Source organism: Nocardioides imazamoxiresistens (assembly GCF_032378595.1).
Lineage (GTDB): Bacteria > Actinomycetota > Actinomycetes > Propionibacteriales > Nocardioidaceae > Nocardioides > Nocardioides imazamoxiresistens.
This window is the reverse complement of the sequence record NZ_JAVYII010000001.1, coordinates 1-54,602: the sequence shown is the minus strand read 5'-3', so window position 1 is coordinate 54,602 and position 54,602 is coordinate 1. Positions and strand designations below refer to the sequence as shown.

Annotated in this window: 61 protein-coding genes (1 of these 61 running past the window's edge); 38 read left to right on the top strand and 23 right to left on the bottom strand. The window is 74.8% G+C overall.

Annotated elements, in window-relative coordinates:
• From RDV89_RS00305 to RDV89_RS00290, 4 genes are all read right to left on the bottom strand, one after another.
• Positions 1-37, bottom strand: partial view of a hypothetical protein gene (locus tag RDV89_RS00305; protein ID WP_315730450.1) — the 5' end (the start) only. The gene continues 404 nt to the left of window position 1, outside the view; 37 of the gene's 441 nt are visible here — the first part of the coding sequence; it begins with the start codon at positions 35-37; its stop codon lies beyond the left edge, outside the window.
• Positions 38-131: 94 nt separating this feature from the next.
• Positions 132-923: an exodeoxyribonuclease III gene (locus RDV89_RS00300; protein WP_315730449.1), complete on the bottom strand. Its 792-nt coding sequence runs from the start codon at positions 921-923 to the stop codon at positions 132-134.
• 10 nt (positions 924-933) lie between these two features.
• A complete protein-coding gene (locus tag RDV89_RS00295; RefSeq protein ID WP_315730448.1) occupies positions 934-2,688 on the bottom strand; it encodes a PH domain-containing protein in 1,755 nt (584 codons plus the stop codon).
• Positions 2,685-3,236 (bottom strand): PH domain-containing protein, encoded by a 552-nt coding sequence (locus RDV89_RS00290; RefSeq protein ID WP_315730447.1) that lies wholly within the window; start codon positions 3,234-3,236, stop codon positions 2,685-2,687. Before RDV89_RS00290 ends, RDV89_RS00295 begins: the two co-directional genes overlap by 4 nt.
• Before the next feature lie 136 nt (positions 3,237-3,372).
• On the opposite strand from RDV89_RS00290, the gene ychF reads away from it, so the two are divergent.
• Positions 3,373-4,446, top strand: a complete 1,074-nt coding sequence (gene ychF, locus RDV89_RS00285; RefSeq protein ID WP_315730446.1) for a redox-regulated ATPase YchF — start codon at positions 3,373-3,375, stop codon at positions 4,444-4,446.
• Here ychF and RDV89_RS00280 read toward each other — a convergent pair.
• The gene (locus RDV89_RS00280) at positions 4,436-5,044 is read right to left on the bottom strand and encodes a VanZ family protein (RefSeq protein WP_315730445.1); all 609 of its coding nucleotides are present in this window, start codon (positions 5,042-5,044) and stop codon (positions 4,436-4,438) included. The two genes, ychF and RDV89_RS00280, sit on opposite strands and share 11 nt — an antisense overlap.
• Positions 5,045-5,421: 377 nt before the next feature.
• Between RDV89_RS00280 and RDV89_RS00275 the strand changes: the two genes are divergently transcribed.
• From RDV89_RS00275 to RDV89_RS00230, 10 genes are all read left to right on the top strand, one after another.
• Complete coding sequence (locus tag RDV89_RS00275; protein WP_315730444.1) at positions 5,422-6,765, top strand: MFS transporter; 1,344 nt, start codon at positions 5,422-5,424, stop codon at positions 6,763-6,765.
• Positions 6,765-7,658 carry an isocitrate lyase/PEP mutase family protein gene (locus tag RDV89_RS00270; protein ID WP_315730443.1) on the top strand — a complete coding sequence of 298 codons (894 nt, stop codon included), beginning with the start codon at positions 6,765-6,767 and terminating at the stop codon, positions 7,656-7,658. Before RDV89_RS00275 ends, RDV89_RS00270 begins: the two co-directional genes overlap by 1 nt.
• Positions 7,655-9,124 carry a dihydroorotase gene (locus RDV89_RS00265; RefSeq protein WP_315730442.1) on the top strand — a complete coding sequence of 490 codons (1,470 nt, stop codon included), beginning with the start codon at positions 7,655-7,657 and terminating at the stop codon, positions 9,122-9,124. The genes RDV89_RS00270 and RDV89_RS00265 overlap by 4 nt, the downstream gene beginning before the upstream one ends.
• Positions 9,121-9,843, top strand: coding sequence for an isochorismatase family protein (locus RDV89_RS00260; RefSeq protein ID WP_315730441.1), 723 nt, complete (start codon positions 9,121-9,123; stop codon positions 9,841-9,843). Before RDV89_RS00265 ends, RDV89_RS00260 begins: the two co-directional genes overlap by 4 nt.
• Positions 9,840-11,228: an FAD-dependent oxidoreductase gene (locus RDV89_RS00255; RefSeq protein WP_315730440.1), complete on the top strand. Its 1,389-nt coding sequence runs from the start codon at positions 9,840-9,842 to the stop codon at positions 11,226-11,228. The genes RDV89_RS00260 and RDV89_RS00255 overlap by 4 nt, the downstream gene beginning before the upstream one ends.
• 46 nt (positions 11,229-11,274) lie before the next feature.
• The gene (locus tag RDV89_RS00250; RefSeq protein ID WP_315730439.1) at positions 11,275-11,949 is read left to right on the top strand and encodes a GntR family transcriptional regulator; all 675 of its coding nucleotides are present in this window, start codon (positions 11,275-11,277) and stop codon (positions 11,947-11,949) included.
• A gap of 61 nt (positions 11,950-12,010) precedes the next feature.
• Positions 12,011-13,000: a GNAT family N-acetyltransferase gene (locus RDV89_RS00245; RefSeq protein ID WP_315730438.1), complete on the top strand. Its 990-nt coding sequence runs from the start codon at positions 12,011-12,013 to the stop codon at positions 12,998-13,000.
• A 1-nt stretch (position 13,001) separates the two neighbouring features.
• Positions 13,002-13,460, top strand: a complete 459-nt coding sequence (locus RDV89_RS00240) for a DUF3592 domain-containing protein (RefSeq protein ID WP_315730437.1) — start codon at positions 13,002-13,004, stop codon at positions 13,458-13,460.
• Between the two features lie 73 nt (positions 13,461-13,533).
• A complete protein-coding gene (locus tag RDV89_RS00235; RefSeq protein WP_315730436.1) occupies positions 13,534-14,229 on the top strand; it encodes a ZIP family metal transporter in 696 nt (231 codons plus the stop codon).
• A 265-nt stretch (positions 14,230-14,494) separates the two neighbouring features.
• Positions 14,495-15,580 (top strand): polyprenyl synthetase family protein, encoded by a 1,086-nt coding sequence (locus RDV89_RS00230; protein ID WP_315730435.1) that lies wholly within the window; start codon positions 14,495-14,497, stop codon positions 15,578-15,580.
• Positions 15,581-15,591: 11 nt separating this feature from the next.
• On the opposite strand, the gene RDV89_RS00225 is transcribed toward RDV89_RS00230, so the two are convergent.
• Both RDV89_RS00225 and RDV89_RS00220 read right to left on the bottom strand, forming a co-directional pair.
• Positions 15,592-15,951 (bottom strand): lycopene cyclase domain-containing protein, encoded by a 360-nt coding sequence (locus RDV89_RS00225; protein WP_315730434.1) that lies wholly within the window; start codon positions 15,949-15,951, stop codon positions 15,592-15,594.
• Positions 15,948-16,289, bottom strand: a complete 342-nt coding sequence (locus tag RDV89_RS00220; protein WP_315730433.1) for a lycopene cyclase domain-containing protein — start codon at positions 16,287-16,289, stop codon at positions 15,948-15,950. Before RDV89_RS00220 ends, RDV89_RS00225 begins: the two co-directional genes overlap by 4 nt.
• Before the next feature lie 24 nt (positions 16,290-16,313).
• On the opposite strand from RDV89_RS00220, the gene RDV89_RS00215 reads away from it, so the two are divergent.
• From RDV89_RS00215 to RDV89_RS00195, 5 genes are read left to right on the top strand one after another with little or no spacing between them, the layout of a single operon-like run.
• Positions 16,314-17,165: a YhjD/YihY/BrkB family envelope integrity protein gene (locus RDV89_RS00215; protein WP_315730432.1), complete on the top strand. Its 852-nt coding sequence runs from the start codon at positions 16,314-16,316 to the stop codon at positions 17,163-17,165.
• Positions 17,162-17,869 (top strand): hypothetical protein, encoded by a 708-nt coding sequence (locus RDV89_RS00210; protein WP_315730431.1) that lies wholly within the window; start codon positions 17,162-17,164, stop codon positions 17,867-17,869. Before RDV89_RS00215 ends, RDV89_RS00210 begins: the two co-directional genes overlap by 4 nt.
• Positions 17,866-18,729 carry a carotenoid biosynthesis protein gene (locus RDV89_RS00205; RefSeq protein WP_315730430.1) on the top strand — a complete coding sequence of 288 codons (864 nt, stop codon included), beginning with the start codon at positions 17,866-17,868 and terminating at the stop codon, positions 18,727-18,729. The genes RDV89_RS00210 and RDV89_RS00205 overlap by 4 nt, the downstream gene beginning before the upstream one ends.
• Complete coding sequence (locus RDV89_RS00200) at positions 18,726-19,871, top strand: glycosyltransferase family 2 protein (protein ID WP_315730429.1); 1,146 nt, start codon at positions 18,726-18,728, stop codon at positions 19,869-19,871. Before RDV89_RS00205 ends, RDV89_RS00200 begins: the two co-directional genes overlap by 4 nt.
• Positions 19,868-21,382, top strand: coding sequence for a phytoene desaturase family protein (locus tag RDV89_RS00195; RefSeq protein WP_315730428.1), 1,515 nt, complete (start codon positions 19,868-19,870; stop codon positions 21,380-21,382). The genes RDV89_RS00200 and RDV89_RS00195 overlap by 4 nt, the downstream gene beginning before the upstream one ends.
• Here the strand turns inward: RDV89_RS00195 and RDV89_RS00190 are convergent.
• From RDV89_RS00190 to RDV89_RS00180, 3 genes are read right to left on the bottom strand one after another with little or no spacing between them, the layout of a single operon-like run.
• A complete protein-coding gene (locus RDV89_RS00190) occupies positions 21,286-22,101 on the bottom strand; it encodes a CDP-alcohol phosphatidyltransferase family protein (RefSeq protein ID WP_315730427.1) in 816 nt (271 codons plus the stop codon). The two genes, RDV89_RS00195 and RDV89_RS00190, sit on opposite strands and share 97 nt — an antisense overlap.
• A complete protein-coding gene (gene crtI, locus RDV89_RS00185) occupies positions 22,098-23,759 on the bottom strand; it encodes a phytoene desaturase family protein (RefSeq protein ID WP_315730426.1) in 1,662 nt (553 codons plus the stop codon). Before crtI ends, RDV89_RS00190 begins: the two co-directional genes overlap by 4 nt.
• Complete coding sequence (locus RDV89_RS00180) at positions 23,756-24,694, bottom strand: phytoene/squalene synthase family protein (protein ID WP_315730425.1); 939 nt, start codon at positions 24,692-24,694, stop codon at positions 23,756-23,758. Before RDV89_RS00180 ends, crtI begins: the two co-directional genes overlap by 4 nt.
• Before the next feature lie 413 nt (positions 24,695-25,107).
• Between RDV89_RS00180 and idi the strand changes: the two genes are divergently transcribed.
• The 5 genes from idi (at position 25,108) to RDV89_RS00155 (ending at position 28,895) form a co-directional block, all read left to right on the top strand.
• Complete coding sequence (gene idi / locus RDV89_RS00175; protein ID WP_315730424.1) at positions 25,108-25,713, top strand: isopentenyl-diphosphate Delta-isomerase; 606 nt, start codon at positions 25,108-25,110, stop codon at positions 25,711-25,713.
• A gap of 74 nt (positions 25,714-25,787) precedes the next feature.
• A complete protein-coding gene (locus RDV89_RS00170; RefSeq protein ID WP_315730423.1) occupies positions 25,788-26,018 on the top strand; it encodes a cold-shock protein in 231 nt (76 codons plus the stop codon).
• Positions 26,015-27,073 carry a glycosyltransferase gene (locus tag RDV89_RS00165; RefSeq protein WP_315730422.1) on the top strand — a complete coding sequence of 353 codons (1,059 nt, stop codon included), beginning with the start codon at positions 26,015-26,017 and terminating at the stop codon, positions 27,071-27,073. The genes RDV89_RS00170 and RDV89_RS00165 overlap by 4 nt, the downstream gene beginning before the upstream one ends.
• The gene (locus RDV89_RS00160; RefSeq protein ID WP_315730421.1) at positions 27,070-28,095 is read left to right on the top strand and encodes a hypothetical protein; all 1,026 of its coding nucleotides are present in this window, start codon (positions 27,070-27,072) and stop codon (positions 28,093-28,095) included. The genes RDV89_RS00165 and RDV89_RS00160 overlap by 4 nt, the downstream gene beginning before the upstream one ends.
• A complete protein-coding gene (locus RDV89_RS00155) occupies positions 28,095-28,895 on the top strand; it encodes a glycosyltransferase family 2 protein (RefSeq protein WP_315730420.1) in 801 nt (266 codons plus the stop codon). The genes RDV89_RS00160 and RDV89_RS00155 overlap by 1 nt, the downstream gene beginning before the upstream one ends.
• Here the strand turns inward: RDV89_RS00155 and RDV89_RS00150 are convergent.
• The gene (locus RDV89_RS00150; protein ID WP_315730419.1) at positions 28,892-29,932 is read right to left on the bottom strand and encodes an FUSC family protein; all 1,041 of its coding nucleotides are present in this window, start codon (positions 29,930-29,932) and stop codon (positions 28,892-28,894) included. The genes RDV89_RS00155 and RDV89_RS00150 overlap by 4 nt on opposite strands.
• Positions 29,933-29,953: 21 nt before the next feature.
• Complete coding sequence (locus RDV89_RS00145; RefSeq protein ID WP_315730418.1) at positions 29,954-30,721, bottom strand: MBL fold metallo-hydrolase; 768 nt, start codon at positions 30,719-30,721, stop codon at positions 29,954-29,956.
• Between the two features lie 257 nt (positions 30,722-30,978).
• Between RDV89_RS00145 and RDV89_RS00140 the strand changes: the two genes are divergently transcribed.
• Positions 30,979-31,425, top strand: a complete 447-nt coding sequence (locus RDV89_RS00140; RefSeq protein ID WP_315730417.1) for a hypothetical protein — start codon at positions 30,979-30,981, stop codon at positions 31,423-31,425.
• 31 nt (positions 31,426-31,456) lie between these two features.
• Positions 31,457-31,726, top strand: coding sequence for a DUF3072 domain-containing protein (locus RDV89_RS00135; RefSeq protein ID WP_315730416.1), 270 nt, complete (start codon positions 31,457-31,459; stop codon positions 31,724-31,726).
• 25 nt (positions 31,727-31,751) lie between these two features.
• Here RDV89_RS00135 and RDV89_RS00130 read toward each other — a convergent pair whose 3' ends face one another.
• On the bottom strand, positions 31,752-32,438 hold the full coding sequence (locus RDV89_RS00130; protein WP_315730415.1) for a GAF and ANTAR domain-containing protein: 687 nt from the start codon (positions 32,436-32,438) through the stop codon (positions 31,752-31,754).
• 224 nt (positions 32,439-32,662) lie between these two features.
• Here RDV89_RS00130 and RDV89_RS00125 point away from each other — a divergent pair, with 224 nt between their 5' ends.
• A complete protein-coding gene (locus tag RDV89_RS00125; protein WP_315730414.1) occupies positions 32,663-33,799 on the top strand; it encodes a DUF222 domain-containing protein in 1,137 nt (378 codons plus the stop codon).
• Positions 33,800-33,939: 140 nt separating this feature from the next.
• Here RDV89_RS00125 and RDV89_RS00120 read toward each other — a convergent pair whose 3' ends face one another.
• Both RDV89_RS00120 and RDV89_RS00115 read right to left on the bottom strand, forming a co-directional pair.
• Positions 33,940-34,428, bottom strand: coding sequence for a DUF4383 domain-containing protein (locus RDV89_RS00120; protein WP_315730413.1), 489 nt, complete (start codon positions 34,426-34,428; stop codon positions 33,940-33,942).
• 45 nt (positions 34,429-34,473) lie between these two features.
• Positions 34,474-36,018 carry an FAD-dependent oxidoreductase gene (locus tag RDV89_RS00115; protein WP_315730412.1) on the bottom strand — a complete coding sequence of 515 codons (1,545 nt, stop codon included), beginning with the start codon at positions 36,016-36,018 and terminating at the stop codon, positions 34,474-34,476.
• Between the two features lie 98 nt (positions 36,019-36,116).
• Between RDV89_RS00115 and RDV89_RS00110 the strand changes: the two genes are divergently transcribed.
• Complete coding sequence (locus RDV89_RS00110; RefSeq protein ID WP_315730411.1) at positions 36,117-36,449, top strand: DUF3140 domain-containing protein; 333 nt, start codon at positions 36,117-36,119, stop codon at positions 36,447-36,449.
• A gap of 31 nt (positions 36,450-36,480) precedes the next feature.
• On the opposite strand, the gene RDV89_RS00105 is transcribed toward RDV89_RS00110, so the two are convergent.
• Positions 36,481-36,708 (bottom strand): hypothetical protein, encoded by a 228-nt coding sequence (locus RDV89_RS00105; RefSeq protein ID WP_315730410.1) that lies wholly within the window; start codon positions 36,706-36,708, stop codon positions 36,481-36,483.
• Positions 36,709-36,831: 123 nt separating this feature from the next.
• On the opposite strand from RDV89_RS00105, the gene RDV89_RS00100 reads away from it, so the two are divergent.
• The 6 genes from RDV89_RS00100 to RDV89_RS00075 all read left to right on the top strand — a co-directional run bounded on the left by RDV89_RS00100 (position 36,832) and on the right by RDV89_RS00075 (position 42,130).
• The gene (locus tag RDV89_RS00100) at positions 36,832-39,084 is read left to right on the top strand and encodes a catalase (protein WP_315730409.1); all 2,253 of its coding nucleotides are present in this window, start codon (positions 36,832-36,834) and stop codon (positions 39,082-39,084) included.
• 180 nt (positions 39,085-39,264) lie between these two features.
• The gene (locus RDV89_RS00095) at positions 39,265-40,032 is read left to right on the top strand and encodes a GAF and ANTAR domain-containing protein (protein WP_315730408.1); all 768 of its coding nucleotides are present in this window, start codon (positions 39,265-39,267) and stop codon (positions 40,030-40,032) included.
• Positions 40,033-40,073: 41 nt separating this feature from the next.
• A complete protein-coding gene (locus RDV89_RS00090) occupies positions 40,074-40,586 on the top strand; it encodes a 2'-5' RNA ligase family protein (protein WP_315730407.1) in 513 nt (170 codons plus the stop codon).
• Between the two features lie 81 nt (positions 40,587-40,667).
• Positions 40,668-41,018, top strand: coding sequence for an STAS domain-containing protein (locus RDV89_RS00085; protein ID WP_315730406.1), 351 nt, complete (start codon positions 40,668-40,670; stop codon positions 41,016-41,018).
• Positions 41,015-41,449, top strand: a complete 435-nt coding sequence (locus tag RDV89_RS00080) for a CBS domain-containing protein (protein ID WP_315730405.1) — start codon at positions 41,015-41,017, stop codon at positions 41,447-41,449. The genes RDV89_RS00085 and RDV89_RS00080 overlap by 4 nt, the downstream gene beginning before the upstream one ends.
• A 54-nt stretch (positions 41,450-41,503) precedes the next feature.
• A complete protein-coding gene (locus tag RDV89_RS00075) occupies positions 41,504-42,130 on the top strand; it encodes a flavodoxin family protein (protein WP_315730404.1) in 627 nt (208 codons plus the stop codon).
• Here RDV89_RS00075 and RDV89_RS00070 read toward each other — a convergent pair.
• Positions 42,109-42,585 carry a DUF6328 family protein gene (locus RDV89_RS00070; protein ID WP_315730403.1) on the bottom strand — a complete coding sequence of 159 codons (477 nt, stop codon included), beginning with the start codon at positions 42,583-42,585 and terminating at the stop codon, positions 42,109-42,111. The two genes, RDV89_RS00075 and RDV89_RS00070, sit on opposite strands and share 22 nt — an antisense overlap.
• A 123-nt stretch (positions 42,586-42,708) precedes the next feature.
• Here RDV89_RS00070 and RDV89_RS00065 point away from each other — a divergent pair, with 123 nt between their 5' ends.
• Positions 42,709-43,695 carry an iron-containing redox enzyme family protein gene (locus RDV89_RS00065; protein ID WP_315730402.1) on the top strand — a complete coding sequence of 329 codons (987 nt, stop codon included), beginning with the start codon at positions 42,709-42,711 and terminating at the stop codon, positions 43,693-43,695.
• On the top strand, positions 43,692-43,913 hold the full coding sequence (locus tag RDV89_RS00060; RefSeq protein WP_315730401.1) for a CDGSH iron-sulfur domain-containing protein: 222 nt from the start codon (positions 43,692-43,694) through the stop codon (positions 43,911-43,913). The genes RDV89_RS00065 and RDV89_RS00060 overlap by 4 nt, the downstream gene beginning before the upstream one ends.
• A 26-nt stretch (positions 43,914-43,939) precedes the next feature.
• Here RDV89_RS00060 and RDV89_RS00055 read toward each other — a convergent pair whose 3' ends face one another.
• Positions 43,940-44,599: a methyltransferase gene (locus RDV89_RS00055; RefSeq protein ID WP_315730400.1), complete on the bottom strand. Its 660-nt coding sequence runs from the start codon at positions 44,597-44,599 to the stop codon at positions 43,940-43,942.
• Positions 44,600-44,602: 3 nt separating this feature from the next.
• Entirely contained in the window at positions 44,603-45,460 is an 858-nt protein-coding gene (locus tag RDV89_RS00050; protein ID WP_315730399.1) for an SDR family oxidoreductase, read from the bottom strand.
• Positions 45,461-45,576: 116 nt separating this feature from the next.
• Here RDV89_RS00050 and RDV89_RS00045 point away from each other — a divergent pair, with 116 nt between their 5' ends.
• The 3 genes from RDV89_RS00045 to RDV89_RS00035 all read left to right on the top strand — a co-directional run bounded on the left by RDV89_RS00045 (position 45,577) and on the right by RDV89_RS00035 (position 47,979).
• Positions 45,577-46,224, top strand: coding sequence for a cysteine hydrolase family protein (locus RDV89_RS00045; protein ID WP_315730398.1), 648 nt, complete (start codon positions 45,577-45,579; stop codon positions 46,222-46,224).
• Between the two features lie 30 nt (positions 46,225-46,254).
• Positions 46,255-46,995 carry a GAF and ANTAR domain-containing protein gene (locus RDV89_RS00040; protein WP_315730397.1) on the top strand — a complete coding sequence of 247 codons (741 nt, stop codon included), beginning with the start codon at positions 46,255-46,257 and terminating at the stop codon, positions 46,993-46,995.
• Between the two features lie 123 nt (positions 46,996-47,118).
• The gene (locus tag RDV89_RS00035; protein WP_315730396.1) at positions 47,119-47,979 is read left to right on the top strand and encodes a sigma-70 family RNA polymerase sigma factor; all 861 of its coding nucleotides are present in this window, start codon (positions 47,119-47,121) and stop codon (positions 47,977-47,979) included.
• Between the two features lie 86 nt (positions 47,980-48,065).
• Here RDV89_RS00035 and RDV89_RS00030 read toward each other — a convergent pair whose 3' ends face one another.
• The gene (locus RDV89_RS00030) at positions 48,066-49,247 is read right to left on the bottom strand and encodes an alcohol dehydrogenase catalytic domain-containing protein (protein WP_315730395.1); all 1,182 of its coding nucleotides are present in this window, start codon (positions 49,245-49,247) and stop codon (positions 48,066-48,068) included.
• A gap of 239 nt (positions 49,248-49,486) precedes the next feature.
• Here RDV89_RS00030 and RDV89_RS00025 point away from each other — a divergent pair, with 239 nt between their 5' ends.
• The gene (locus tag RDV89_RS00025; protein ID WP_315730394.1) at positions 49,487-50,686 is read left to right on the top strand and encodes a cytochrome P450; all 1,200 of its coding nucleotides are present in this window, start codon (positions 49,487-49,489) and stop codon (positions 50,684-50,686) included.
• 27 nt (positions 50,687-50,713) lie between these two features.
• Here RDV89_RS00025 and RDV89_RS00020 read toward each other — a convergent pair whose 3' ends face one another.
• Together RDV89_RS00020 and RDV89_RS00015 are read right to left on the bottom strand one after the other, a co-directional pair.
• Positions 50,714-51,073: a hypothetical protein gene (locus RDV89_RS00020; protein WP_315730393.1), complete on the bottom strand. Its 360-nt coding sequence runs from the start codon at positions 51,071-51,073 to the stop codon at positions 50,714-50,716.
• A gap of 133 nt (positions 51,074-51,206) precedes the next feature.
• Positions 51,207-53,408: a hybrid sensor histidine kinase/response regulator gene (locus RDV89_RS00015; protein ID WP_315730392.1), complete on the bottom strand. Its 2,202-nt coding sequence runs from the start codon at positions 53,406-53,408 to the stop codon at positions 51,207-51,209.
• 117 nt (positions 53,409-53,525) lie between these two features.
• On the opposite strand from RDV89_RS00015, the gene RDV89_RS00010 reads away from it, so the two are divergent.
• Positions 53,526-54,104, top strand: a complete 579-nt coding sequence (locus RDV89_RS00010) for a dienelactone hydrolase family protein (RefSeq protein WP_315730391.1) — start codon at positions 53,526-53,528, stop codon at positions 54,102-54,104.
• 1 nt (position 54,105) lies between these two features.
• Here the strand turns inward: RDV89_RS00010 and RDV89_RS00005 are convergent, their stop codons facing one another.
• A complete protein-coding gene (locus RDV89_RS00005) occupies positions 54,106-54,282 on the bottom strand; it encodes a hypothetical protein (RefSeq protein WP_315730390.1) in 177 nt (58 codons plus the stop codon).
• Positions 54,283-54,602: the final 320 nt, after the last annotated feature.

The following is a 54,602-nucleotide window of genomic DNA, read 5'->3' as shown; positions in this document are numbered from 1 at the left end:
GGCTCCGGCGCTGGGCCCGCAACGCCTTGGCGGTCACGGGTCCGGAACCTACCGAACGATCGCCGGCCAGGTCGCCGAACGCCACATCCCCGAGCAGCCGGATCCGCGAGGCGGTCGCGGGCGGCCGCGCCTCAGTCCAGGTCCACGACCACCGGCGCGTGGTCCGACGGGCTCGACGAGCCCTGCGCGGGGTCGCGCTCGTCGCGGTCGACGAAGGCTCCGGTCACCCGCGACGCGAATGCGGGGGAGCCGAGGACGAAGTCGATCCGCATCCCGCGGTTGCGCTCGAAGCGCTGCCGGTAGTAGTCCCAGTACGTGTAGCCCGCCTCCGGGTCCGGCACGTGCGGGCGGACCACGTCGGCGTACCCGTCGTCCAGGAACCCCTGGTACGCCGCGCGCTCCGGCGCGGTGACGTGGGTCGACTTCGCGAACTGCTTGATGTCGAACACGTCGGTGTCGAGGGGGGCGATGTTCCAGTCGCCGACGAGGGCGGTCGGCTCGTCGCGCCAGCCGAGGGCCGCGGCGCGCAGGCGGGCGAGCCAGTCGAGCTTGTACGCGTAGTGCGGGTCGTCGACCTTGCGGCCGTTCGGGACGTACAGCGACCAGATCCGCACCCCGCCGCAGACCGCGCCGATCGCGCGCGCCTCACCGGCGAGGGGCTCGCCCCAGCCGGGCATCTCGGGGAAGCCGACCGTGACGTCCTCCAGGCCGACGCGGCTGAGGATCGCCACCCCGTTCCACTGGCTGAACCCGGCGGCGGCGATCTCGTAGCCACGGGCCTCGAGCCCCATCACGGGCAGCTGCTCGACCTTGGCCTTCGTCTCCTGCACGGCCAGCACGTCGACGTCGTGCCGGTCGAGGAACGCCTCGACGCGGTCGATGCGGGAGCGGAGGGAGTTGACGTTCCAGGTCGCGATACGCACGGCCGCGAGGCTACGCGGACGCCGCGAAGGTGCCGACGAGGGCCGGGGTCGCAGCGTGCGCGAACGCCACCGCGTCGACCATCGGGACGTCACGCACCCGCACCGCCTCGGAGCCGGCGGCCGTCGTCGCCCGCAGGTCGACGAGCCCCGCGCGGCGCTGGAACCAGGTCTGGTCCAGCACCCAGCCGATGATCCCGTCGACCTCGAGCACCGTGCGTACGCGGGAGTAGCCACCGCTGCCGGCCACCAGGTGCCACGGCTCGCCGTCATCGGCGCGGGTCAGGGCGTGGCCGAGGTTGCGGTACGACAGCTCGGCGCCACCCACCCCCCACGCGGCCAGCAGCACGACGGTGAAGACCGGCGGCCACCACGGACCGGAGAAGCCGATCGTGGCACCGGTCGCGGCCAGGCCGGCGAGGATCGTGAACCACTGCCAGCGCACGTGGGCGCGGCGCCGCGCCCGCGGTCCGTGCCCGCGCAGGCCGACGAGCAGCGGCCCGCGGTCGCGCGGCGTGCCCAGCACGTCGTTGCCGACGGCCAGCACCACCGGGACGGGACAGTGCGGCAGGACCTTCGTGGTGCCCTCCTCGACGCCCGTCGCGAGGGTCGACAGCTGGGCGCCGCCGGCCAGTCGCATGAGGGTCGGCTGGACGACCTCGACGCCACGCACGCGGCGCTCCTCGACGCTGATCGAGCGGGTGGTCAGCAGGCCCGCGGTCAGCTTGAGGGAGGTCTCCCCGGGGTGCTGTCCGGGTTCGCGGGTGAGCTTGAAGCCGAACCAGGTGAGCACGTACCCCACCAGCGAGATCACCAGCCACGCCAGGAGCAGGCCCACGGTCGCCACGACGAGCACGACGACGAGCACCTGCTGCGCGACCCAGGTGGCGGCGTCGCTGACCTGGTCGAGGTCCCAGATCGGCAGGTCGTCGAGGAACTGGGAGGCCGCGCCGAGCGCACCGGCGACGATCGCCAGCTGCGCCAGGTTCAGCGGGGCGAAGCGCAACCAGCTCCAGCTCAGCGAGGCGAGCAGGCGGGGCTCGGGCTGCGGCTCCGGAGCCGGCGGCGGGGTGCCCGGCCCACCGGGGTACGCCCGCCCGCTCGCGGCGCCGGGGTCCCCGGGGGCGGGCGGGTACGCCGAGGAGGTCGCCCGCCGCGGACCCAGCAGCTCGGCCTGCAGCCGCGCCGCCTCCGCGGTGGTCACCACGTCGAGCACGATGCGGCTGTCGTCGACCCCGGTGCCGATCTCGACCTTGGTGACCCCGAGGATCCGGTGCAGCAGCGGCGTCGTGATGTCGACGCTGCGCACGCGGTCACGCGAGGCGGTCTGCCGGTTGCGGTTGACGATGCCGGAGCGCAGCTCGAGGTGGGTCCGGGTCTCGCGGTAGGTCGTCGTCCACCACGGCAGCGCCCCGAGGGTGAACGCGCCGACGAGGGCGACGGGCAGGATCAGCAGCGTCCAGGGCCCCACCTGCGTGCCGACGCCGATCAGCGACAGCAGGAGCGGCACGGCGAACTGCCCCAGCGCCCGGACCGGCCCGAGGATCAGCAGCCTCGCGTCCTGGCGGCGCCAGCCCTCGTCGTCCGCGGGCGCCGAGCCCGGGGGCGGCACCGGGAACGGCTGCTGCTGGGGGAACGGCTGCTGCGGAAAGGGCTGCTGCGGGTGCGCCTGCGGCGGTGGCCCCGCGAACGGCGGCCCCGGGGGCGGGCCCTGCGGCGGGCCCTGCGGCGGCCCGGACGGAGGCTGCGTCGGGAATCCGTCGCTCACGTGGCGTCGTCCGTCGTGCGTGACGTGATCGCGGTGAGGTCGGCCACCAGCTGCTGGGCGAGACCCGCGTCGAGGCACTCGATGCTGATCGGCCCGGCCGCCGACGCAGTGGTGACCGTGAGCGAGCGCAGGCCGAACCCACGCTGCATCAGCCCCTGGCTGGAGTCGACGGTCTGCACCCGCGAGAGCGGCGCGATGCGCTCGTCGATGCTGATCCACCCGGCGCGGGTGTGCACGGCGTCGTCGGTGACCTCCCAGCGGTGCACGCGGAAGCGCACCGAGGGCATCACCAGGGCGTACGCCACGTCCAGCAGCACCAGGACGACCGCGAGCAGGGTGAACCACCAGGGCCGGTCGGTCCACAGCGCCCACGCGATGCCGAACCCGATCGCGACCACGCCCGCCGTGATGAAGGCCCGCAGGCGCCAGTAGCCCACCGCGCGGGGCGAGACCTGGTGCGCCGGCAGGCGCAGCGCGAAGGGCTCCTGGGTGGTCCCGTCGGTGGACCCGTCGGTGGGCGGGGCCGGAGGAGTGGCCGGGTAGCTCATGGGACGACCCTCCCACGGACCGCCGACACCGCGCGCGTACCAGGCGTACCCCGGCGTGCCCGGCCACCGGGACCGACTGCGAGAGCCGCCTGCCGGATGCGGTCGCGGGGGAGGCCTCGCCGTACACTCGCGCCCCGTGGCTCTCACCATCGGCATCGTCGGTCTCCCCAACGCGGGCAAGTCGACCCTCTTCAACGCGCTGACCAAGAACGACGTGCTCGCGGCGAACTACCCGTTCGCGACGATCGAGCCCAACACCGGCGTCGTGGGCGTCCCGGACGAGCGGCTCGGCACGCTCGCCGGGATCTTCTCCTCGGCCAAGGTGCTGCCCGCGACGGTCGAGTTCGTCGACATCGCCGGCATCGTGCGCGGCGCGAGCGAGGGCGAGGGCCTGGGCAACAAGTTCCTCGCGCACATCCGCGAGTCGGCGGCCATCTGCCAGGTCACCCGCGTCTTCCGCGACGAGGACGTCACCCACGTCGACGGCGAGGTCAACCCCGCCAACGACATCTCGACCATCCAGACCGAGCTGATCCTCGCTGACCTCGAGACCGTCGAGAAGGCGGTCGTGCGGCTGGAGAAGGAGTCGCGCAAGGTCAAGGAGCTCGTCGCGAACCTCGAGGCGGCGAAGGCGGCGAAGGAGGCCCTCGAGGCCGGCACGCCGATCATCGCCACCGACATCGACCGCTCGCTGCTGCGCGAGCTGTCGCTGCTGACCGCGAAGCCGTTCCTGTACGTCTTCAACTGCGACGCCGAGGAGCTCGCCGACGAGGACCTCAAGCAGAAGATGCGCGACATCGTCGCGCCCGCCGAGGCGATCTTCCTCGACGCGAAGTTCGAGTCCGAGCTGATCGAGCTCGACGACGAGGAGGCCGCCGAGTTCCTCGCCGAGGCCGGGGTCACCGAGCCGGGCCTCGAGGTGCTCGCGCGCGTCGGGTTCGACACGCTGGGCCTGCAGACGTACCTCACCGCCGGGCCCAAGGAGGCCCGCGCCTGGACGGTCAAGAAGGGCGCGACCGCCCCCGAGGCCGCCGGCGTCATCCACACCGACTTCCAGAAGGGCTTCATCAAGGCCGAGATCGTCTCCTTCGACGACCTGGTCGAGGCCGGCTCCATGCAGAAGGCCAAGGAGGCCGGCAAGGTGCGCATGGAGGGCAAGGAGTACGTCATGGCCGACGGCGACGTGGTGGAGTTCCGCTTCAACGTCTGAGCGGTTCCACGTCCGGCGTCGGCAGCAGAGTCAACCTGTCGCTGCGCTCGCGCGCCGACCTCGAGGGTCTCCGGGAGCACCCGCCGCCCGGTGACGTCTCGTCGTCTCGGGGCCGAGGTGGGTTCGTGCGGACGCGGTGAAGCGCGATCGCGACGCCCGCGATCGCGACGCCCAGCGCCGCTCCCAGCGTGTTCGAGAGCCAGTCGTTCGTCGAGCAGGATCGGCCGAGCGGAGTTGCGACCGCCTGCAGCAGCTCGATCAGCGCCGCGGTTGCGCTCGCCCCGACCAGGACCACCAGCGGCCGGCGGAGGGCGACGCCCAGCAACAGCGTCGGCGGGACGAACAGCACCACGTTGGCCATCAACTCGACTGCCCCCAGGGTCGGGAAGTCCCACTCCACGGCACAGCCCACCGCGAGGTCGCGACCGGTGGGGGAGAACGTCAGCGCCACGACGGGCAGCAGGCTGATCAGCGCCAGCCACGTGGCCAACCGTCGGCGGCCGACCAGGCAGTAGCCGACCACCGGGCCGACGACGACCGAGGCGACGAGGGCGACGGTAGTGAGCCACGGGTGCTGGACCAGGACGGTGGTGATCACTCGAGCAGGCTATGCAGCAGTCGGCGTGCGGTCCTCGCTCGCAGGTGCCGATCACTCAGCCCCAGGTCCGACTCCACCCGGACGTCGGCGTGGCCGGGCGCATCAGCTCGGCGGCGTGTGAGCGCCGACGGCCGACGAAGCCGCCAGGGTTCTACTCGACGTGTGGCCTGCGCGCCGGCACCGCCACGTGACATCCGTGTTCCCACCGGCACCCATCCGCACGGCATCATCTCGGTGCTGTTAACAACAACTCTCAACTGTTGACAGTTGACACGTGGTCGTCCTACGGTCGTGTGATCCAAGCCACCGGCTTCTGCCTGCGCGCTCAAGAGCGGCGACGAAGGCGAGCCGGGCCAGTCCCCAGCAGAGGAGAGACCGTGGACGACCACAGGCTCACCGGTTCCACGAGCGCCCCGTCGGCGTCGCCCGGCATCGACATGGCGGCCCCCACCAAGGTGCAGCCGCGCGTCGTGCTCGCCGGCGCGGTCGGCTCGATCGTCGAGTACTTCGACTTCGGCGTGTACGGCTACGTCGCCACCATCATCGCCGCGAAGTTCTTCGTGTCGGGCGACGAGACGGCGGCGCTCCTGCTCACGCTCGCCACCTTCGGTCTCGCGTTCGTCCTGCGGCCGCTCGGCGGCATCCTCTTCGGCCACTTCGGCGACCGTCACGGCCGCAAGAACGCACTGGCCGCCACCGTCGTCCTGATGGCCATCGCCAGCGGCATGATCGGTCTGCTCCCGACCTACGCGGCCATCGGCGTCGGCGCGACGTCGCTGCTCGTTCTCGCCCGTTGCATGCAGGGCATCGCAGCCGGGGGCGAGCTGGGCGGCGCGGCCTCCTTCGTCGCGGAGTACGCCCCCAACGAGAAGCGCGGCCTGCTCTGTGCGTTCGTGCAGACGGGTGCCCTCGCCGGGTCACTGCTGGCCTCGCTCGTGGTGACCCTGCTCTTCACCGTCCTCGGGGACGACCTGATGAACGACTGGGGCTGGCGCATCCCGTTCCTGATCGCCATCCCCCTCGGAGTCGTCGGCCTGATCATCCGGGCCAAGCTCGGCGAGACCCCGGCGTTCGAGGCCGCCGAGAGCCAGGACGAGGAGGAGAGCGCTCCTCTGGTGGAGCTCCTGCGCGATCACTGGCGCGCCACCCTGACGTGCATCGGCCTGTCGATCCTGCTGTTCTCGGCCTACTACGTGGTCTACGTCTACGTGAACATCCACCTTCAGCGGGTGGTGGGGATGGAGACGCGAACCGCGTTCTGGTCGACCACGCTCTGCCTGGCCGTCGCGGTCGCGTGCATGCCTCTCTTCGGCAAGCTCTCGGACGTCATCGGGCGCCGCCCGGTCTTCATCGGCGCCTCGATCGCCGCGATCGCGCTGCCGCTGCCCGGCTTCATGCTGCTCGAGTCGGGCACGGCCGGGGCGATCCTCGCCCACGTCGTACTCGGTCTGATCGACTCCGCGCTCATGGGCGTCGCACTGTCGGCGTACGCGGAGATGTTCCCCACGCGGGTCCGTTTCACCGGGATCGCCCTCGGGTTCAACCTGGGCGCGGCGCTGGCCGGCGGTACCGCCCCGTACGTGTGCACCTGGCTGGTCGAGAACACCGGGTCGCCGTTGTCACCCGCCTGGTTCCTCATCGCCACCGCGGTGGTCACCCTGCTCACCGCGATGCGGATGCGCGAGACCCGGGGACTGAACCTCAAGACGGTGGCCGCCTGATGCCCGGGACACCCACGCGGCTGCGCGCGCTGCTCGCCGGTGACGGTCTGCCGCTGCTCCTGCCCGGCGCGCCCAACGCTCTGACGGCACGGGTGATCGAGGAGTCCGGGTTCCAGGCGGCCTACGTCTCGGGCGCCGGCGTCACGAACACGTTCCTCGGGATGCCCGACCTGGGGCTGATGTCCTCGACGGAGCTCACGTCGCACGTGGCAGCGATGGCGGACGCCGTGGAGATCCCGCTCGTCGTCGACGCCGACACCGGTTTCGGCAGCGCTCTCAACGTCGGGCGCACGATGCGAGCGCTCGAACGAGCCGGCGCTGCGGGCGTACAGCTCGAGGACCAGGTGATGCCCAAGAAGTGCGGCCACTTCGCGGGCAAGGAGGTCGTCAGCCTGGGCGAGATGGTGGGCAAGATCCGCGCCGCGGCTGACGCGCGCCAGGACGATGACGTGGTGATCGTCGCGCGCACCGACGCGCTCGCGATCGAGGGCGTCGGACGCGCGTGCGAGCGAGCCAACGCGTACCGCGAGGCGGGGGCGGACGTCCTCTTCGTCGAGGCGCCGACCAGCCTCGAGCAGATGCGACGGATCACCGCCTCGGTCGAGGGGCCGCACGTCGCGAACATGGTCGAGGGCGGGCTGACCCCGATCCTGCCGCGCGAGCAGCTCGGCGAGCTCGGCTTCGCGGTCGCGCTGTACGCGAACGCTGCGATGCGGGGCGCGGTCAAGGGGATGCGCGAGGTGCTCGCCCACCTCGACAAGCACGGCAGCACCGCGGAGGCGGCCGAGCTGATGATCAGTTGGCAGGATCGGCAGGCGCTCGTGCGCAAGCCGGAGTTCGACGCCCTGGACGCACGCTACGCGGACCGGGAAGAGCAGGAGGAGCAGGCATGAGCGGCACGGACGACGGGGCGTCGACCCCGGGAGCGGGCGAGCCCCGTACGCACGACCTGGTCCTGCGGGGCGGGCAGGTCTTCCAGGAGGGGCTCGGGCTCGTCGACCTGGACGTCGCGATCGACGACGGGAGGATCAGTGCGTTGCTGGCCCGCGGCACGGAGGTGCTCGCACGCGAGACGGTCGACCTCGCGGGTGCAGCGGTCCTGCCGGGAGGCATCGACCCGCACGTCCACCTCGGCAAGGACATCCGGGTCCCGCGCGACCCCGACGACGGCGAGCGGGAGACGGCGTCCGCCGTCGCGGGGGGCATCACCTCGATGCTCGTCTACCTCATGAGCGCCGACGACTACCACCAGGTGCAGGCCGACGCGCGGGCCGCCATGGAGGGCAACTCGCACTGCGACTTCGGATTCCACCTCGTGCTGGGCACCAGTGAGCAGGTCGCGGACATCCCGTCGTACGTCAGCGAGCTGGGGGTGCCGAGCTTCAAGTTCTTCATGAACTTCCGCGGCGACGAGGGGAAGTACCTCGGACTGCCCGGCAACGACGACGCCTACATGTACGACCTGCTCGGGCGCGCGGCCGACGCCGACGCGCTCGTGTGCCCACACCCGGAGAACATCGAGCTCGTCTGGAAACTGCGCGAGCAGCCGAAGGACGAGACCCTCGGGCCGCTCGAGGCGTGGTACCGCTCGCGCCCGCCGATCGTCGAGGCCGAGGCGGTGCAGCGGGTCGCCTACTTCGCCAAGGCCACCGGCGCGTCGGTCTACGCGGTGCACACGTCGAGCCAGATGGCGCTGGCCGCCATGCAGCTGCAGCGCTCCGACTACGACAACCTCTTCGTCGAGACGTGCACGCAGTACCTCACGCTCGACACCTCCTCCGACTGCGGCACCTACGGCAAGGTGAACCCGCCGCTGCGGCACACGGAGGACGTCGAGGCGCTGTGGGAGGGCGTCGCCTCGGGAGCCGTCGACACCATCGGTTCCGACCACAACGCTCGCCACCGCAGCAACAAGGAGAAGGACATCTGGACCGCGTCGGCGGGCTTCCCGGGCACGGGCCTCGTCCTGCCCGTGGGCCTCGCAGAGGGCCTGCGTCGTGGCATCGAGCTCGAGCGGATGGTCCAGGCGACCTCCACCCGCTCGGCCCAGCTGTTCGGCCTCTACCCGCAGAAGGGCGCCATCCGCGTCGGCTCCGACGCCGATCTCGCGGTGGTGGACCTCGACGGCAGCTTCACCGTCACGGCCGAGACCCAGCACTCCGCCGCGGCCTACACGCCGTGGGAGGGCACCGAGGTCGGCGTCCGGGTCGTGCACACGGTCGTCGGTGGCCGTTTCGCCATGCGCGACGGGGTCGTCTCCGACCGGCCCGGAGGTCGCTACCTGAGCCGTACGCGCAGCGGCGCGGCCGCACTGGCCGCGATCACGGATGACGAGAACGAGAGCGAGACCATCGCATGAGCGACCAGACCGGCGATCGCCCCTGGGAGGTGGGAGGCGCGGGCATCGTCGACGAGACGACGCGCCGCCGCTACGAGCTGGCCGGCTTCGGCCGGCCTGTCGGGATGGGAGTCCGTCCCGCACTGCTGATCATCGACGTCCAGTACCGCACCATCGGCACCGTCCCGGCGCCGTTCGAGGAGTCGGTCGAGGAGTTCACGACCTCCTGCGGCGAGGTGGGCCACCGAGCCGTGGCCCGCATCGCGGAGCTGGTCGCGCTGTTCCGCGAGCGGGGCTGGCCGATCCTCTACCCCCACGTCGCGCCCAAGCAGGCGTACGACACCGGGGCCCTGGCAGCCAAGGTGCCCGGGATCATGGACGTGCCGTCGCGCGGCTACGACTTCGTCGAGGAGATCGCCCCCGTCGAGAATGACGTCCTCGTCCCGAAGCGGCACCCGAGCGCGTTCTTCGGAACTCCGCTGACGAGCTACCTCATCGAGGCGGGCGCCGACACGCTGGTGGTCACCGGGTGCACGACGTCGGGCTGCGTGCGCTCCAGCGTCGCCGACGCGTTCTCCTACAACTTCAAGGTCAGCGTGCCCTCGGACGCCGTCTACGACCGCAGCCCCGTCGTGCACGAGGCCAACCTCTTCGACATGGCGCAGAAGTACGCCGACGTTGCGACGACGGCGGAGCTGCTCGAGCGTCTCTCCGCGATCCCCGGGGCTGGCACCCGGTGAGCGCCGCGCAGACGAACGACATCGACGTCGTGGTCGTGGGCTCCGGCGGGTGCGGCCTCGCGGCCGCGCTCGCTGCAGCAGACGCAGGGGCAAGCGTCGTGGTCCTGGAGAAGATGGACGTCGCCCGTGGCAACACTTTCGTCTCGACGGGCTCGATCCCCGGAGCCGGTACGCGGTACCAGCGTGCGGCCGGCATCGAGGACGACGCCGCCCGCATGGAGGCGGACCTGCTGCGCCAGTCCGGGCCGCACGAGGCGGAGGACCTCACCGCCCTGCTGTCGCGCACCTCGGCGTCGCTGGTCGAGTGGCTCGTCGAGGACCACGCCGTCGGACTGCAGATCATCACCGAGTACAAGCACGTGGGGCACACCGTCCAACGGCTGCACGCACCTGCCGACAAGCGCGGCGCGTCCCTCATGCGGGACCTGCTGGCTGCGGTCGAGCGAGCCGGCGTCGACGTGCTGGTCGGCAACCCGGTCACCGAGCTGCTGGTCGAGGAGGGACGGGTGGTCGGTGTGCACGTCGAGGGACCGCGGTGCGGGTCCTACGACCTGCGGGCCCGCTCCGTCATCCTCGCGGCCAACGGCTTCGGCAACTCGGCCGAGCTCCGCGCCCGCTACGTCCCGGACGTCGTGGACGCGCCCTACCTGGGAGCCGAGGGGTCGACGGGCGAGGCGATGTCGTGGGCGCTGGAACTCGGCGCCGCCACGGCCAACATGGGCGCTTTCCAGGGGTACGCCGCGGTGGCCGACCCCCACGGCTCCATCACGTCCTGGACCACCGTCGAGCAGGGCGCCGTGCTCGTCGACCCGTCGGGCCGGCGGATGGGCGACGAGTCCGTCGGGTACTCCGGTTTCGCCGCTGTCGTGTCGGCCAGCACGGCCACCTCGTGGGTCGTCATGGACGCAGCCACTCGCGACCGCGTCGCGGCCAAGGAGCCCGAGTTCGCCGAGCTCATCGAGATGAATGGCGTCCGCGAGGCGGGCACGGCCGAGGAGCTCGCCGAGGTCATCGGCTGCGACCCGACCACGCTGCGCGACACGCTGGACCGTGCCGGGGCCGCGGCCCGCGGCGAGACCGAGGACGAGTTCGGCCGTGTCGATTTCGGCTACGGCCCCATGGGCGCACCGCTGTGCGCGGTGCGCTCGCAGCCGGCCCTCTTCCACACCCAGGGCGGCGTGCGCGTCGACTCCGACGCTCGGGTCCTGCGCACCGACGGAACCGTGGTCGAGGGCCTGTACGCGGGCGGCGGGGTCGCGGCCGGCATCTCCGGTCGGAACGGCGGCGCGGGCTACTCGTCGGGGAACGGGCTGCTCACCGCGGTCGGTCTCGGTCGGCTGGCGGGCGCGCACGCCGGTCGCGGGGCCGTGGAGGCGACCGGCTGAGTCGATCGGGTAGTTTCGCTGCACATCGAGGGGCGGAGGAGTTCGGGTGAGCAGCGCATCGGTCCCGGCGCCGTTGGGTGGCGAGGCCACCTACGCGGACCGGAGCGTGGCGGTGCTGCGCGAGATGATCCTCGATGGCTCGCTCGCCCCGGGGGAGCGGCTGAACGAGGTGCACATCTCGCAGGCGCTCGGCATCAGCCGCGGTCCGCTGCGCGAGGCGCTGCGGCGGCTCGCGAGCGAAGGTCTCGTCCGCCTCGTTCCCCACCGCGGCGCGTTCGTGCCTGCGTTCGGCCCCGGGCAGCTCACCGAGCTCTACGAGCTGCGCATCGCGCTCGAGACGCACGCCGCGCGGCTGGTGGCCGAGCTCGACGACCGCACCGGGGTGGACGACCTGGTGCGGGCGCTCGACGACGCCGCGGCGCTCCTGGACCGGCAGGACTCCTCGGCGTACCCGACCGACCAGGACTTCCACGGCACCCTCCTGCGGCTGGCCGCCAACTCGGCGTTGAGCGAGGCCGCTGCCTCCGTCTCGGCGCGGATCAGCCTGGCCAGGTCGAGGTCGGCGAGCCAGCCGGTGCGGGCTCGCGAGGCGCTCACGGAGCACCGCGCCGTGCTAGCCGCGATCGTGGCGGGTGACGCCGACGAGGCGGCCCGTCTCCTGCGCCTGCACCTCCACCACTCGCTCGAGAACGCCCTCTCCCTGCTCGACGCACCGGCCTGAGGGTCACACCGCCGAGTCCGCGCCGACACGTGAGGGCACACCCCGCGCGTACCCTCGCCCCGTGATCCCGGGCCCCACGGAACGTCTCCGCTTCCGCGAGATGACCGACGCCGACCTCGACCGGATGGCGGGGCTGCTCGGCGACCCGGAGGTCATGCGCCACTACCCGGCGCCGAAGTCGCGGGGCGAGGCGCTGGGCTGGATCCGCTGGAACCAGCGCAGCTATGCCGAGCACGGCCACGGACTGTGGATCGTCGAGACGCACGACGGTGCGTTCGTCGGCGACTGCGGCCTGACGTGGCAGACGGTCGGGGACGAGCGGCTGCTCGAGGTCGGCTACCACGTCGTGCCCGCCGTGCAGGGTCGCGGCTATGCCACCGAGGCCGCCCGCGCGTGTCTCGACGTGGCGATCGGGTCACTGGCGACGCCGCGGGTCGTCGCCATCATCCGCCCGGGGAACGGACCTTCCCGACGCGTCGCCGAGAAGGTCGGCCTGCGGTTCGAGCGGGAGACCGAGGTCCGATCGCTCCCCGTCGTCCTCTACGGACGCGGACCCGCACCCGGGCGGCTGGTGCTGACCTGCGGGGTGGCCGGGTCGGGGAAGACGACGTACGCCCGCAGCCTGGAGGCGCGCGGGTGGCTGCGGTTCTCCATCGACGTCGAGCTCTGGGCGCTCGCCCCGGGGGAGCAGGACGCGGAGCGCGTCGCCGCCGGGGTCCGGAGTCGCCAGCAGGAGGAGATCGTCCGCGCCCTGCGCCACGGGCGTGACGTGGTCGCCGACTACGCGTCCTGGTCGCGCGCGGAGCGCGACGCGTACCGGACCCTGGCCGCCTCCTGCGGCGCCCGGGCCGAGGTGGTCCACCTGGACACGCCGGCCGACGAGATCCGTCGTCGGCTGGCCCTGCGACGGGGTGCGCACGCCGACGACGTCGTGGTCGACGGCGCCCTGCTCGACCGCTACCTCGCCGACTTCGAGGCGCCGGGCCCCGACGAGCCGGACGTCACCGTGCTCCGCCCGCAGGACGTGACCGCTGCCGCGACGGAGCGCTGACGTGGACCACTCCGGCGAGGACGCCTGGGGCGCCCTGGTCCTCGGTGGGGCGGCGCTGCTGCCCGCGCTCGTCGTGCTCGGGCTGCGCGTCCGGTGGCTGCGGCTGCGACGGTCGTGGGTCCGCGTCGAGGCGACGGTGGTGGGCCACCGCAAGCGCAAGACCGTCACCCACGACAACACCCGGACGTACCGCCGGGTCAGCCGCTACCGGTTCCACGATGCCTCCGGTGTCGAGCACCGGGGCGACGGCAGCCCACGCCTGCGCAAGGGAGCCGTCATCGGGGTGCTCCACGACCCCGCCGACCCCCAGCGCAACGAGCCCGCCCGGCCGTCGACGCCGGTGGTCCTGGGGTGGGCCGTCGCGGTGCTGATGGTCCCGCTCGCGCTGTACGGGATCCAGTGGGGTCTCGCCGGCCTGCTGGGGCACGAGCCCCTGCTGGAGGTCGGCCCCGGCCGTTGAGGCAGGCGGAGGCGGATCTCGCCACCAGACGGGTACCGAACCGTCGGACGCCGAGGTCCCCCAGGAGGTCGCGATGCTGCCAGCAGTCGTCATGGTCGTCGTCTCGGCGGCGCTGATCGTCGGCGCGGCCTGGGGCGTGTTCGGCCGGCTCTCGGACCGCACCGAGGGTGTCGTCGTCGCGCTCGCCGGCGGCGCGCTCATGGTCTCTGCGGTCCTCGAGCTGATCGAGCCCGCGACCCGTCAGACCTCGGTGTGGGTGGGGTGCGCCGCGGTGCTGGTCGGCGCCGTGGTCTTCACCGTGGCCGACCACCTCGTGAAGCAGCGCTGGGGCAGGGACAGCGGCGGCGGTCTGCTGGCCGCCATCACCCTCGACGGCGTCCCGGAGAACCTCGCCCTTGGTGTCGCCCTCATCGGCACCGGACCGCTGGGCGCCGCCGCGCTGTCCGGCTCGATCCTGCTGTCGAACCTGCCCGAGGCCGCCGGCGGAGCCCGCGACATGGTCGAGGACGGACGCTCCCGCCGCGCCGTGATGGGGCTGTGGACGGCGACGGCCGTCCTGCTCGCGCTCGCCGCCCTCGCCGGGAACCTGCTGCTCGCCGGCGTACCGGACGACGTCCTGGCCGTGGTGCGCTGCTTCGCGGCCGGCGCGGTGGTCGGCTCGCTGGCCACCGAGGTCTTCCCGAAGTCCTACCGCGAGGGCGGCTACCGCACCGGGCTCGCCGTCGCCGTGGGCGTCGTCGTCGCGGTGCTGCTCAGCAGCGTCTCCTGAGTCGCGTCTCCTGAGTCGCGTCGCCCGGGTCGGCGCCGAAGAAAACGCGGACCGCCGCCGGGAGAACGCGGACGCCGCCTCGTCCCCGGGGCTCCGCCGTCCGCGTTTTCTCCGACCGGGTCCGCGTCCTCTCCCGGCACGCGCGGTGCGCGACCGCCCCCGGTACGCCCGGTGCGCGACCGCCCCCGGTACGCCCGGCGCGCGGCCACCGCGCCGAGACGCAGGGCACGCGCTGACGTAGCCGTGTCCTGGGTACCGTCGCTGCATGAGGCTGGTCCACGGCGCCGACCCCTGCGCCCCCGGCGGAGCGTCGCGTGCCCCGTCACCGTTGTCCGACGACGTCGAGGCGGTCGAGTCCGCCGTGGTGCGCGAGGTGGCACGGCGCCGGGCCGTCCTGGAGGCGGTCGACGGGCGGGTGGGCGGTGTCGTCGACGCGATCGACGACCTGGCGCTCGGGGGCAAGCGGATCCGGGCGCGCTTCGCGCTGCTCGGGGCGCGCGGGGCGGCGGGCGGCGCGCCGGTGCCGGGCGCGGTCGGCGTCGCGACGGCGGTCGAGCTGTTCCACCTCGCCGCGCTGGTGCACGACGACGTGATGGACCACGCGGACGAGCGTCGGGGCGTACCCACCGTGCACCGCGTGTTCGGCGCGCGCTCCGAGGACTTCGGCCGCTCGGTGGCCGTGCTCGCCGGCGACCTGCTGCTGACCTGGGCCGACGACGTCCTGGCCCGGGCCACCCAGCCGGCCGCGCGCGGCGCGGCGGTGCGCGAGGTGTGGTCGCAGATGCGCGACCAGGTGCTGGCCGGCCAGTTCCTCGACCTGCGCCACCAGATGCACGACGACGTCGGCAGCGACGAGGTCGTGCGGATGGTGCAGTTCAAGAGCGCGAAGTACACCGTCGAGCACCCGCTGCGCCTCGGTGGCGCCCTCGCGGGCGCCCCGGCCGAGCTGCTCGACGGCTACGGCGGGTTCGGGCTGGCGGTCGGCGAGGCGTTCCAGCTGCGCGACGACCTGCTCGACCTCGAGGGCGACGCGCGCGTCACGGGCAAGGCCGCCGGCGGCGACCTGCGCGAGGGCAAGCGCACCCTCCTCGTCGCGCTGGCCCTCGAGCGCGCCACCTCCGCCCAGCTCGACGTGCTGCGCCGCCACCTCGGCGACGCCGCCCTCGACGAGCGCGGGGTGGGGGAGGTCCGCGACGTCCTCGACGCCACGGGCGCGCTGCGCCGGGTCGAGGAGCGCATCGACGACCTCGTCGCCCGGGCCCACGACGTGCTCGCCGACCTGACGCTCGACGCGGCGACCCGCGACGAGCTCGCCGGTCTCGCCGACGCCGCGGCGTGGCGCACCCGGTGACGCGCCGCTCCTCAGTCCCGGCGCCCCCGCAGCAGCCGGGCGACGCGCGGCACGGGGCCGGGGCCCGGCTCGGGCTGGACGCCACGGCGACCCCACCACACCCACCACATCATCGACTGGGTGACGAGGGCGAAGCCGAAGAGCACGTCCTCGACGGGTTGCGAGCCGATCCGCCAGCCCAGGATCGCGTCGGGGTCGTAGAGGAAGACGCCACGCCAGGTCAGCCACCCGTTGGTCAGCAGCTGGAAGAACAGCACGATGGCGTAGGCGACCCAGTACGCCAGGCGCGTCAGCAGCCGCGTGCGCAGCACCCACAGGTCGAGCACGACGGTGACCAGCACGCCCAGCAGCGAGGCCTCGGTGTGGGTCACGAGCGCTCCTCCGGCTCGTCGCCGACCGGCCAGCGGCGCACGCTGCGCACCGCCTCCAGCGTCAGCACGGAAGCCAGCGGCACGACGAGGAAGAACGCCCACTCCTCGAGCGGCAGGCCGCCCGGCAGCTCGATCCCGAGCGTCTGCGTGAGATCGAAGCGCCAGTGGCCCGCGTGGGTGGCCGCGACGTCCCAGACCACGAACGGCACGGCGACGCACACGACGGTGAGCGCGAGCCGCTGGAGCCGGGCGTACACGCGCGTGCGCAGCACCAGCTCCAGCGGCAGCGTCGCGACCAGCACGAAGACGAGCATCGCGGCGTACGTCAGCGAGCGCACGGCACCTCCCCGCGGGGTACGCCCGTGAGCGCGGTGTCCGTGGCCGTGCGCGAGGGCCGCGGCCTGGTGTCCGGCACGGGGCGTCTGCTCGCGGGCCGCGACCTCGGCGCGGCGGCCGCGACGCTGACGTACTTCTCCGGGATCGCCGTCGTGCCCTGGTTGATGCTGGCCGTGTGGACGACGACCTGGGGGGTCGGCGTCGACGCCGCCGAGCGGCGGCTGCAGGACCTGGTGGTGCTCGTGCCGCCCGACATGGGTGCGCGTCCCTCCTACGACGTACTGGCCCACGCAGGTACCCACCTGGGCTGGCTGAGTGCGCTGGTCCTGCTGTTCCCGGCCTCGTTCTACGGCGAGGGGCTGCGTCGTGCCGGGTTGGCGATGGACCCGCGGCCCGACCGGTTCACCGGGTGGCGGGCACGGGCGAGCGTACTCGCCGCCGTCGTCGCGCTGCCGCCGCTCACCTGGGCGTTCCTGGCCGTCGGCGACCTGCTGGTGCCGCTGGCGCCCGAGGGCGGTGGCGGGGGAGCCGGCGACCGCCTGCTGCGGATCGTGCTGGGGTTCGTCGCGGCGTGGCTGGTGCTGTCGGTGCTGCTGACCTGGGTCTTCGTCGCTGTGATGCCGCAACCGCCACGGCTGTGGGTCGCGGTCGTCGGGGCGCTCGGCACGGGCTCCTTCCTCGCCGGCTTCCTGCACGGCTTCCAGCTCTTCCTCGCCATCCCGGTCGACGTCGGCCTGCCGTTCGGCGGGCTCACGTTCGTGGGCGGCGTCGTGGCGGTGGGGCTCTGGCTCTACGTGCTGCACCTGTTCCTGCTGATGGGCTGGACGGCGACCCGGGCGCTCGAGGCGCGCGTGCGCGACGGCGGGTACGTCTCGTGAGCGGCGCCGTCGGACCCCTCGTCGAGCTGCGGGTGTGGGGCACGACCGGGGTGCTGGGCTCGTTGGGACGGATGGCCACCGGACCGGTGCGCGTGCGCCGCTCGCGCGGCCTGCGGTTCGCCAAGCTGCTCGGCACCGGGTCGGCCCGCACCTTCACCCCGCGCGACGCCGACCCCCACCACTGGGCGCTGCTGACCGTCGTCGACGACGAGCGGGAGGCCGCTGCCGTGGCGGGCTCGGGGCTGGTGCGCTCCTGGTCGCGGGCGAGCCACGAGCAGCTGCACGTGACGATGCGGCCGCTGGCCTCGCGGGGCCGGTGGTCGCGGCGCGAGCCGTTCGGGCCGGGGCCGTTCCGGCCGCCGGACGGGGCGCCCGGAGGGGGCCCGGTCGCCTCGATCACCCGCGCGCGCCTGCGCCCCACCCGGGCGCTGTCGTTCTGGCGCGCCGTGCCACCGGTGGTCACCGACCTCACCGCGACGCCCGGGCTGCGCCTGGCCCTCGGCGTCGGCGAGGCCCCGGTGGGCCTGCAGGGCACGTTCTCGCTGTGGGACTCCGCCCACGACCTGGAGACCTTCGCGCACGGCTCGGCGGCCCACCGCGACGCCGTGCGCCGCACCCGCCCCGAGCGCTGGTACGCCGAGGAGCTCTTCGCCCGCCTCGCCGTGCTCGACGTGAGCGGCACCTACGACGGGAGACCCGTGTGACCTCGACCTCCGAGCGCCGCGCCCGGGCCGCGACCACCGGCCGCGGCGGGCCTGCCGGGCGTACCCGCGTGCCGGCCGCGGTGCTCGCCGCCCTGGGCGTGCTCGCCCAGATGGCCTTCCCGTTCACCGACGGGGGGACCCTGTTCCTGACCGCGGCGAGCGTGCTCCTGCTCGCCTCCGCCGCGCTCGCCGACGCCGCCGCCACCCACGGCGCCCGCGCCGCGCTCGGCCTGGGCCTCGTGGCCGGCGGCGGGGGTCTGGTCGCCGAGTCGGTCGGCGTGAGCACGGGTGTGCCGTTCGGAGAGTACGCCTACTCCGGCACCCTCGGCGTCGAGCTGCTCGGCGTCCCCGTCCTCGTGCCGCTGGCCTGGATCATGATGGCGTGGCCGGCACTCGCCGTCACCCGGCGCCTGACCCGTGGCCTGGGCCGTCACCGGGGCAGCGTGCGCCGGGCCGCGGTCGTGGTCGTCGGGGCCGCCGCCCTCACCGCCTGGGACGTCTTCCTCGACCCGCAGATGGTCGACCAGGGCCACTGGACGTGGGCCGACCCGACGCCCGGCATCCCCGGCGTCGAGGGCATCCCGCTGACCAACTTCGCCGGCTGGCTGGTCGTCTCCGCGCTGATGGTCGCCCTGCTGGACCGCGTGGTCCCGCCGCGTGGCTCCGCCGTGGCGCCGGGGCCGGACGCGGTGCCGGTCGCCGTCTACCTGTGGACCTACTTCTCGTCCGTCCTCGCCCACGCGGCGTTCTTCGGCCGTCCGCCCGTCGCGCTGGTCGGCGGGCTGCTCATGGGTCTGGTCGCGGTGCCGCTCGCCGTCGACGTGGTGCGGCAGCTGCGACGCCGCGGGACCGCGCGGTGAGGGGACGGGTCTCGTCGGGGCTGGTCGCCGCCGGTACGGCCGTCGCCCTCGGCTGTCTGGCCCTGACGGTCGACAACCTCCGCCGGCTGCGCACGCCCGACGCCGGGGCGGCACCCGTGCCGGCGCCCGAGCCCGTCACCGTCGTGCTGCCGGTGCGCGACGAGGCGGCGGCGATCGAGCCGTGCACCCGCGCCGTCCGCGCGGCCATGGACCGGCTGCCCGGCCCGGCGCGGCTGGTCGTCGTCGACGACCGCTCCGGTGACGGCACCGCGGAGCTGGCGCGTCGCGTCGCCGCCGAGGACCCCCGCGTCGAGGTCGTGGCGGGCGCACCGACCCCGCCCGGCTGGCTGGGCAAGCCCTGGGCCTGCCAGCAGGGAGCGGAGACCGCCGACACCGGGCAGCGTCCCGGCGTGCTCGTCTTCGTCGACGCCGACGTCCGGCTCGAGCCCCACGCCCTCGCCGCCTCGGTCGCGCTGCTGCGCTCGAGCGGCCTCGACCTGGTCTGTCCCTACCCGCGCCAGCAGGCCCACGGCACGGCCGAGCGGCTGGTGCAGCCGCTGCTGCAGTGGTCGTGGATGAGCACGCTGCCGCTCGGGCTCGCGGAGCGCTCCGCCCGCCCCTCGCTGACCGCCGCGAACGGCCAGCTCCTGGTGGTCGACGCGGCCGTCTACGGCGCGGCGGGCGGCCACGGCGCGGTGCGCCGCGAGGTGCTGGAGGACATGGCCCTGCTGCGCGCCCTCAAGCGGGTCGGCGGTCGCGGCGTCGTCGTCGACGGGAGCACGGTCGCGACCTGCCGGATGTACGAGGGTGCCGGCGCCCTGCGCGAGGGCTACCGCAAGTCGTTGTGGTCGGCGTTCGGGTCACCGCTCGGTGCCGCGGGCGTCGTGGCCCTGCTCGTGCTCGCCTACGTCGTGCCGGCGCTCGCGGCCCTGCGGGGCTCGCGCGCCGGGCTCCTCGGGTACGCCGCCGGCGTGGCCTCCCGCGTCCTCGTCGCCCGCCGCACGGGCGGGCGCGCCTGGCCCGACGCGCTCGCGCACCCCGTCTCCGTGCTCGCCCTCGGCGCGCTGACGGCCGACTCCGTCGTCGCGCGGCGCCGCGGCACGCTGCGCTGGCGCGGCCGGCCCGTCGAGGTGGGCCGATGAGCCGGTCGGTGAGCCGGTCGGTGAGCCGGGTCGTGGTCGTCGGTGCCGGCGTCGGCGGTCTCGCCGCCGCCGTGCGGCTGCAGGCGCTCGGCCACCGCGTCACCGTCCTCGAGCAGGCCGACGAGGTCGGGGGCAAGCTCGGCGTGCTGCGCCACGACGGGTACGTCTTCGACACGGGCCCCTCCCTGCTGACCATGCCGCACGTCCTGGCCGACGTGTTCGCCGCGACCGGCGCCCCGCTGGAGGAGGTCCTCGAGCTCGAGCGCCTGCCCGTCGCCTGCCGCTACCGCTTCCCCGACGGCACCGTGCTCGACCTGCCGGGCGAGGTCGAGGCGATCCCCGCCGCGCTCGACGCCGCCCTGGGACCCGGGCGGGGCGCGCAGTGGGAGGCGTTCCTCGACCACGCGCGCCGGATCTGGGACGTCACCCACGAGCCGTTCCTGGAGTCGCCGATCGGGCTGGGCGACATGGTCCGGCTCTCGCGACGCGCCTCCGACGTGGTGACCGTCGCGCCGTGGCGGACCCTGCGGGGGCTGGGTCGGCGTCACCTGCGCGACCCGCGGCTGCTGCAGCTGCTGGACCGCTACGCCACCTACACGGGGTCCGACCCGCGCCGGGCGCCCGCGGCGCTGGCGGCGGTGCCGTACGCGGAGCAGCGCTGGGGCTCCTGGTACGTCCCCGGCGGTCTCGGCCGGATCGCGACCGCGCTCGTCGACCGGCTGGTCGAGCTCGGCGGCGAGGTCGAGACCGGCGCCGAGGTGGTCGAGGTGACCGTGCGCGGTGGCCGCGCCGACGGCGTGCGCCTCGCCGACTCCTCGCGTCGCGACGCCGACGTGGTCGTCGCCAACGCGGACGCCCGCGCCGTCTACGAGCGCCTGGTCGGGACCCGGGCCGCGCGGCGCGAGGGCGCGCGGGTGCGGCGGGCGACGCCGTCGCTGTCCGGGCTCGCGCTCCTGCTCGCCCTCGAGGACGCGCCGGGGCCGCAGCCGCACCACCAGGTCCTGTTCGCCGAGGACTACGACGCTGAGTTCGACGCCGTCTTCGGGCTGCGGGGGCCGCCGCGGCCCGTCGAGCGGCCGACGGTCTACGTCGCCGCCCCCGACGACCCCGCCGTGGTGCCCGGCCCCGGCGCGGGCGCCTGGTTCGTGCTGGTCAACGCCCCGCCGCACGACCCGCGCGGCGGCGTGGACTGGGACGCGCCGGGTCTCGCGGAGGACACGGCCGACGCGGTGCTGGACCTGATGGCCGAGCGCGGGCTCGACGTGCGTACGCACGTGCGGCACCGCGCCGTCATCTCGCCGGCCGACCTGGAGCGGCGCACGGCGACGCCGGGCGGGTCGATCTACGGCACCGCGTCCAACGGCGCGCGCTCGGCGTTCCTGCGGCCCGCGAACGCCTCGCCCGTGCCGGGGCTCTACCTCGTCGGCGGGTCGTCCCACCCCGGGGGAGGGCTGCCGCTGGTGCTGCTCTCGGCCGGCATCGTCGCCGGGCTGGTCGGCCCCCCGGCCTGAGCCTGCGCCACAGGACCCCGGGGGAGGTCGCGCGCCACGCCGCGGGTCAGCTGGGCCCCCGCGGCCAGCGCCAGCGCGAGCCCGACCGCCGCGCCCACCAGCGCGAGCACGTCGGCGTCCACGGCCGGCAGCACGTCGACGCCGGCGCTCCGGGCGACCGACTCGGCGGCGCACGAGGCGGCGGCGAAGGACGTCACGATCACCCGCGACGGCCGCTCCCACACGGTCACGGCGCCGGCGCCCGGCATGCCGGCGGCCTGCGCGACCGACCGGGCGTACTCCAGCAGCAGCGTGGCCACGGCGAGAGCCGCGACCAGCCAGCCCGGGGCGCCCAGGACCAGCAGGGTGAGGACGAGCAGCAGGTCCGAGCACCGATCGGCGAGGGCGTCGAGCACCCGACCGCGCGCGGACGCCGTCCCGGTCTGCGCGGCGAGCGCCCCGTCGACGCCGTCGAGCACGGCCGCCACCACCAGCGGCACCACGGCCACCAGGGGCCAGATGCCGCCCAGCGCCGCGACCAGGGGAACGGTCGCGGTCAGCAGCACGCCGGCCAGCGTGACCGCGTCGGGGTGCACCCCGACGCGGGCCAACGGACGCGCGCCCGCGTGGGTCAGGCGCACCCAGCCGGACACCCAGAACGAGCCCCGGGGGTCGAGGCCGCCGTGCAGCCGCGACCACAGGTCGTACGCGACCTCGTGCTCGGCGGCCCCGCGGCTCACGACGCGTCCACGACCGGCTCCGCCGACGCGGCGGACGACTCGGACGCCCCGGCCTGCGACCGGGGGGCCGGGCGCGGCGGTTCCGCGGACGGCCCGACCGACGTGTCGCCGGCCAGGCGCTTGCGGATGAGCTCGGCGCTGATCAGGCACATCGGCAGGCCGATGCCGGGCACGGTGCTGGCGCCCGCGTAGTAGAGCCCGCGCACCTTGCGCGAGGAGTTGCCCGCCCGGAAAAACGCGCTCTGGCGCATCACGTGCGCAGGGCCCAGCGCACCGCCGGACCAGGCGTTCACCCCGTCGACGAAGTCGGCCGGCCCGATCGTGCGGCGCACCACGACCCGCTCGGCGAGGTCGGGCACGCCCGCCCAGCTCGCGACCAGGTCGATCGCGCGGTCCGCGACCGCCTCGACCTGTGCGTCGCCCGCGCCGTCCTCGCCGCCGTGCCCGATGCCCGGGTCCGGCGGGACCGGCACGAGGACGAACAGGTTCTCGTGACCCTCCGGGGCGACCGTGTCGTCGGTGGCGGAGGGGCGGCACACGTACAGCGACGCAGGGTCCGGCACCCGGGTCGGGGCCTCGAAGACGGCGTCGAAGTTGGAGCGCCAGTCCTCGGTGAAGAACAGGGAGTGGTGGGCCAGCTCCGGCAGCTCGCCGCGCACCCCGAGGCACACGAGCACCGCGCCCGGACCCGACACGGCCTTGTCCCACCAGCGCTGCGGGAACGTGCGCAGCTGCTCGGGCAGCAGCCGCGTCTCGACGTGGTGCAGGTCCGCCGCGCCGACGACGACGTCGGCGGGCAGATCCGACTCGGTGCCGTCGGCGTCGACCACGCGCACGCCGGTGACGCGGGCGCGGCGCCGGTCGGCACCGCGGGGAGAACTGGCGTGGGTGAGCACGGCCGTGGCCGTCACCCCGGTGCGCAGCCGGGCGCCGCGCTCGCGCGCGAGCCGGGCCAGCACGTCGACGAGCCGGGTGAACCCGCCGGCCGGGTAGCGCACGCCGTCGGCGAGGTCGAGCCAGCTCATCAGGTGGTAGATCGCGGGCGTGCGGTCGGGGGAGGAGCCGAGGAAGACGGCGGGGTAGCCGAGCACCTGCCGCAGCCGCCGGTCGGCGAACCGGGCGGCCACGAAGGACTCGAGGTCGCGGCCCAGCAGCGAGGCGAGCCGGGGCCCGCGGGCGAGCACACGACGGTCGAGGAACGCGCGCGGGTGGTCGAAGCTGGTGTAGAGGAAGCGGTCGACGGCGAGGTCGTACGCGGTGCGCGCGGACTCCAGGTACGCCTCCAGGCCCGCGCCCGCGCCCGGCTCCACGCTCTCGAACAGCGCCTGGTTGCGCTCGGCGTCGTCGGCGACGTCCATCGCGCCGGGCACACCCTCGAAGAACACCCGGTAGCCCGGGTCGAGGCGCACGAGGTCGAGCTGCTCGGCCGTGGACGTCCCGAGCAGGCGGAAGAAGTGGTCGAACACCTCGGGCATCAGCCACCACGACGGGCCCGTGTCGAAGCGGAAGCCGTCGCGCTCCCACGACCCGGCCCGCCCGCCGAGGTCGTCGTTCTTCTCGACGAGCTCGACGTCGTGGCCGTCGGCGGCCAGGAGGGCGGCGGTGGCCAGGCCGGCGACGCCGCCGCCGACCACGACGACGCGGCGCAGCGGCTTCACGCGGCGGCCCCGGCGGCCCCGGCGGCTCCGACGCGGCGCGGGCGGCCGTCGGCCAGCAGGGCCCGGGCGGCCAGGCGCGCCTTCACCGGGCCGGGCACCCGCACCCGCTGGGCGCACGCCTCGGCCGCGGTGGTCCGGCGCAGCCGGGCGGACAGCTCGGCGAAGAGGTCGTGGGCGGTGCACACGGCGAGGCGGCTGCTGCGCGGCAGCGCGGTCACGGCGCTCGCGGCGGCCGTGAGGTCGGCGTCGACGTCGTCGAGCCAGCGACGCCACGCGCGCTCGTCCGGGTCGCGGGGGTCGAGCCCGACGAGGTACGTGCGCCCCAGCAGGTCGCCGTCCTCGCCCAGGTCGCGCAGGAAGTTCACCTTCTGGAAGGCGGCGCCCAGGCGCTGCGCGCCGGCGGACAGCAGGGCGTACTGCTCCGCGGCCCGCGGCTCGTCGGCCAGGAAGGCGCGCAGGCACATCAGTCCGACCACCTCGGCGGAGCCGTGGACGTAGACGGCCAGGCTCTCCTCGTCGTGGACGGTGCGCTCGACGTCGGTGCGCATCGAGGCGAAGAACGGGCCGGTCAGGTCGGCGCCGATGCCGCATCGTCGCGCGGTGCGCGCGAAGGCGTGCACGACGAGGTTGGCGCTGGAGCCGCTCGCCGTCGCGCCGGCCACCTCGGCCTCCAGCGCGTCGAGGGCGGCGAGCTGGTCGGCGGGCGTGGAGTCGGGGCGCGGCGCGTCGACGATCTCGTCCGCCACGCGCACCAGCGCGTACACGTTGCGCACGTCGACCCGCACGTCGGGCGCGAGGAGCCGGGAGGCGAGGCCGAAGCTCGAGGAGTACGACCGGATCACCAGCGAGGCGCTCGCGTCGGCGACGTCGTCGTACTGCTGGTCGGGACGCCGCGGCCCTCGGTGGGGGGTGGCGCTCTGCAGCCAGACGGTCACGGTTCCTGCCTCGGGCTCGACGGGTCGGTCGGGGGGACCTCGGGTGGTGCGAACGGGGTGTGCAGCGTCGCGGCCGGCGGGCCCCGTTCGGCGTCCGGGTGCGCGACCGGGCCGGGATCGAGGGGCGGCAGGTCCCGCCACGAGCGCCGTCCACCCACGGCGAGCACACCGTACGCGAGGCGCCAACCCCACCGGGCCGCGCCGAGGGCCGGGGCCACCAGCAGCAGGGCCGTCCGGGGACGGCACGGCAGGATCGACACGGGTCTCCTCGAAACGGATCTCCTGGGACAGAGGGGGTTCGTGGTGCGGTACCCCGGGCGGCGGCGGCCATACGGTGGGCGCGGGTACCGGAGCCGTGGGGCTCCGGACGCCGGGGGACCTCGGCAGCAGTACCGACAGCCAGGAGGACGAGAGTGACGCAGCCGGCGCCGACGCCGCAGACCGCGACGACCGGGGACGCACCCGACGAGGTGGTGCTCCTCGCGCCGGACGGCACGCCCTGCGGGACCGCGCCGCGCGCGACGGTGCACGACACGGACACGCCGCTGCACCTCGCCTTCTCCTGCTGGGTGCTCGGTCCCGACGGCCGGCTGCTGGTCACGCGTCGGGCGCTGTCGAAGCGCACCTGGCCCGGGGTGTGGACCAACTCGTTCTGCGGGCACCCGCGGCCGGGGGAGCCGATGGACGACGCGGTGACCCGGTACGCCCACCACGAGCTGGGGCTGCGGGTGCACGACGTGCGTCGCGTCCTGCCCGACTACCGCTACCGCGCGGTGGACGCCAGCGGGGTGGTCGAGCACGAGGTCTGTCCCGTCCACCTGGCCCGCACCGACGACGTGCCGACGCCGCACCCGGACGAGGTCGCCGAGCTGGTGTGGACCGACCCGCGGGCCCTGCTCCGGGCCTGCGCGAGCACGCCGTGGGCGTTCAGCCCGTGGATGGTCGAGCAGGCCCGCGGACTGCGTGCGGCGCTCCTGGAGACGCAGGTCGCAGGAGGGGGCCGCCCCTCGGGCGCATGAGGGGGGTTGCCCCGGGTACTGGCGGACGCCCGCGCGGTGCGCGGGGAGATGCGAGGCGAGAGGACGAGGTGGACATGGCTGCCGGCACGGTGGAGTGGTTCGAGATCGACCGGGGGATCGGTGCGATCACGGACGACGACGGCGCCTCGTGCACGGTGCGAGCCGTCCAGGTGGACGCCGACCTCGCCGAGCTGCAGGCCGGCCGTCGCGTCGAGTTCGTGGTGGACCGGACCGACGACGAGAGTGGTCCGGAGGCACTGCGCGTACGCGTGATCGGGGGCGACTCGGCACGGCTGGTGCCGTGAGGATCTGCGTCGTCGCCTCCAGCCGCTTCCCTCTCGCGGAGCCCTTCGCGGGCGGTCTCGAGGCCCACAGCCACCAGCTCGTGCTCGAGCTGCGCCGCCGCGGGCACGACGTGCTCGTCTTCGCCGCCCCGGGCTCCGACCCGGCGCTGCGGGCCGAGCACCTGCCGGTCAGCGCCTTCGCCTCCAGCGCCGCCGCTCGCGCCGACGTCGCGGCGCCGCCCGAGCGGTGGATGGAGGAGCACCACGCCTACCTCGACCTGATGCTGCGCCTGCGCGACGCCGAGGTGGACGTGATCCACAACAACAGCCTGCACCACCTCCCGATCGCGCTCTCGACGCTCGTCGCGGCCCCGGTGGTCACCACGCTGCACACCCCGCCGTTGCCGTGGCTGGAGTCGGCGGTGCGCCTCGCCTCGCCCGGCTGCCGGTTCGTCGCGGTCAGCGCCGCGACCGCCGCCGCGTGGAGGCACTGCGTGCGGGCCGACGTCGTGCCGAACGGCGTCGACTGCTCCCGGTGGACGCCGGGCCCGGGCGGTGACCGCGCGGTCTGGTTCGGCCGGCTGGTGCCGGAGAAGGCCCCGCACCTGGCCATCGCCGCGGCGCGTCGCGCCGGCATGGGCCTGGACCTCGTGGGGCCGGTGGGCGACGCCGCCTACGTCGCGGAGCACGTTGCCCCGCACCTCGACGACCAGGTCGTGCACCGCGGCCACCTCGACCACCGTGGCCTCGACGCCCTCCTCGGGCGGGCGGCGGTCGCGGTCGTCACGCCGGCGTGGGACGAGCCCTTCGGCCTGGTCGCCGTCGAGGCGATGGCGACCGGCACGCCCGTGGCGGCCTTCGCCCGCGGCGCGCTCGGCGAGATCGTCGACGCGCGCTCGGGCCGCCTCGCGCCGGCCGACGACGTCGACGCCCTCGCCACGGCCATGCGCCAGGCCGCGCGGCTGGACCGCGCCGACGTCCGCCGCCGCGTCGAGTCGACGTTCTCGCTGCGGGCGATGGTCGACGGCTACGAGCGGGTGTACGCCGACGTCGCAGCGTCGCCGCGGGCCGCATGAGCGCGCCGCTGCGGGTCGGCTGGTACGTCCACCACCACGGCCACGGCCACCTGCACCGCGCGCTCGCGGTCGCCGAGGAGCTGCACCGCGGCGGCGCCGAGGTCACCGTGCTGAGCAGCCGGGAGCCGACGGCCCACCCGGCCGTCGCCGACTGGGTCGAGCTGCCCCGCGACGACGACGGTTCCCCGCACGACGTCACCGCCGGCGGCGTCCTGCACTGGGTGCCCCGCCACCACGACGGCCTGCTGGCGCGCTCGGCCCGCATCTCCGCGTGGCTCGAGCGGCACCGGCCCGACGTCGTGGTCTGCGACGTGTCCCAGGAGGTCGCGCTGCTGTGCCGGCTGCACGGCGTGCCCGTCGTCTCCGTCGTCCAGGCGGGCGAGCGCTCCGACCTGCCGCACCGCGTCGGGCTGGCCGCCGCCGACGCCCTCGTCGCCTGCTGGCCGCCGGCCGCGGGGCGGCTCGTGACCGGCCTGCCCGACGACGTGGCCGACCGCGTGGTCGCGGTCGGCGGGCTCTCGCGGTTCCCCGTGCGCACGGACCGGCGCACGGCGCGCGAGGGTGGGGTGCTGGTGCTCGGCGGCTCGGGCGGCGACGCCTGGACGCCGGGGCAGGTACGCGCGCTGGCCGTGGCCGCCGACCGCGACGTGCGGGTCCTGGGCCGCGAGCGGTGGGACCCCCGGCCCCAGGACGCGCTGGCCGCGGCCGACGTGGTGGTCGTCCAGGCCGGTCAGAACGCCCTGGCCGAGGTGGCCGCCGCCCGCGTGCCGGCCGTCGTCGTGGCGGCCGAGCGGCCCTTCGACGAGCAGCGCGCGACCGCCGCCGCGCTGCGCCTCGGGCCCTGGCCCGCGGTGGTCCTCGACCGGCTCGAGCACGACGACTGGCCGACCCTGCTCGCCGAGGTCGCCGCCCTCGACGGCGAGCGGTGGTCGGCGTGGTGCGACGGCGACGCCGCACGACGCTTCGCCGCCGTGGTCCGGCGGGTCGGGCTGCGCGGGCTCGTGGTCGACGGGGTCGCCTGATGGCCCGCACCGCGGCGCTGACGGTCGTGCACGGTCGCGCCGACCACCTCGCGACGCAGGAGCGGTCGCTGGCCGCGGGCGACCGGCTCCCCGACGTGCGCGTCGTGGTGGCCATGGCCGACCCCGACGTGCCCGGCGACGACGTCGTGCACCTCGCCGGCGACCCGCGCGCGCTCCCGGTGGCGGCTGCGCGCAACGCGGCGGCCGCGTCCGCGCTCGAGCGGGGCGCCGAGGTGCTGGTGTTCCTCGACGTCGACTGCCTCGTCGGGGCCGCGACGCTGCGGGCGTACGAGCAGGCCGTCGTGGCCCGGCCCGACGCCGTGTGGTCCGGGCCCGCGACCTACCTGCCCGCGGAGGCGCGGCCGTACCGGCTCGAGGACCTGCCCCACCTCGACGCGCCCCACGCGGCGCGACCCGCCCCGGCGCCGGGGGAGCAGCAGCGCGAGGACCGCTGGGAGCTGTTCTGGTCGCTCGGCTTCGCCGTGCACCGCGACGCCTGGGAGACGATCGGCGGCTTCGACGAGGCGTACGCCGGCTACGGCGCCGAGGACACCGACTTCGGGCAGCGGGCCCGCCGGGCGGGCCTCGAGCTGTGGTGGGACGGCGGTGCGCGGATCTACCACCAGCACCATCCGGTCTCGCGTCCGCCGGTCGAGCACGCCGCCGCGATCGTGCGGAACGGTGCGCTGTTCCACGAGCGGTGGGGCTGGTGGCCGATGGCGGGCTGGCTCGAGGAGATGGCCGACCTCGGCGTCGTGCGCCGCGACGGCGACGGGTGGCGGCTGGTCGAGGCCGGTTAGGCCGCGGTCGGCGCGGCGGGCGCGGGCGGACGGTGCCGCGTCAGCCAGGCCGCACCGATCCCGACCGCGACGCCCAGCAGCGTCTCGACGAGCCGGCCGACGACCATCGCGCCGACCGGCTCGGGGTGGCCCAGGTGGCCCATCAGGAGCGCCAGCGGGGTGATGAAGACCATCGCGACGGCGTAGTTGCGGGTCACGGTCAGCTCCGCCGCCGACTGCAGCACGGTCGCGGCCAGCACGACGCCCCACACCGGCAGGTCGAGGGCCAGCAGCGCGGCGGCCAGCAGCACGCCCACCACCGTCCCGGCCGAGCGCTGCACCCCGCGGGCCACCTGGGCCCGCAGCCGCGGCACCGAGATGGGGGCGACGGCGGCGACCATCGCCCAGTAGGGGTGGGGGATCGACAGCAGCGTCGCCGTCCCGCCGGCCACCACCACGACCGCCGCGACGCGCACGAGGTGCATCCGGTGCCGCTCGGGGTGCAGCGGGAAGGTCGAGCGGCCGTGGTGCGGCTCGCGGTCGACGGCCGCACGACGCTCCTCCAGGGCACCGAGCAGGAGCGCCCAGGCCGTCGTGCCGAGCGCGACCGCGGCGGCCGCCGCGACCTCGTACGCCTGCGTCGGTCGCGCGGCGCAGGCCCCCGCGGCGAACACGAGGAACAGCGGGCCGGGTGGCAGCCAGCGCTGGCGGTCCGAGAAGTGCGCGGCGACGACGCCCCAGGCCGCGGCGACCGCGACGGCCGGCCAGGCGCGGGCGTCGAGGACGCCGACGGCCGCGCCGCTGACCGTGGCGCCGGCGAGCAGCAGCCCCACGAAGCCCTGGTGGCGCCAGCGGGTGCGGTGGGCGACGGAGCCCCCGTAGATCGCGGCGAACGCCCCGAACACCGCGTACAGCCCCCACTCGGGGCGCCCGAGCGCGGCCAGGGTCGCGAGGGGTACGCCCACCGCGGCCGCCGCGCGCAGGGCGACGGCACGACGGGCGGGGGAGGGATGGAAGGTGGCGACGTCGCCCAGGATCGTCCGCACGTGCCGCACCACCGCAGCATCGTGCCACGGGGCTCAGGCCACACCCGCCAGAGCGGCCCGCTCCGCCGCGAGCGCCGCACCCCCGTGCCAGGGCTCGCCGTGCCCCGGCAGGACGTGCATGGCGCCCGTCGCCGCGATCGCCTCCAGCGAGCGCACCGCGAGCCGGGGGTCGTTCGTCGCGCCGGACGCCACGACCCGCGGACCGGTGAGGCCGGTGTAGGGGTCCAGCGTCACGAGGGCGTCACCGGTCACCACCGCCGAGGCCCGGGGGAAGTGCAGGACGACGTGACCGTCGGTGTGGCCCGGCGTCACGACGACCTCCGGCCGGCCCGGGAAGTCGGGCAGCGCGCCGGGGGTGAGCGGCTGCGTGCGCAGGGGCGGGCGTACGCCCAGAGCGCCCGAGCGCGTCATCGCCGCCAGGTGCGGCCAGCCGCCTCGGTGGGTGGCCGCGAACAGGAAGCGGTTGCGGGCCGGCCGGTAGCGGTACGGATGGGCGGCCAGGTGCGCGTCGCCGGGATGGACCAGCACGGGCACCCCGTGGTCGGTCTGCAGCCGCCGCGCGCAGCCGAGGTGGTCGAAGTGGGCGTGCGTGACGGCTACGGCGACGACGTCGGGCGGCGCGTGACCGAGGCTGCGCAACGCCTCCTCGAGCACGGGCCAGCTGGCTGGCAGGCCCGCGTCGACCAGGCCCACGCGGCCGTCCTCGACGGCCAGGTAGAAGTTCACGGCGTCGTGCCCGACCCGGTGGAGACCGGGCGCGACCTGTCGGATGACCACGCGGTGGTCGGACCGGGTTGACATGGGAGGCCGGTAACCCCAGGCCGGGGGCGGCAGCCGCCCTTGCGGATCGGCGGCAGCCGCCGTAGCGTGTCGTGTCCACGGTGTGCTTCAGATCGAGGCCCCTCGGCATCCTGACCAGGGTTCCGCCGCATGCGACCACCGACGGTCGCACCATGACCGCGCCTCGCGACCGCGGCCCTCTCGACACCACGCCGTTCTCGCCGCTCTCCAATATCGGGAGCAGTTCCTGCACCACCCAGCACGTCTGGAGGGCCGTCATGAACGACCCCACCGTCAGCACCGCCCGTCTCGTCACCCACTTCCGCGTCGACGTCGACCCGACCAACGGCCTCGTCGTCGTCGTCGGTGTCGTCGACGCCACCACCGTCGGCACGGTCAACGACTGCATCTCCTGGGCCGGCCAGGAGTGCGGCTCCGTCACGGTCGACCTCCGCGAGGTCGTCGTCCTGACCGCGGGCGCCACCCGCCACCTCGAGACCGCGGTCCAGGCTGCGCGGACCCGCGGTGAGAAGGTCTCGCTGGTCGCGCCGCACGGGAGCATGGCCTTTCGCGTGCTCTCGGCCGTCCGTTCCCTGCTGGGCACGCACGCCGACCGGCTCCCGCTGCAGGTCGCGGACGTCCCCACCGGAGCGCCCGGTGCTCGTCCCGTGCTGCGTCTGGTGCCCGACCCCGCGCCCGCGCGGCCGGTGCCCGCCGTCCTCTGACCGGCTTGCCCGGCCGCGCTAGCGTCGCACCATGACATCGAACAAGCGTGCGAACGACGAGGTGGACGACCAGACGACCGGTGAGGTCCTCGGCGCCGAGCAGCCGGACCCCTCCGGCACGGTGAAGGACCCGGACGACTGGGTGACGGGGGACGAGCCGGCCACCGGCGCCCAGAAGAGCTACCTGGACACGCTCGCCCGCGAGGCGGGGGAGACCATCCCGGCCGACGGGCTCACCAAGGCCCAGGCCTCCGAGCACATCGACCGCCTCCAGGGTGACACCAACACCCAGGCGGGCTGAGGTCCGCCGCGCCTGTCGGGCGGGCCTACTCGCCCGGCAGGTGACGGGTACGCACCAGGTGCGCGGCCGTGTCGCGCAGCTTCATCTCCTGCGCCGACGAGACGCGGCGCAGGAACTCGAAGCTGGCGTGCTCGTCCAGCTGGAACCGCTCCATCAGGACCCCCTGCGCCATCCCGATGAGGTGACGCGAGCTCATCGCGGTCTCGAGGTCCTCCACGAGGCGGGCCGAGGTCAGGGCGTGCGCGGCGTGCACGGCCGAGACCAGCGCCACGTCGACCACCTCGCGGTCGACGAAACGGCTCGGCCGCTCGCTGTAGAGGTTGATCGCCCCCTGCGGGCGGTCGCCGCGGAGCAGCTGGACGGCCAGCAGCGACCCGATCCCGAGCCGGCGGGCGCGCGGACCCCAGCTGGGCCACCGCGGGTCGCCCCCGACGTCCCCGGAGCGGATCCACGGATCCGTGGCGGCCGCGTCCACGCACGGGCCCTCGGCAAGGGCGTACTGCAGCTCGTCCACCTGCGTGGCCCGGGCGTCGCTAGCGGCGAGCGTCGCGAAGCCCCCTCGGCGACGGAGGGTGAGACTGACGTGGTCGGCGTCGGGCACGATCTCGTGGAGGCGGTCCACGATGGTGCGCGCCGTGGTCTCGGGATCGCGGGCGGTCTGGAACTCGGTGGCCAGTGCGGCGAACGCCGCGGATTCGTCGAGTGGTGCCATGTCGGCTCCGTAGAAAGAAGGCCGGGGCCCGTGAACCGAGTCCCGTTCTCGCGACACTAGCCGTGCTGCAGCGGCGGTGGAGGCGATCGGCGCCCTCCTTGCCGCGACACGCCGCGACACGCCGCGACACGCCGGTGGAACGGTGTCGGGGCAGTCCGGAGGGGCGGACGAGTGGCTCGCGGTGGCCGGGTCGGATTGTCGGTGGCTGCTGGTTGAGTGGGTCCATGGCAGGGGGGACGGGGACCTTCTCGCCGGGATCGGGGCATCCGGTGCTGGCGGCGATATCGCGCGCCGACGAGCACGTCGGGGACGCGCTCGAGCTGGGTCTGCTCACGCTCGGTGAGGTGGATGCGCGGTCGGCCTTGGTGGCTGCGCAACAGCTGATCAGCCGCGCGACGGGACTGTTGGCCAAGCTCGCGGCCCGTGCCGATGAGCTGCAGGTCGGCCGGGTGGACGGGTCGCCGTCGACCGCGGTGTGGTTCGCGAACGTCACCGGCGTGACGCGCGGTGAGGCCCACCGGGTGCTGCGGGTCGGGCAGTCGACGGAGCGGTACGTACGTGTGGCCGCGGCCGCCGCAGCCGGCACCGTGTCGCTCGACCAGACCGACGTCATCGTCCGGGCGCTCGATGCGCTGCCGGACGAGGTCGACGCCGAGACCGTGGGTCGCGCCGAAGAGGTGCTGGTCGAGAACGCGGGCCGGTTCGACGCGCTCGCTCTACGCAAGCTCGGGAAGCGGATCCTCGACGTCGTCGCGCCCGAGGTCGGCGAGGCGCACGAGGCCCGGTTGCTCGCGGCCGAGGAGCGGTCGGCGATGGCCGCCGCGTCGCTGACGCTGCGGGACCTGGGTGACGGACGCACCTCGATCCGGGGGATCCTGCCGACCCTGCACGCCGAGATGCTGGGCAAGGCCCTCGATGCCTATGCGGCGCCCGGTCACAAGAACGCGAGCCCCGACGAGGCGGACCGGTTCACGACCGGGGTGCCCTCACCGCTGCGCCGCGGAGAGGCGTTCGTCGAGCTCATCGAGGCCCTCGACGCCCGCGACCTGCCCGAGGTCGGCGGCACGAACGCGACCGTGGTGGTGAACCTGGACCTGGACGCCCTGCTGCGTGGGCTGGGTGTGGCCACGTTGGACACCGGCGGACGGATCAGCGCCGCCGAGGCCCGCCGGCTGGCCTGTTCGGCGAACCTCGTGCCCGCGGTCCTCGGCGGCTCCAGCGAGGTGCTCGACCTCGGGAGGTCGCAGCGCTCCCACAGCAAGGCCCAACGCCTCGCCATCGCGATCCACGACAAGACGTGCGTCACCGACGGATGCGACCGACCGGCCCACCAGTGCCAGGTCCACCACTGGACCCTCTGATCCGCAGGAGGCACCACCAACACCACCGGCGCCGGACTGCTCTGCGGACACCACCACCGCACAGTGCACGACCCCCGCTACGAGACCCGCCGCACCCGACATCCCCTTGGCCACATGAGCGTCCGGTTCGTCCGACGACCCTAGGTCGACCCCAGCGCTCGTATCGGCACGTCGCCGCCGATGCCGCCGCGCCACCAGCGGTAGCCGGCGATCCCGAGCGCGGTCATGCCCAGCGTGAGCCCGAGGTGGAGCCAGTTGTCCGCGTCGTTCAGCCCGACGACGTCGCCGTGCCCGCCGCCCACCGCGAGGCCGTAGACCCAGACGGCGGCGTAGGAAAGACCGCCGTAGACGAGGTACGCCGCCGACCACGGGGCGCGGCGGGACGCCAGCACGCCCAGCACCGCGAAGAGCAGGTGCAGGACGTTGTGGAGGACCGAGACGGAGAAGAGCCCCAGCAGCTTCGCGTCGGTGTGGTGGCCCCACAGCTCGAGACGGTCGTGGTCGGTGACGACGCCCGGCACGAAGCCGAGGACCCCGATCAGGCCGAAGACGACGCCGACGACCAGGGCGCTGGTGCGCAGGAACCGGACGGCGGGACGGGTGGGGGTGTCGACGTGTCGTGCGCTCATGGTGAGCTCCTCGGATCGATGGGGTCGTGCGAGACGGGTCCCCCGTCAGCCCGCGGTCGGCCCCGGCGTGGCCCCGTCGGACTCGGCCGGCGGGACGAGGTCGCGGACCGCGGGGCCGTCCAGGACCCCGCCGTCGGCGCCGAAGCGCGAGCCGTGCAGCGGGCAGTCCCAGCTGCGCTCGGCGTCGTTCCACGACAGGACCCCTCCGAGATGGGTGCACACGGGTGCGCCGCCGGGCGGCGGGCTTGTCGCGCCGACGGCGTCCTTGCGCAGTCCGCAGCGGCGTGCCGCGGCTCCGGCCCAGCCGAGGGTCATCGCGGCGGCCACCTCCGCGTTGAGGCGGGCCGAGGTGGGCAGGCCCTTGAGCTCGCGTCGGCTCCAGGGCTGCAGCAGGTCGCGCCAGTCGGGCGCGCCGCCGGCGAGGTCGCCGGCGAGGGCGAGCGCTGCGGCCACGCCGCCGGTCATGCCCCACTTGGAGAAGCCCCCGGCCACCAGGATCCGGCCGTTGCCGGGCACGAGGGGGCCGGCGTACGGCAGCGCGTGGTGCGGGGAGAAGTCCTGCGCCGACCACGCGACCTGCTCGGTGGCGCCGGGGTAGTGCTCGCGGGTCCAGGACCGGATCGAGTCGAGGTGCTGGCTCGTCGGGCGCGAGCGCCCGGTGGTGTGCCCGTCGCCGCCGACGAGCAGGACGGGCGATCCGTCCTCCGAGCCCGCGTCGCGCACGGAGCGCGAGGGCGCGTCGGCGGAGAGGTACATGCCGCGCGGCAGGTCCGTGACCCGCTGCGCCGGCAGGGTGAAGGCGACGCTGTAGGAGCGCTGCGGCGCCATCCGCGCGAAGAAGCCGCCCCGGTCGAGCAGCGGCACGTTCGTCGCCAGCACCACCTGCTGCGCCTCCAGCGTGCGGACAGCGTCGGCCTCCGCCCGGCCGTGCGGCGCCGGGGCGACGTCGACCTGGACCGGGCTGCGGTCGCGCAGCGCCGTCACCCGCGCCCGCTCGACCAACGGCACACCGAGGCGCCGGCAGCGGTCCGCCAGGGCGGCCACGAGGGCCAGGGGATCGGTCTGGAGCTGGCCGTCGAGCCAGATCGACCCGGCGACCCCGAACGGCAGCTCGGTGTCCTCGGACCAGCGCACGGGCAGCCCCGCCCTCTCGGCGGCGGCCAGCTCGCGCCGCAACCGGCGGGCGCCCGCGGCCCCGTTCGCGTACGTCACGGCGGGACGCCGCTGCAGCGGCACGCCCTCCGCCTCGGCCACCTGGGCGGCCCACTCCTGACCGGCGCGGTGGGCGGCGACGTACTGCCGCAGCGCCTTGGTGCCGTGCAGGCGCTCGACCTGCTGGAGGTGGGTGCCCTGCAGGAGGCTGAGCTTGGCGGTGCTGCGGCCGGTCGTCCCGGCGCCCAGCAGCCGCGACTCGACGACGGCGACACGACGTCCCGCCTCCGCGAGCAGCAGAGCGGTGCTGAGGCCGGTGAGCCCGCCACCGACGACGAGCACGTCGAGGGGGCGGGCGGACGCGAGCGCGTCGAGGGGCTCGGTGGAGTACGCGGGCTCCGCGCGGTCCGCGCGCAGCTCCCAGAGAGAGGCAGGCATGTTGGCTCCGTCGCAACGGTGGGTTCGGGGGCGAGGAGCCGGTACCCCCGCGTCCGGGGGCCGATGCCGCGCGGCGCCGGGGCGTACCGTCGGAGGGCATGACGACGACCGACGACGACGTGGCCGAGATCTGGGACGACTGGCAGGACGCGGTGAACATGGCGCCCGCCGAGCTCGAGAAGTGGCTGGAGACCGATGAGTCGCGCTCCGTGGGCCAGGGTGACGGCGAGTCCGTCGGCCACCGGTCCGGGCGCCGGATCGTCGAGATCAAGCGGACGAACAAGACCGACCTCACCGCCGACGACGCGGCCCACATGCGCAAGGTCGTGGGCTACGTCCACCGTCACCTCGCGCAGCGGCCGAAGGGCGACGTCGAGGACACCGACTGGCGCTGGTCCCTCATGAACTGGGGGCACGACCCGCTGAAGTAGCGGGTCGCGCCCCCGTGGGTCGCGCTGCGGCTCAGCCGCGGGACGAGAGCACGCTCGCGGCGTCGATCTCGCCGTGCTCGTCCTGGATCGCGGAGGCGAGCGCGGCGCGGTCCTCCGCTGCCACCTCGATCCCCGCCTCGGTGAAGCCGTTGGCCAGCTCGGTCTCGACGGTGCCCTCGGTGGCCCCGTCCTGCCAGGAGCTCACGCGGTCGACGACGGCCTGGATGGTCTCGATCTCGATGTTGGTGTAGGTGCTCATGGCCCGAACGTAGCCACCGCCCCCAGCGCCGGCAGATCGACCGTCCTGCGGTGAGCAGGGGTGGACGGTGGCGGGTACCGGCCCGCGCCCGACGCCCCCACCCCATCCCCCGGAGGACAGCTCGTGGATCCGACCACCCCCATCGCCAAGGCCGCCGACAAGCTCGAGGAGGCGGCCGAGCGGCTGCTGCCGGGCTCGCCCGTGCCGCCGGGCGCGCCCGGCTCCGGCACCCCCGGCGTCGAGGAGCCGACCGCCCCGCAGCCCCCGCTGCCGCCCAAGGGCGACCAGTCGGCGCCCGCGCCCGGCTCGGCGACCGGGGCGCCTGCGACGACCGACCCGCGCCACCGCGCCCAGCAGGGCCGGTGGCTGACGACCGCGACCGGGGTGCGGCTCCACGACACCGACCACTCGCTCAAGGCCGGTCCGCGCGGTCCCACGCTGCTGCAGGACCACCACCTGCGCGAGAAGCTCATGCACTTCGACCACGAGCGGATCCCCGAGCGGGTCGTGCACGCCCGCGGCGCAGCGGCGCACGGGCGGTTCACCGGCTACGGCACGGCCGCGTCGGTGAGCCTGGCCAGCGTGTTCGACGAGGGCCGCGAGACGCCGGTTTTCGTGCGCTTCTCCACGGTGCTCGGGTCGCGCGGCTCGGCCGACACCGTGCGCGACACCCGCGGGTTCGCGACGAAGTTCTACACCGACGAGGGGGTGTGGGACCTGGTCGGCAACAACATCCCGGTGTTCTTCATCCAGGACGGCATCAAGTTCCCGGACGTCGTGCACGCCGGCAAGCCGCACCCGGACCGGGAGATCCCGCAGGCCCAGAGCGCGCACGACTCGTTCTGGGACTTCGTGTCGCTGCACACCGAGGCGCAGCACCACACGATCTGGAACATGTCCGACCGCGGCATCCCGCGCTCCTACCGCATGATGGAGGGCTTCGGCGTGCACACCTTCCGGTGCACCAACGCCGAGGGCGCCACCAGCCTCGTGAAGTTCCATTGGAAGCCGAAGCTGGGCGTGCACTCCCTGACGTGGGAGGAGGCGCAGATGCTCAACGGCTTCGACCCCGACTTCCACCGGCGCGACCTCGCCGACGCGATCGAGTCCGGCGCCTTCCCCGAGTGGGAGCTCGGCATCCAGGTCTTCGAGGACAACCCGGAGCAGATGTTCGAGGGCATCGACCTGCTCGACTCGACGAAGCTGGTGCCGGAGGAGCTCGCCCCCGTGCAGCCCATCGGCCGGCTCGTGCTCGACGCCAACCCCACGAACTACTTCGCGGAGACCGAGCAGGTGGCCTTCCACACCGGCCACCTCGTGCCCGGCATCGACGGCACCGACGACCCGCTGCTGCAGGCGCGCAACTTCTCCTACCTCGACACGCAGCTCACCCGTCTCGGCGGCCCCAACTTCAACCAGCTGCCGATCAACCGCCCGCACGCGCCGGTCAACGACATGCTGCGCGACGGCATGCACCAGAGCGCCGTGCACTCCGGCGTCGCGCCCTACCAGCCGAACTCCTTGGACGGCGGTTGTCCGTTCCACGCGACCACCGACCCCGACGACCCCGCGACGCGGGCCTTCGTCGAGGCGATGGTCACGGTCTCGGAGGGCCGCAAGGTGCGGGCGCAGCCCGCGTCCTACGACGACCACTTCAGCCAGGTGCGGCTGTTCTGGCGCAGCCTGACGCCCACCGAGCGCGAGCACGTGGCGCGGGCGTACACCTTCGAGCTCGGCAAGTGCTACGAGCAGGCGATCAAGGAGCGCCAGCTGCTGGCGCTCGCGCAGATCGACCCGGTGCTGTGCGCCGAGGTGGCGCAGGGCCTGGGGCTGCCGGCGCCCGAGCCGACCGCACCGCTGGCCGACCCCGACCCGAGCCCGGCGCTCTCGCAGCTCGGTGACACGTGGCCGATCGCCGGTCGCATGGTCGGCATCGTCGTCGACGACACCTCCGACGCCGACCAGGTGGCGGCGCTGCGCACGGCCGCGTTCGAGGCCGGCACGGTCCCGCTCGTGGTGGCGCCGCACGGCGGCGAGGTCGCCGGCGCGACCGTCCAGCGCACCTTCGCGACGGTGCGCTCCGTCGAGCTCGACGCGGTGGTGCTGACCACCGTGACGGCGCCGGCGCCCGACGCGGGCAACAGTCTGCTCGGCGACCTCGACCCGCGCGTACGCCTGCTGGTCGAGGAGGCATTCCGCCACGCCAAGCCGGTCGCCGGCCTCGGTCGCGGGGGAGAGGCGCTGCTCGCCGCGGGCGTGCCCGCGGACGCCGCCGGGGTGCTCACGGCCGGGGACGCGACCGCGCTGTGGTCGGACCTGACCGACCTGCTCGCCGCCCACCGCGCCTGGGACCGCTTCCCGCCCTCGCTGACCTGAACCACACCGGTGGGACCCGCTCCCGCCACCCCGTCAGCACCCCCGTCAGCACCCCCGTCGCCCCCCGTGCCGCCGTCCGCGGCACGGGGGGCGACCCTCGTTCGCGCATCGCTCACCTGACCCGCTAATGTCTGGCCTCGGTTCTAGCCGTGGGCCGTCACCTTCGACGGAGAGTGAACGATGTCCCGGCTGGAAGACTCCTCCGCTTTCGCTGCGCTGGCCGCCGAGCTGCACGCGGAGCGCGACGTGACCGAGACCGGTCGCGTCATCGTGGCGCGGTTGGTCGACCTGCTCCCGGACGCCGACAGCGCGGCGCTGACGGTGCCCGCCCCCGGAGGCACCCACCGCCTGCTCGCGGCGAGCGACGACCTCGCCACCGCCGCCGAGGCCCTCCAGGCCGCCGAGCAGCAGGGCCCCACCTGGGACATCGCCACACGTCGCGACACCTGGATCCGCAGCGCGGACCTCGCGGCGGACGACCGCTGGCCCGGCTGGTCCGGCCCCGCCCGCGAGCTGGGCGTGGCGTCGCTGCTCACCGTCGAGCTGCGCACCAGCGGACGGCGCCGCGGCGCCCTGACCCTCTACGGCACCGCCCCCGGACGCTTCCACGAGCGCACGACGGTCGACGCGACCCTCGTCTACGCCGTGCACGCCGCCACCGCCCTCGACGCCGCGCAGGTGGTCACGGGGTTGGAGACGGCCATGAGCTCGCGCCACACCATCGGGCTCGCCCAGGGCATCCTGATGGAGCGCTTCGACATCGACGAGGAGCGCAGCTTCGCGCTGCTGCGCCGCCTCTCCTCCTCGCACGAGATGAAGCTGCGCGAGGTCGCCGCGCACGTCGTGTCGACCGGCTCCCTGCCCAGCGACGGCGACGGGATCGTCGACGGGTTCCGCCTCGACGGCGGCGAGCCGGCCGGCGAGCAGCCGGTCCCCGACGGGGTCTGAGGCGCCGGAGGGCCCAAAACCTACGCGGCTACCGTGGCCGGGTGCGCGACTCCCTCGACCTGCTGCTGGACGGCCCGGGCGAGGCCGCGGTCCGGGCCGAGTGGGACGCGTTGAGCGCCGCCGGGGTGCCCAGCTCGGGTGACCGGACGGGCGGTCACCACGGACCGCACGTGACCGTGGCCGAGCGCGACCGGGTGGCCGAGGACCTCGAGGCGCGGCTGGACGAGCTGGCCGTACGCCTGCCGCTCACCCTGCGGCTCGGTCCGCCGCTCGTGCTGGGCGGGCCCGGGCGCCGCGTCCTGGCCCGCGCCGTCGTGGCGACGCCGGCCCTGCTGGACCTGCACGCGGCGGCCGCCGCGGTCCTGGGGCCCGGCGGGCCGCCGCACGGGGAGGTCGGCGCCTGGACCCCGCACGTGACGCTGTCCGGGCGTCTGGGCGACGACGACGTGGCGGGCGCCCTCGGGGCGCTGGGGGAGGCGTACGCCGTGCGCGCCGTGCGGCTGCGCCGCTGGATGCCCGCGTCCGGCACCGTCCGCGACCTGCCGAGACGGTGACCGGGGGAGGAGTAGCGTAGAAGCGTCCGACCGCGCTCGAGACCCCGGGCTCGGCAGACCCCTCGACCGGGGAGGTCTCTCGTGGGAGACCCGTTCTTCGACGTCGACAGCGATCCGTCCGGCGGGCGGGTCACGGTCCGCGGGATCGTCGACGCGTCCACCGTGCCCGCGGTGTGCGCCCGCGTCGAGGAGGCGGTCCGGCAGGACCGCACCGAGCTGACCGTCGACCTGCGCGAGGTCCAGATCCTGCTCGCCTCCGCGGTGCCGCTGCTCGACGCCGCGGTCGCCGCCGCCGCCGAGCGCGGCCTGGTCGTGACCCTCGACGCTCCGCCCGGGTGCGTCGCGGACCGGGTCCTCGCCGTGCTGCGCGACCTGCCCGGCGACGTGGCCATCGCGCCGCCGGTGGGCGCCGAGACCGTGGGGCAGCCGTGAGCGCCCCGGTCGCGGTGCGCGAGGTCATGACCGTCGGCGCCGAGTGCGCGCAGGTCAACGAGACGCTGGCGTCGGTCGCCTCCCGGATGCGCGACCTCGGCATCGGGGCGATGCCGTTGTGCGGGGAGGACGGGCTGCTGGTCGGGATGGTGACCGACCGCGACATCGTCGTGCGCTGCGTCGCCGCGGGCTGCGACCCCGACGGCGTGACCGTGCGTCAGTTCGCCGGGGCCCGCCCGGTCACGGTCGAGGCAGGCGCGAGCCTCGAGGAGGCCGTCGACGCGATGGTCGCCGCCGGGGTCCGCCGGTTGCCCGTCGTCGAGGAGCACGAGCTCGTGGGGATGCTCAGCCTCGCGGACGTCGTGGGCCACCTGCCGGCGGAGCGGACGGCCGAGGTGCTGCGGGCGATCTGCGACCGCCCGCCCGGCTGACCGGGCCCGAGCCCGCACGCGTCTGAGGCGCCCGCGGTTGGGCACCGGCGCGTCATGACTCTCCGTGCGCTCCAGCTGACCTGCACCCTCAAGCCGTCCCCGGCCCCCTCCAGCTCCCAGAAGCTCGGCAACGAGCTCCTCGCGGAGCTCGCCTCCCGAGGCGTCGAGACCGAGGAGGTCCGGATCGTCGACCACCACGTCGCGTTCGGCGTGACGACCGACGAGGGCACCGGGCCCGACGGCCGGGTCGACGAGTGGCCCACCATCCGCGAGCGCGTCCTCGCCGCCGACATCCTCGTGCTGTCGACGCCGATCTGGATGGGCCAGCCCTCCGCCGTGTGCAAGATGGTGCTCGAGCGCCTCGACGCCGAGACCGCCGAGACCGACGAGGACGGCCTCCCCACGATGCTCGGCAAGGTCGCGCTCGTCGCCGTCGTCGGCAACGAGGACGGCGCCCACCACACGAGCGCCGAGCTGTTCCAGGCGCTGAACGACGTGGGGTTCACGGTGCCTGCGCAGGGCGCCACCTACTGGGTCGGCGAGGCCATGCAGGGCACCGACTACAACGACCTGGACGCCTCGCCCGACCCCGTCGCTTCCACGACGAGGACCGCGGCCCAGCGGGCCGTGCACGTCGCCTCCCTGCTCACCTCCGAGCCCTATCCCGCGCCGCCGGAGTGATCGGACCGTGACTCGGCGGGCGGCCGCGAGAGCAGCAGCGGGGCGAGCGTCCACAGCGACAGCAGCACCAGCAGCACCGCACCGGCCACCACGAGCCCGGCCGTGCGCCCGACGACGACGTCGACCACGAGCAGGACGACGCCGCTGCACACCAGGGACAGCATCACCAGCCCGGCCCGGGCCAGCACGTTCGCCGACTCGACGAGCCAGCGCCGGCGACGCCGTCGGAAGAGGATGCGGTGGTAGGCCACCGGCGCCACGATCAGGCCGGTCGCGAGGACGGAGCCGACCAGCAGGCACAGGTAGACGGTGCGCTGGTAGGTGTCGAGCCCCTCGAACCCGTCCGTGAACGGGATGGTGACGAGGAAGCCGGTGAGCAGCTGCACGCCGGTCTGCACCACGCGCAGCTCCTGCATCAGCTCGCTCCAGTTGCGGTCGAGCATGCGGTCGGTCACCGGCCGCGGGTCGCGGTTCATGCGCACCGGTACCCGGGGCGGCCGACGCCGCGCGGACACGCCGCCTGACGGGGACGCGCGGGGGTACCGGCGCCGCGTCCGCCCCTGGAACAGGAGACGCCGGTGCACCTTCCCTCCACTCGTGGTCCCGTCAGCGAGGCCGTGATCGCGACCGTCCGCAGCGGTGACGCCGCTCCTCCGCCCCCCGCGGACCTCGACGCCGAGGTCCTGCTGGGCGAGGACGTGCAGCTGGCGCTGTGGGTCGCCCACGAGCTCGGCTACCGCGGCTTCGACGACGCCACCCCCGACGCCGAGCGCGACGTCGACCTGCTGCGGTGGCGCCACGCCGTGGAGGACGAGCTCGAGCAGCACCTGCGGGCCAGCACCGCCGAGGCGGTCGCCTCGGCGCAGGAGCAGGGCCGCGACGTCGCGGACCGGCTGCGCTCGCTCGTCGACGACGGCCCCTCGACGCCGCTGGCCCGGCACCTGCAGCGCCACGCGACCCGCGAGGAGGTGCTGACGTTCCTGCGCGAGCGCAGCGTCTACCACCTCAAGGAGTCGGACCCGCACGCCGCGGCGCTCGCGCACCTCGACGGCCCGGCCAAGGTCGCGCTGGCCGAGCTGCTCTACGACGAGTACGGCGGCGGTCGCCCGGAGCGCCTGCACTCCCACCTGTACGCGGAGGCCCTCGAGGCCGCCGGTCTCGACGCGGGCTACGGCGCGTACGTCGAGGAGGTCGGCGCCTCGACGCTGCTGTCCAACAACGTGATGTCGCTCTTCGCCCGCCAGCGTCGGCTGCGCGGGGCCCTGATCGGCCACCTCGCGGCCTTCGAGGCGACCAGCACCGACCCGTGCCGCCGCATCGCCGCGGGCATCGAGCGCGTGGGTCTCCCGGACGCCGTCGCCGCCTACTTCCACGAGCACGTGGAGGCCGACGCGGTCCACGAGCAGGTGGTGCTCGGCGACATCTGCGGCAGCGCCGTCGCCGCCGACCCGGCGCTGGAGGACGACGTGCTGTTCGGTGCCGCCGTGTGCCTGCAGGTCGACGCGGCCGCCAGCGACGTGCTGTACGCCGAGCTGACCGCGACGCCGGCGCGGGCCGCCGGATGAGCCGCGACCGGGAGCAGGGCACCCCCGTCCGGGCCCGGGTGTGCCCGGGCGGCCCGCTGCTGCTGCGGGGCGCCGACGAGGTCGTCGACGCCGACGGCCGCGCCCACGAGGTGACGCGACCGGTCGTGGCCGTGTGCCTGTGCGGGGCCACCGGACGAGCGCCCTGGTGCGACGGCACCCACGCGCGGATCCGGGGCGCCGCGCCGGGCCGTTCCTGATCCAGCCGGAACGGCCCGGCGGGCGCTCAGACCTCGTCGGCGCGACGCAGGTGCACCAGCACCCCGCGGTCGAAGTAGCGGGCCTCGACCAACGAGAGCCGCCCACCCACGACGAGGTCGTGGTCGGAGACCAGCGCGAGCTGCTCGTCGCTGCCGATCTGGAGCACGACGTGCCCGCCGGGCTGCAGCAGGCGGCCCGCCTGCTCCAGGCAGGCCCGCACCAGGAACGCGCCGTCCTCGCCGCCGTCGATCGCGCGCAGCGGGTCGGCCGGGAATCGGGTGACCTCCGCGCTCGGCACCCACGGTGGGTCGGCCACCATCAGCGGGAAGCGCTCGGCGTCGTCGAGCCCGGTCAGGTCGGCGCACCGGACGTCGGTCTCGACGCCGGCCCGCTCGGCGTTCGCGCGGGCGTACTCGCAGGCGACCGGGTCGACGTCGACCTGCACCAGGGCGCGGCCCGAGGCGCGCGCGGCCAGGAGACCGATGTGGCCGGCGCCCGCGCACAGCTCGAGGATCGGGCCCTCGGGGGCGTCCGTGCCGGCGAGCTCGGCCGCCCAGCGGGACTGCTCGACCGTCCAGGGCCGCGGCTCGAGGACCCGCGAGTCCCAGTGGATATCGACGCCGTCGAGGACGGTCACGTGCTCCTGCAGCGAGGGGGTGGTGGGGAGGTCAGCCGTGTCGGTCATCGCTCAGAACACCGGCTTCCCGCCGGTGACCCCGAGGACCGTCCCGGAGACGTAGCCGGCGTCGGCGTCGGAGGCCAGGAAGACGAAGGCCGGCGCGACCTCGGCGGGCTGCCCTGCCCGGCCCAGCGGGGTGTCGCTGCCGAACTGCGTCAGCTTCTCCGCCGGCTGGGTCGCCGGCTGCAGCGGCGTCCAGATCGGGCCCGGCGCGACGGCGTTGACGCGCACGCCGCGGGGGCCGAGCTCGGCGGCCAGGTTCACGGTGATGTTGTTGATCGCCGCCTTCGTCGAGGCGTAGTCGACGAGGCTCGTGGAGGGCTGGTACGCCTGGATCGAGGTGTTGTTGACGATCGATCCGTTGCGCGACTCCAGGTGGGGGACCGCGGCGCGGACCAGCCAGAGCAGGGCGTACAGGTTCGTCTTCATCGTGCGGTCGAGGTGCTCGTCGTCGAGGTCGTCGATGCCGTCGCCGCGGGCCATCTGGTAGCCGGCGTTGTTGACGAGGACGTCGAGGGCGCCGAGCTCGTCGACCGTGCGGCGCACCACCTCGTCGCAGCTGCGCGAGTCGCGCAGGTCGACCGGGATCGGGAGCACCTTCGCGTCGGTGGAACCGAGCGCCTCGAGCGTCTCCTGGGCGTCCGGCTCCTCCTCGGGCAGGTAGGTGAAGGCGACGTCGGCGCCCTCGCGGGCGTACGCGATCGCCACGGCGCGGCCGATGCCCGAGTCGCCGCCGGTGATCAGCGCGACCTTGCCGGCGAGCCGGCCGTGACCGACGTAGGACTCCTCGCCGTGGTCGGGCCGCGGCGTCATCTCCGAGGTGAGGCCGGGCGGCTCCTGCTGCTGGGCGGGGAACTGGTCGTTCACGGGAACGCTCCTTCGGGGTCGTCGTGCGGGGGTGCCGCGCCGGTACCCGCGCTCCGGGCCGCGACCCCGGGTGGGCGCGGGGGTCACGCCCCCGCCCGGGTGGGGTACCGGCTGCGGTGACCGATGCAGACGACCACCTCGCCGACCCCGTGGACGCCGTCCTCCTCATCGACCTCCAGGAGGGCTACTTCGCCGGGTCGCCGGACCTGAGGGAGCTGCGCCCGGGCCTCGTCGAGGGCGTGGACGCGCTGGTGCGCCGCGCCGCCGACGCGGGCGCCCTGGTGGTGGAGGTCCGCACGGTCCACGAGGCCGACCGCAGCACCTGGGCCCTCAACATGCTCGAGGACGACGCGCCCTTCCTGCTGCGCGACACCGACGAGCCGGTGCCGCTGCGCGAGGTCGTCGCCCTGCGCGAACTCCTCGGCCCACGCCTCGAGGAGCGCGGCGGGCGGTGGGAGGTCGTGGAGAAGACCCGCGACGACGCGTTCCTCGGCACCGAGCTGCTCGACCTGTTGCGCGGTGCGGGTGCGGAGGGCCTCGCCGTGGCGGGGATCAGCACGGAGTCGTGCGTGGCGGCCACGGCCACGACGGCGTACGCGCACGACCTGCGGGTCGTGGTCGCCCGCGAGGCGGTCGGCTCGGACTCCGACGAGCGCCACGCGGAGGTCCTGCGTCACCTCGAGCGCCTGTACCGCCAGCCCGTCCTGGGCGTCGACGCGATCCGCCTCCGCTCCGCGGACGGCCCGGGGAGCGCCACCGACTAGCGTGGGCGTCCGAGAGACCAGGAGGAGCCCATGTCGCTGACCGACCCGCAGACCCGCCCCGAGGGCGGCGCCTCCGAGGGGCTGGCCACGCACCTGGCCCGGATCGCGGGCGAGCTCGCCGCGGCGACCGACGAGGCGGAGCTGACGCAGATCGGGTGCAAGCGCTCGCTGGAGATCGTGCCCGCCGACTTCTGCGGCATCACGACCCGACGGCGCCGCGGGCGCCTCGACAGCGTGGCCGTGACCGACGACCTCGCCCGGCGCTGCGACGCCCTGCAGTACGAGCTGGGCGAGGGCCCCTGCGTCGACGCCGCGCTCGACGCCCAGGAGCACGTCGTGCACGACACCGCGCTCGACGATCGTTGGCCCCGCTGGGGGCCGCGGGTCGCGGCCCTCGGGGTCCGGTCGCTCGTGAGCGTCCAGCTGCCCTCGGTGGGCCTGGCGGAGCGGCACGAGCCGCTGGGAGCCCTCAACCTGTACGCCGGCGCGCCCGGCCGCTTCGGCGCGCGCGAGGCCGAGGTGGCGAAGACGTACGCCGTGCACCTCGCCGCGGCCTGGGCCGCGGCCCGGCGCAGCCGCACCTTCGCCGAGGCGGCCGAGAGCCGGCACGTCATCGGCATCGCGCAGGGCGTGCTGATGGCCACGCTCGACCTCACCGCCGACGCCGCGTTCGAGGTGCTGCAACGCGTCTCGAGCTCGGAGAACGTGAAGCTGCGCGACCTCGCGCGCCGCGTGGCGGACGCGGGCAGGCTGCCCGGCACCGGCGCCTGAGCTTGCCCGGTTGGTGACGCGGGCTACGTTCTGGGTAGAGGCGCCTCCACCGTCAGGTGGAGCGCCGCGCCACCCCAGCTGAAGCCAGCGGCTGGTCGGCCCGCGAACATCCCGGGACTCGCCATGACCGTCACCGTCCTCCCGACGGGATCTGCAGCGTCAGCCCCAGTCGACGCCGCCCCCGTCGTTCCGCCCTCCATACGACAGACCCACGCCGAGGAGCGTGCCGAGAGGCGCGCGCGCACCACCCAGCTGTTCCTCGAGGCTGCGGCCGCCCCGACCGAGGCGGCTCGTGCCGAGCGGATCCGCGAGGTCGTGGTCGCCAACATGGGCGTCGCCCGTGCCCTGGCCAGTCGGCACCGCGGACGCGGCGTCGCCACCGACGACCTCGAGCAGGTCGCGTACATGGCGCTCGTGCGTGCGGCCGACCAGTTCGACATCGACCAGGCCGACGACTTCCTCACCTACGCGGTGCCCTGCATCAAGGGGGAGCTGCGGCGCCACTTCCGCGACCACGGGTGGATGATCCGCCCGCCGCGTCCGGTGCAGGAGATCCAGTCCAAGGTCGTGCGCACCCGTGACGAGCTCGCGGGCGACCACGGCGACAACGTGCCCGTCGAGGCGATCGCGGAGCACCTCGGCGTCGAGCCGACCCTGGTCCGCCAGGCCCTGGAGGCCGAGGGGTGCTTCCACCCCGTCTCGCTCGACGCGCCGCTGCCGCCCGACCTGTCGATGGCGGCGAGCGACACCTCGGTGGACGACGTGGCCCAGCAGGAGGTGATCGACGCACGCGAGTCCCTGCGCCCGGCCCTGGGGGCGCTCAGCGACCGTGAGCGTCGTCTGCTCCTGCTGCGCTTCTTCCACGAGCGCACGCAGCAGGACATCGCCGACGAGCTGGGCATCACGCAGACGCAGGTCTCGCGCCTGCTGACCAAGGTGCTGCGCACGCTGCGCGGGCGGATCGACACGCCGATCGCGAGCTGAACCCGGCTCGAGACCGAGCAGGCCGCACCACGACGGAGCCCCGCAGACCCGGAGGTCTGCGGGGCTCCGTCGTGCACGCGTGCACCTCAGGGGTGGAAGACGACCTTGACCACGCCCGGCTCCTTGTCGCGGAACGCGCGGTAGGCCTCTGGCGCCTCGTCGAGGCCGAGGTGGTGGGTCGCGAAGTCCTCGGTCCCCAGCGGGTCGTCGTCGGCGGTCAGCAGCGGCAGGATGTCGTCGGTCCAGGCGCGCACGTTGGCCTGGCCCATCCGCAGCTGGACCTGCTTGTCGAACAGCTGCATCAGCGGCAGCGGGTCGGTCGCGCCGCCGTAGACGCCCGAGATGGAGATGGTGCCGCCGCGGCGGACGATCTCGATCGCGTTGGTCAGCGCCTCCAGACGGTCGACGCCGGCGCTCTTCATCAGCGGGCGGCCCAGCGGACCGGGCAGCTTCTCGGCCACCTTGTGGGCGGCGGCCGCGACGGGGGAGCCGTGCGCCTCCATGCCGACGGCGTCGATGACGGCGTCGGGGCCGCGGCCGTCGGTGCGGTCGCGCACGGCCGCGGCGAGCGCGTCGGTCGGTCCGGCCGGCAGCGTGTCGACGCCGCGCGACTCGAGCCGCGAGCGGCGGTGCTCGTCGGGCTCCGCCACGATCACGCGGACGTTGCGGTGCGCCGCGATCCGCGCGGCCATCGCGCCGATCGGGCCGCCGCCCAGCACGACGACGGTGTCGCCCTCGCCGACCCCGGCGTACTCGACCGCCTGCCAGGCGGTGGGCAGCACGTCGCTGAGGAAGACGAAGCGGTCGTCGCTGGGGCCGACGGGCACCTTGACGGGCAGGGTGTCCGCGAACGGTACGCGCAGCAGCTCGGCCTGCCCGCCCGGCACCGCGCCGTAGAGCCGGCTGTAGCCGAACAGGCTGGCGCCGGTGCCCTCCTCGCGGTTCTGGGTGGTCTCGCACTGGCTGTTGAGCCCGCGGCGACACATCCAGCAGCGTTGGCAGCTGATGTTGAACGGCACGACGACGCGGTCGCCCACGGCGAGGTTCTCGACGGCGCTGCCGACCTGCTCGACGATGCCCATGGGCTCGTGGCCGATGACGTCGCCCTCCGTCATGAAGGGTGCGAGCGGTCCGTACAGGTGGAGGTCCGACCCGCACAGCCCGGTCGAGGTGATCCGGACCACCGCGTCGGTGGGCTCCTCGATCCTCGCGTCGGGGACCTCCTCGTAGCGGACGTCCTGCGGGCCGTGCCAGGTGATCGCCTTCATCAACTCGCTCCTCGTTCGGGGGATGGTGGTCTCGTGCGCGGGTCCGGTACCCGGCGCCCGGGGGTCGCATGGACGCGCCAGGGCGCGGAATGGCGCTGCTCACCGGGGGTACCGGCCGCGCGTGAACCACCGCGCCGAACGCCCCAAGGCCCCGCTGGCCGCCGCCCTGCCCGCTCTCGTCGTGGTGGGGATCGCGGTCGTCCTGATCGTCGGGATCCTCACCCTCACCTGAGGCCGCGATGGACCTGTCGCTCGCCCTGCTCCGCCGCGGCTACCACGCCCTGGCCGAGGAACGGGGCCGTCACGACGACGCCGACACGTTCGCCGCCCGGCTGCTGGGCCGTCACGCGCTGGTGCTGCGCGGCGCCGACGGCGCCCGCGTCTTCTACGACACCGAGCGCGTCAGCCGTGTCGGCTCCGTGCCGCCGCCGCTGGCCGGCCTGATCTTCGGATCCGGTGCGATGCACGGCCTCGACGGGCGTGAGCACGACGTGCGCAAGCACCTCTTCCTCGACGTGCTCGACGACGAGGCCGTCGAACGGCTCGTCGCGGTGGTGGCCGAGCGGCTGCGCGACCGGCTCGTGGAGTCCGCCGGCCGCGAGGTCGACCTCTTCGCCCTGCTGGTCGAGGTCTACGGCGACAGCGTGCTGCGATGGGCCGGCGTGCCCAGCCACGAGCGCCAGCGCAGCTCGCTGGCCCGCCAGATGGCCGCGATCGTCGACGGTTTCGGCGGATCCCCGCGTGCGTACGCCCGGGGCTGGGCGGCCCGCGCGCACCTGGACAGGTGGGCGGGTCGGCTCGTCGCCGCGCAGCGTCGTTCCGGTCGCACGGGCGACGCGACGCCCCTGGCCCGGATCGCCTCGCTGCCGGTGCCGGCCCGCACGGCCGGCGTCGAGCTGCTCAACCTGCTGCGGCCCACCGTCGCCGTCGCGTGGCCCGCGACCTGGGCGGTGGTCGAGCTGCTGCGCGACGCCGACCTCGCCGCGCAGGTGCGGGGCAGCGCCGGCGAGCTCGTGCGCCGACGGGTCGCCCACGAGGTGCGCCGGGTGCGACCGTTCGTGCCGGCGCTCGCCGGCCGGGCGCGGATCGCGTTCACCCACGACGGGCTCTCCGTGCGGCCCGGCGACCGGCTCGTCCTCGACGTGGTCGGCACGGACACCGACCCCGCTCACTGGAGCGCTCCCGACCGGTTCGACCCGCAGCGGTTCACCGACGCCGAGCCCGACGCGTACGCCTTCGTGCCCCAGGGCGGCGGGTGCCCGCGCAACGGCCACCGGTGCCCCGGCGAGCCCCTCACCGTGCGGATCGTCGAGGCGACCCTGGAGGAGGTCGGGCGCTACGACCTGGTCTCCGGCGACCCGGAGCTCCCGGACCAGCCGATGACCCGGATGCCGCGGCGGCCCGGGCCGACCGGACGACTGGTGCTCACCGCCCGCTGAGGACGGGCCGGGAGCGCACGCGTCCGGTCACGTCTTCTCGATCTCGCACCACACGCGGGGGTGGTCGCGCGCGCCCTCGTCGTCGGTGACGATCACGGTCACGTCGACCGGGCGCAGGTCTCGGACCGGGGGGCGGGGGATGGTGGCGGTCTCGTCGAGGTCGGCCCCGAGCGCGTCGGGCCCGGCCACCAGGTCGAGGTGCCGGTGCGGGGCCGAGCGGGCGACCACGTACTCGTCGGGACGGCACCACAGCAGGGTCAGCACGGTGCCGGCGTCGGGGGTGCCGTAGGCCCCGGTCCACAGGTCGAGCGCAGCCTGCACGAGCACGGCGACGACGTCGTCGCCGAGGTGCCCCGGTGCGGAGGCGTCCAGCTGGGCGGTGCTCATGCGGCTCCCCGGACGGGAGCCCGGTCGGAGCGTTCACGGCGCGTGTCGCGCATGGTCTGCTCCTCGGGTCGGGAGGGAGGACGAGGCGCCGGTACCCCGCCCGCACGGGGCCCATGACCCGGGCCACCGGCGTTCATGCCCCGGTGGCTGACATCGTCCGGCGCAGCGCCTCGCCGATGCTGGCCGGGGTGACCGGCTTGCTGACGTAGTCGTCCATCCCCGCCGCGAGGCACCGCTCGCGCTCCCCGACGAGCACGTTCGCGGTCATCGCCACGATCGGCAGGTGCGGCAGGGCCTGCTCCTGCTCCTCGCGGCGGCGGGTGGTCGCGACCTCGTACCCGTCGCGGCCGGGCATCTGGCAGTCGAGCAGGACGGCGTCGTACGCACCGTCCGCCATGGCCTCGAGCGCCCGGGTGCCGTCGGCCGCCTCGTCCGCGGCGTAGCCCAGCTTGGCGAGGATGCCGATCGCCACGATGCGGTTGATCTCGTCGTCGTCGACCACCAGCACGCGCCGGGTCGCCGGCGGTGCGGGCTCCGGTGCGGGCCCGGGCTCCGGCACAGGGGTCGGAGCGGACACCGGTGGGGCGGGCAGCGGTGGGGGAGCGGGGGCCGACGCCGGGTCCGCCACGGGCAGGGTGACGGCGACCGTGAACGTGGTGCCGGCGCCCTCGGCCGAGGTCAGGTCGACGCGGCCGTCCATGGCGTCGACCAGACGGCGAACGATGGCGAGGCCCAGGCCCGTGCCGCCGAAGCGCCGCGTCGTCGAGGAGTCCGCCTGGGTGAACGGCGCGAACACGCGCAGCTGCACCTCGGGGCTCATCCCGATGCCGGTGTCGGCGACGGTGATCCGCACCAGCGCCGCCGTCGGGCTGGTGCGGGTGACGGAGAGACCGACGCGCACCTCCCCGCCCGCCTCCGTGAACTTCACGGCGTTCGACAGCAGGTTGACCACCACCTGGCGCAGCCGGCCGGGGTCGCCGAGCACGACGAGCGCGGCGTCGTCGTCGAGGTCCGCCGCGAGCGCGACCCGACGGGAGTGGGCGGTCTCGGCCAGCAGGGCCACGGCCTCGTCGACGACGTCGGACGGTGCGAACCGCACCCGCTCGAGCTCGACCCGTCCGGCCTCCACCTTGGCGAGGTCGAGGATGTCGTTGATCAGCGCGAGCAGCGACGTGCCCGCGGTGCGGACGCCCTCGGCGTACTCCCTCTGCTGCGGGGCGAGCCGTGTCGTCAGGAGCAGCTCGTTGAGGCCGAGCACCCCGTTCAGCGGGGTGCGGATCTCGTGGCTCATCGTGGCGAGGAAGTCGGACTTCGCGCGCGAGGCGGCGAGCGCCTCCTCGCGGGCGTCGCGCTCGGCGGCCAGCATCCGGCTGGTGCGGGCGAAGGCGAGGCCGGTGAGCACGATCATGGCGATCGCGAGGCCCGCCAGGCTGGCGTGGTCCGTGCGGCCGGGCCCGAGCAGGATCAGCAGCGGCGGGACCAGCAGCGGCACGGTCGCGACGACGAGCCGGCTGCGGGTGCTCTCGCGGTACGCGGCGGCCGCCTCGCCGGTCGGCGTCGACGACACGCTGGCGCCCAGCGCCATCAGCACCGAGCCGCTCATCCACAGCACGTCGAGCGAGCTCTCGCCGACGCCGGTGGCGGACCAGGCGAGGTAGCCCAGGTCGGCGACCAGCCACGACGAGGCACCCAGCACGAGGGGGAGGGCGCTGGCCGGACGGGCGCGGCGCAGCCACAGCGCGCGGACCACGAGACCGACCAGGACCGACGACATGACGGCGTACCCGCCGCGCACCACCCGGGTGCCCGTCGCGATGGCGTCGTTGCTGATCAGCTCGCCCACCGACAGCGTCCACAGGACGGCCACGCTGAGGGTGGCGACGGTGAGCGCGTCGACGACCGCGCCCGGGTCGAGGCGCGGCGGGGGCGGTGGCTCGTCGGGGTCGCGCGGCCCGGCGGGGTGCGGCGCGAGCGCGATCATCAGGAGCAGACCGCCGCCGATGCCGAGGTAGCTGGAGCCCCAGAAGACGTCGGCCACCGAGATCTCGGGCGCGCGGCCGGTCCACTGCAGCGCGAACCAGAGCAGGTCGCCGAGCGCGAACGAGGCCAGACCGGCCGAGATCACGATCCCGACCAGCCGCTCCGTCCCGCGGCGACGTCGCGCCCCGACGTACCCGAGCACCGGTGCACCGACGATGAACGCCAGGTAGGAGGCCTGGCCGAAGGCGCTCTCCGGCTGGAGGAAGTGGGAGACGAGCACGCCGACGGCCGTGAGCGCGAGGACGCCCGCGGTGGCGACGTGCGCCCTGCGGTGCCGGTCGTCGGTCCCGTGCACGCGTCCTCCTCCTCGAGCCCCGTGGCGGGTCATTCTCGCGCCGGGGGAGCGGTCCGCGCAGCCGATCGCGGCAGCGTCCTAGGGTGGTCGCGGTCGCACGTCGCTCGAGGAGGCCCGATGACCACCGTCGTCCTGTTCCACCACGCCCTGGGCCGCACGGAGGGCGTGCTCGCGCTCGGCCGCCGGCTCGCCGCCGCGGGCCACGAGGTCCACACGCCCGACCTCTTCGACGGCGCCGTGTTCGACACGGTCGAGCGCGGCGTGGGGCACGCGGAGGCCATCGGCTTCGACGCCATCCTGCAGCGCGCGACCGTCGCGGTCGACGGACTGCCGGACGGCGTCGTGCACGCCGGCCTGTCGCTCGGGGTGATGCCTGCCCAGCTGCTCGCGCAGACCCGACGCGGTGCGCGGGGGGCCGTGCTGCTCGAGGCCTGCGTGCCGCCCAGCGAGTTCGGCGGCAGCTGGCCCGCCGGGCTCCCGCTGCAGGTGCACGGCATGACGGGTGACCCGTTCTTCGGCGGCGAGGGAGACCTCGACGTCGCGCGCGCCCTCGCGGCGCAGGAGCCCGCCGCCGAGGTCTTCACCTACGACGGCGACGCCCACCTGTTCACCGACTCCTCGCAACCCGGGCACGACGCCGCTGCGACCGACCTCGTGGTCGAGCGGGTGCTGGCGTTCCTGGAGCGCGTCGGCTGAGTCAGTCCTCGCCGCGGCGGCTCGGGTCGCCGCTCCGGTTGTCGGTGTCGCGTCGCTCGTCGGCCATCTGCCGCAGGTCGCGCTGGATGCCCTCCGAGCGGCGACGCTCGAAGAGCAGGATGAAGAGCGCGACGCCGAGCATCACGACCACGGTGAGGACCAGCCCGAAGGCGTTCATGGCGTCCTCCTTCCCTCGTCCTCGACGGTACGCCCGGGGGCGTGAGCCCCCCCGTTCGCGTGACGGGTCGCGCGTGGTGCGGCGGCGCGGTCGGTGCGCGGGCCGGTCGGACGCGCCGGTGGGCCCGGCGACGTGGTGTCGGCGGGCCTGCTGGTGGTGCGGGGCGGGTGTAGGGCTGTCGTCGGATCCGGTTATTCGAGTGCCGTCGTTCCGGTCGGTGTGACGAGGTAGCGGCGGCCTCGTGGGCTGGTCCAGATGAAGCCGTCGGGTGGTTCGTCGGGGTGTGTGGGTCGGTAGCGCCAGCGGCGCTCGTGTTCGCG

Coding starts and splice junctions, on each gene's coding strand:
- RDV89_RS00290 (WP_315730447.1), bottom strand. CDS start 3,236: ATGAGCTACCCGGCCACTCCTCCGGCCCCGCCCACCGACGGGTCCACC.
- RDV89_RS00270 (WP_315730443.1), top strand. CDS start 6,765: ATGCCCGGGACACCCACGCGGCTGCGCGCGCTGCTCGCCGGTGACGGT.
- RDV89_RS00265 (WP_315730442.1), top strand. CDS start 7,655: ATGAGCGGCACGGACGACGGGGCGTCGACCCCGGGAGCGGGCGAGCCC.
- RDV89_RS00260 (WP_315730441.1), top strand. CDS start 9,121: ATGAGCGACCAGACCGGCGATCGCCCCTGGGAGGTGGGAGGCGCGGGC.
- RDV89_RS00235 (WP_315730436.1), top strand. CDS start 13,534: ATGCTGCCAGCAGTCGTCATGGTCGTCGTCTCGGCGGCGCTGATCGTC.
- RDV89_RS00230 (WP_315730435.1), top strand. CDS start 14,495: ATGAGGCTGGTCCACGGCGCCGACCCCTGCGCCCCCGGCGGAGCGTCG.
- RDV89_RS00195 (WP_315730428.1), top strand. CDS start 19,868: ATGAGCCGGTCGGTGAGCCGGTCGGTGAGCCGGGTCGTGGTCGTCGGT.
- RDV89_RS00170 (WP_315730423.1), top strand. CDS start 25,788: ATGGCTGCCGGCACGGTGGAGTGGTTCGAGATCGACCGGGGGATCGGT.
- RDV89_RS00160 (WP_315730421.1), top strand. CDS start 27,070: ATGAGCGCGCCGCTGCGGGTCGGCTGGTACGTCCACCACCACGGCCAC.
- RDV89_RS00155 (WP_315730420.1), top strand. CDS start 28,095: ATGGCCCGCACCGCGGCGCTGACGGTCGTGCACGGTCGCGCCGACCAC.
- RDV89_RS00145 (WP_315730418.1), bottom strand. CDS start 30,721: ATGTCAACCCGGTCCGACCACCGCGTGGTCATCCGACAGGTCGCGCCC.
- RDV89_RS00140 (WP_315730417.1), top strand. CDS start 30,979: ATGAACGACCCCACCGTCAGCACCGCCCGTCTCGTCACCCACTTCCGC.
- RDV89_RS00135 (WP_315730416.1), top strand. CDS start 31,457: ATGACATCGAACAAGCGTGCGAACGACGAGGTGGACGACCAGACGACC.
- RDV89_RS00130 (WP_315730415.1), bottom strand. CDS start 32,438: ATGGCACCACTCGACGAATCCGCGGCGTTCGCCGCACTGGCCACCGAG.
- RDV89_RS00125 (WP_315730414.1), top strand. CDS start 32,663: ATGGCAGGGGGGACGGGGACCTTCTCGCCGGGATCGGGGCATCCGGTG.
- RDV89_RS00120 (WP_315730413.1), bottom strand. CDS start 34,428: ATGAGCGCACGACACGTCGACACCCCCACCCGTCCCGCCGTCCGGTTC.
- RDV89_RS00115 (WP_315730412.1), bottom strand. CDS start 36,018: ATGCCTGCCTCTCTCTGGGAGCTGCGCGCGGACCGCGCGGAGCCCGCG.
- RDV89_RS00110 (WP_315730411.1), top strand. CDS start 36,117: ATGACGACGACCGACGACGACGTGGCCGAGATCTGGGACGACTGGCAG.
- RDV89_RS00105 (WP_315730410.1), bottom strand. CDS start 36,708: ATGAGCACCTACACCAACATCGAGATCGAGACCATCCAGGCCGTCGTC.
- RDV89_RS00095 (WP_315730408.1), top strand. CDS start 39,265: ATGTCCCGGCTGGAAGACTCCTCCGCTTTCGCTGCGCTGGCCGCCGAG.
- RDV89_RS00075 (WP_315730404.1), top strand. CDS start 41,504: ATGACTCTCCGTGCGCTCCAGCTGACCTGCACCCTCAAGCCGTCCCCG.
- RDV89_RS00060 (WP_315730401.1), top strand. CDS start 43,692: ATGAGCCGCGACCGGGAGCAGGGCACCCCCGTCCGGGCCCGGGTGTGC.
- RDV89_RS00055 (WP_315730400.1), bottom strand. CDS start 44,599: ATGACCGACACGGCTGACCTCCCCACCACCCCCTCGCTGCAGGAGCAC.
- RDV89_RS00040 (WP_315730397.1), top strand. CDS start 46,255: ATGTCGCTGACCGACCCGCAGACCCGCCCCGAGGGCGGCGCCTCCGAG.
- RDV89_RS00035 (WP_315730396.1), top strand. CDS start 47,119: ATGACCGTCACCGTCCTCCCGACGGGATCTGCAGCGTCAGCCCCAGTC.
- RDV89_RS00030 (WP_315730395.1), bottom strand. CDS start 49,247: ATGAAGGCGATCACCTGGCACGGCCCGCAGGACGTCCGCTACGAGGAG.
- RDV89_RS00025 (WP_315730394.1), top strand. CDS start 49,487: ATGGACCTGTCGCTCGCCCTGCTCCGCCGCGGCTACCACGCCCTGGCC.
- RDV89_RS00020 (WP_315730393.1), bottom strand. CDS start 51,073: ATGAGCACCGCCCAGCTGGACGCCTCCGCACCGGGGCACCTCGGCGAC.
- RDV89_RS00010 (WP_315730391.1), top strand. CDS start 53,526: ATGACCACCGTCGTCCTGTTCCACCACGCCCTGGGCCGCACGGAGGGC.
- RDV89_RS00005 (WP_315730390.1), bottom strand. CDS start 54,282: ATGAACGCCTTCGGGCTGGTCCTCACCGTGGTCGTGATGCTCGGCGTC.